Origin of the sequence: Rhodococcus opacus, assembly GCF_012396235.1 — a bacterium.
Classification (GTDB): domain Bacteria; phylum Actinomycetota; class Actinomycetes; order Mycobacteriales; family Mycobacteriaceae; genus Rhodococcus_F; species Rhodococcus_F opacus.
Genome location: NZ_JAAXPA010000021.1, coordinates 56522 through 114192 on the forward strand (window position 1 = coordinate 56522; position 57671 = coordinate 114192).

53 protein-coding genes and 1 pseudogene (2 of these 54 running past the window's edge) are annotated in these 57671 nt (G+C 68.4%); 29 read left to right on the forward strand and 25 right to left on the reverse strand.

Translation table 11 applies throughout. The annotated features are described in order from the left end of the window. The 3 genes from hflX to HGB39_RS25295 all read left to right on the forward strand — a co-directional run. On the forward strand, positions 1-559 hold the 3' end of the coding sequence (gene hflX, locus HGB39_RS25285) for a GTPase HflX (protein WP_005240762.1). The gene continues 896 nt to the left of window position 1, outside the view; 559 of the gene's 1455 nt are visible here — the last part of the coding sequence; the start codon falls outside the window, past its left edge; the stop codon is at positions 557-559. Next, the gene (locus HGB39_RS25290; protein WP_005573528.1) at positions 552-1667 is read left to right on the forward strand and encodes a hypothetical protein; all 1116 of its coding nucleotides are present in this window, start codon (positions 552-554) and stop codon (positions 1665-1667) included. Before hflX ends, HGB39_RS25290 begins: the two co-directional genes overlap by 8 nt. 68 nt (positions 1668-1735) lie before the next feature. After that, a complete protein-coding gene (locus HGB39_RS25295) occupies positions 1736-3058 on the forward strand; it encodes an alpha/beta hydrolase (RefSeq protein ID WP_005573530.1) in 1323 nt (440 codons plus the stop codon). A gap of 14 nt (positions 3059-3072) precedes the next feature. Here HGB39_RS25295 and HGB39_RS25300 read toward each other — a convergent pair whose 3' ends face one another. The 4 genes from HGB39_RS25300 to HGB39_RS25315 are packed head-to-tail and all read right to left on the reverse strand — an operon-like array spanning position 3073 to position 7258. Beyond that, on the reverse strand, positions 3073-3330 hold the full coding sequence (locus HGB39_RS25300; protein ID WP_005261132.1) for an HPr family phosphocarrier protein: 258 nt from the start codon (positions 3328-3330) through the stop codon (positions 3073-3075). A 58-nt stretch (positions 3331-3388) separates the two neighbouring features. Beyond that, positions 3389-5497 carry a PTS fructose transporter subunit IIABC gene (locus HGB39_RS25305; RefSeq protein WP_005573532.1) on the reverse strand — a complete coding sequence of 703 codons (2109 nt, stop codon included), beginning with the start codon at positions 5495-5497 and terminating at the stop codon, positions 3389-3391. A 16-nt stretch (positions 5498-5513) separates the two neighbouring features. Beyond that, positions 5514-6494 carry a 1-phosphofructokinase gene (gene pfkB, locus HGB39_RS25310; RefSeq protein WP_064081029.1) on the reverse strand — a complete coding sequence of 327 codons (981 nt, stop codon included), beginning with the start codon at positions 6492-6494 and terminating at the stop codon, positions 5514-5516. Then, complete coding sequence (locus HGB39_RS25315) at positions 6491-7258, reverse strand: DeoR/GlpR family DNA-binding transcription regulator (protein WP_005261129.1); 768 nt, start codon at positions 7256-7258, stop codon at positions 6491-6493. Before HGB39_RS25315 ends, pfkB begins: the two co-directional genes overlap by 4 nt. A gap of 197 nt (positions 7259-7455) precedes the next feature. On the opposite strand from HGB39_RS25315, the gene ptsP reads away from it, so the two are divergent. From ptsP to HGB39_RS25330, 3 genes are all read left to right on the forward strand, one after another. Next, a complete protein-coding gene (gene ptsP / locus HGB39_RS25320) occupies positions 7456-9126 on the forward strand; it encodes a phosphoenolpyruvate--protein phosphotransferase (protein WP_043790141.1) in 1671 nt (556 codons plus the stop codon). A gap of 156 nt (positions 9127-9282) precedes the next feature. Further along, positions 9283-10524, forward strand: a complete 1242-nt coding sequence (locus HGB39_RS25325) for a uracil-xanthine permease family protein (protein ID WP_005261127.1) — start codon at positions 9283-9285, stop codon at positions 10522-10524. 111 nt (positions 10525-10635) lie between these two features. Beyond that, on the forward strand, positions 10636-11778 hold the full coding sequence (locus HGB39_RS25330; RefSeq protein WP_005567358.1) for an acyl-CoA dehydrogenase family protein: 1143 nt from the start codon (positions 10636-10638) through the stop codon (positions 11776-11778). 79 nt (positions 11779-11857) lie between these two features. Here HGB39_RS25330 and lexA read toward each other — a convergent pair whose 3' ends face one another. Beyond that, positions 11858-12589: a transcriptional repressor LexA gene (gene lexA, locus HGB39_RS25335; RefSeq protein WP_005567360.1), complete on the reverse strand. Its 732-nt coding sequence runs from the start codon at positions 12587-12589 to the stop codon at positions 11858-11860. Between the two features lie 276 nt (positions 12590-12865). On the opposite strand from lexA, the gene HGB39_RS25340 reads away from it, so the two are divergent. Next, positions 12866-13363 (forward strand): LysM peptidoglycan-binding domain-containing protein, encoded by a 498-nt coding sequence (locus HGB39_RS25340; RefSeq protein WP_005567361.1) that lies wholly within the window; start codon positions 12866-12868, stop codon positions 13361-13363. Between the two features lie 180 nt (positions 13364-13543). Continuing rightward, on the forward strand, positions 13544-14008 hold the full coding sequence (gene nrdR / locus HGB39_RS25345; RefSeq protein ID WP_005567362.1) for a transcriptional regulator NrdR: 465 nt from the start codon (positions 13544-13546) through the stop codon (positions 14006-14008). Between the two features lie 38 nt (positions 14009-14046). Here nrdR and hrpA read toward each other — a convergent pair whose 3' ends face one another. Continuing rightward, positions 14047-17934 carry an ATP-dependent RNA helicase HrpA gene (gene hrpA / locus HGB39_RS25350; RefSeq protein WP_064080732.1) on the reverse strand — a complete coding sequence of 1296 codons (3888 nt, stop codon included), beginning with the start codon at positions 17932-17934 and terminating at the stop codon, positions 14047-14049. Between the two features lie 70 nt (positions 17935-18004). Here hrpA and HGB39_RS25355 point away from each other — a divergent pair, with 70 nt between their 5' ends. Beyond that, positions 18005-18649: a Pr6Pr family membrane protein gene (locus tag HGB39_RS25355; RefSeq protein ID WP_005574556.1), complete on the forward strand. Its 645-nt coding sequence runs from the start codon at positions 18005-18007 to the stop codon at positions 18647-18649. Between the two features lie 98 nt (positions 18650-18747). Continuing rightward, positions 18748-19827, forward strand: coding sequence for an alpha/beta fold hydrolase (locus HGB39_RS25360; protein WP_043793912.1), 1080 nt, complete (start codon positions 18748-18750; stop codon positions 19825-19827). On the opposite strand, the gene HGB39_RS25365 is transcribed toward HGB39_RS25360, so the two are convergent. Then, positions 19789-20172, reverse strand: a complete 384-nt coding sequence (locus HGB39_RS25365) for a VOC family protein (RefSeq protein ID WP_005574551.1) — start codon at positions 20170-20172, stop codon at positions 19789-19791. The two genes, HGB39_RS25360 and HGB39_RS25365, sit on opposite strands and share 39 nt — an antisense overlap. 157 nt (positions 20173-20329) lie before the next feature. On the opposite strand from HGB39_RS25365, the gene HGB39_RS25370 reads away from it, so the two are divergent. Continuing rightward, positions 20330-21694 (forward strand): MFS transporter, encoded by a 1365-nt coding sequence (locus tag HGB39_RS25370; RefSeq protein ID WP_007296350.1) that lies wholly within the window; start codon positions 20330-20332, stop codon positions 21692-21694. A gap of 27 nt (positions 21695-21721) precedes the next feature. Here the strand turns inward: HGB39_RS25370 and HGB39_RS25375 are convergent. Further along, positions 21722-22856: pseudogene (locus HGB39_RS25375) on the reverse strand (cation:proton antiporter). A 223-nt stretch (positions 22857-23079) separates the two neighbouring features. Between HGB39_RS25375 and HGB39_RS25380 the strand changes: the two are divergent. Continuing rightward, entirely contained in the window at positions 23080-24312 is a 1233-nt protein-coding gene (locus HGB39_RS25380) for an aminotransferase family protein (protein ID WP_005574546.1), read from the forward strand. On the opposite strand, the gene HGB39_RS25385 is transcribed toward HGB39_RS25380, so the two are convergent. Further along, positions 24276-24530: a hypothetical protein gene (locus tag HGB39_RS25385; RefSeq protein WP_005574545.1), complete on the reverse strand. Its 255-nt coding sequence runs from the start codon at positions 24528-24530 to the stop codon at positions 24276-24278. The genes HGB39_RS25380 and HGB39_RS25385 overlap by 37 nt on opposite strands. A gap of 66 nt (positions 24531-24596) precedes the next feature. Here HGB39_RS25385 and HGB39_RS25390 point away from each other — a divergent pair, with 66 nt between their 5' ends. After that, entirely contained in the window at positions 24597-25313 is a 717-nt protein-coding gene (locus HGB39_RS25390) for a hypothetical protein (RefSeq protein WP_005574544.1), read from the forward strand. On the opposite strand, the gene HGB39_RS25395 is transcribed toward HGB39_RS25390, so the two are convergent. Then, a complete protein-coding gene (locus tag HGB39_RS25395; RefSeq protein ID WP_005574543.1) occupies positions 25299-25979 on the reverse strand; it encodes a PhzF family protein in 681 nt (226 codons plus the stop codon). The genes HGB39_RS25390 and HGB39_RS25395 overlap by 15 nt on opposite strands. A 111-nt stretch (positions 25980-26090) precedes the next feature. Between HGB39_RS25395 and HGB39_RS25400 the strand changes: the two genes are divergently transcribed. After that, positions 26091-27014, forward strand: coding sequence for a hydrogen peroxide-inducible genes activator (locus tag HGB39_RS25400; RefSeq protein WP_005574542.1), 924 nt, complete (start codon positions 26091-26093; stop codon positions 27012-27014). A gap of 9 nt (positions 27015-27023) precedes the next feature. Here the strand turns inward: HGB39_RS25400 and HGB39_RS25405 are convergent, their stop codons facing one another. After that, positions 27024-27773 carry a LysR family substrate-binding domain-containing protein gene (locus tag HGB39_RS25405; protein WP_043793906.1) on the reverse strand — a complete coding sequence of 250 codons (750 nt, stop codon included), beginning with the start codon at positions 27771-27773 and terminating at the stop codon, positions 27024-27026. A gap of 58 nt (positions 27774-27831) precedes the next feature. Between HGB39_RS25405 and HGB39_RS25410 the strand changes: the two genes are divergently transcribed. Continuing rightward, on the forward strand, positions 27832-28236 hold the full coding sequence (locus tag HGB39_RS25410; RefSeq protein ID WP_005240786.1) for a DUF5997 family protein: 405 nt from the start codon (positions 27832-27834) through the stop codon (positions 28234-28236). 3 nt (positions 28237-28239) lie between these two features. On the opposite strand, the gene HGB39_RS25415 is transcribed toward HGB39_RS25410, so the two are convergent. The 3 genes from HGB39_RS25415 to HGB39_RS25425 form a co-directional block, all read right to left on the reverse strand. After that, complete coding sequence (locus tag HGB39_RS25415) at positions 28240-30744, reverse strand: DEAD/DEAH box helicase (protein WP_005568500.1); 2505 nt, start codon at positions 30742-30744, stop codon at positions 28240-28242. Positions 30745-30784: 40 nt separating this feature from the next. Beyond that, positions 30785-31822: an alpha/beta fold hydrolase gene (locus tag HGB39_RS25420; protein WP_005240793.1), complete on the reverse strand. Its 1038-nt coding sequence runs from the start codon at positions 31820-31822 to the stop codon at positions 30785-30787. 179 nt (positions 31823-32001) lie between these two features. After that, positions 32002-32970, reverse strand: a complete 969-nt coding sequence (locus HGB39_RS25425; RefSeq protein ID WP_005568502.1) for a proteasome assembly chaperone family protein — start codon at positions 32968-32970, stop codon at positions 32002-32004. 285 nt (positions 32971-33255) lie between these two features. Between HGB39_RS25425 and HGB39_RS25430 the strand changes: the two genes are divergently transcribed. From HGB39_RS25430 to HGB39_RS25440, 3 genes are all read left to right on the forward strand, one after another. Continuing rightward, complete coding sequence (locus tag HGB39_RS25430) at positions 33256-33882, forward strand: MBL fold metallo-hydrolase (RefSeq protein ID WP_005568503.1); 627 nt, start codon at positions 33256-33258, stop codon at positions 33880-33882. A 140-nt stretch (positions 33883-34022) separates the two neighbouring features. Then, positions 34023-34688, forward strand: coding sequence for a DUF5642 family protein (locus tag HGB39_RS25435; protein WP_005568504.1), 666 nt, complete (start codon positions 34023-34025; stop codon positions 34686-34688). Between the two features lie 160 nt (positions 34689-34848). After that, a complete protein-coding gene (locus HGB39_RS25440; protein WP_005568505.1) occupies positions 34849-35988 on the forward strand; it encodes a DUF4192 domain-containing protein in 1140 nt (379 codons plus the stop codon). Between the two features lie 19 nt (positions 35989-36007). Here the strand turns inward: HGB39_RS25440 and galE are convergent, their stop codons facing one another. Together galE and HGB39_RS25450 are read right to left on the reverse strand one after the other, a co-directional pair. Next, complete coding sequence (galE, locus tag HGB39_RS25445) at positions 36008-37000, reverse strand: UDP-glucose 4-epimerase GalE (protein WP_005261105.1); 993 nt, start codon at positions 36998-37000, stop codon at positions 36008-36010. A 3-nt stretch (positions 37001-37003) separates the two neighbouring features. Continuing rightward, positions 37004-37696 (reverse strand): iron-dependent transcriptional repressor DtxR, encoded by a 693-nt coding sequence (locus HGB39_RS25450; protein ID WP_005240804.1) that lies wholly within the window; start codon positions 37694-37696, stop codon positions 37004-37006. 134 nt (positions 37697-37830) lie between these two features. Here HGB39_RS25450 and HGB39_RS25455 point away from each other — a divergent pair, with 134 nt between their 5' ends. Both HGB39_RS25455 and HGB39_RS25460 read left to right on the forward strand, forming a co-directional pair. After that, positions 37831-39102, forward strand: coding sequence for an acetoin utilization protein AcuC (locus tag HGB39_RS25455; protein WP_005261104.1), 1272 nt, complete (start codon positions 37831-37833; stop codon positions 39100-39102). Next, on the forward strand, positions 39095-41857 hold the full coding sequence (locus HGB39_RS25460) for a bifunctional acetate--CoA ligase family protein/GNAT family N-acetyltransferase (RefSeq protein WP_005568506.1): 2763 nt from the start codon (positions 39095-39097) through the stop codon (positions 41855-41857). The genes HGB39_RS25455 and HGB39_RS25460 overlap by 8 nt, the downstream gene beginning before the upstream one ends. Positions 41858-41942: 85 nt before the next feature. Here HGB39_RS25460 and HGB39_RS25465 read toward each other — a convergent pair whose 3' ends face one another. From HGB39_RS25465 to HGB39_RS25475, 3 genes are all read right to left on the reverse strand, one after another. Next, positions 41943-42914, reverse strand: coding sequence for a sigma-70 family RNA polymerase sigma factor (locus HGB39_RS25465; protein ID WP_005261102.1), 972 nt, complete (start codon positions 42912-42914; stop codon positions 41943-41945). Between the two features lie 166 nt (positions 42915-43080). Then, positions 43081-44559: a DUF7782 domain-containing protein gene (locus tag HGB39_RS25470; RefSeq protein WP_064080769.1), complete on the reverse strand. Its 1479-nt coding sequence runs from the start codon at positions 44557-44559 to the stop codon at positions 43081-43083. Positions 44560-44589: 30 nt separating this feature from the next. Continuing rightward, positions 44590-44949: a DUF3099 domain-containing protein gene (locus tag HGB39_RS25475; protein WP_005261100.1), complete on the reverse strand. Its 360-nt coding sequence runs from the start codon at positions 44947-44949 to the stop codon at positions 44590-44592. 77 nt (positions 44950-45026) lie between these two features. Between HGB39_RS25475 and HGB39_RS25480 the strand changes: the two genes are divergently transcribed. Further along, positions 45027-45263, forward strand: coding sequence for a DUF3039 domain-containing protein (locus tag HGB39_RS25480; RefSeq protein WP_005240826.1), 237 nt, complete (start codon positions 45027-45029; stop codon positions 45261-45263). Here the strand turns inward: HGB39_RS25480 and HGB39_RS25485 are convergent. Continuing rightward, positions 45236-46408: a YihY/virulence factor BrkB family protein gene (locus HGB39_RS25485; RefSeq protein WP_037205439.1), complete on the reverse strand. Its 1173-nt coding sequence runs from the start codon at positions 46406-46408 to the stop codon at positions 45236-45238. The genes HGB39_RS25480 and HGB39_RS25485 overlap by 28 nt on opposite strands. 255 nt (positions 46409-46663) lie before the next feature. Here HGB39_RS25485 and HGB39_RS25490 point away from each other — a divergent pair, with 255 nt between their 5' ends. After that, positions 46664-48424 carry a DEAD/DEAH box helicase gene (locus tag HGB39_RS25490; protein ID WP_005569771.1) on the forward strand — a complete coding sequence of 587 codons (1761 nt, stop codon included), beginning with the start codon at positions 46664-46666 and terminating at the stop codon, positions 48422-48424. A 106-nt stretch (positions 48425-48530) separates the two neighbouring features. Here the strand turns inward: HGB39_RS25490 and HGB39_RS25495 are convergent, their stop codons facing one another. After that, positions 48531-48725, reverse strand: coding sequence for a DUF7455 domain-containing protein (locus HGB39_RS25495; RefSeq protein ID WP_005240831.1), 195 nt, complete (start codon positions 48723-48725; stop codon positions 48531-48533). A gap of 260 nt (positions 48726-48985) precedes the next feature. Between HGB39_RS25495 and HGB39_RS25500 the strand changes: the two genes are divergently transcribed. From HGB39_RS25500 to HGB39_RS25510, 3 genes are read left to right on the forward strand one after another with little or no spacing between them, the layout of a single operon-like run. After that, complete coding sequence (locus HGB39_RS25500; protein ID WP_005569770.1) at positions 48986-49339, forward strand: DUF952 domain-containing protein; 354 nt, start codon at positions 48986-48988, stop codon at positions 49337-49339. Positions 49340-49386: 47 nt separating this feature from the next. Further along, complete coding sequence (locus HGB39_RS25505; RefSeq protein ID WP_005569768.1) at positions 49387-49869, forward strand: cation:proton antiporter regulatory subunit; 483 nt, start codon at positions 49387-49389, stop codon at positions 49867-49869. A gap of 7 nt (positions 49870-49876) precedes the next feature. After that, positions 49877-51049 (forward strand): cation:proton antiporter, encoded by a 1173-nt coding sequence (locus HGB39_RS25510; RefSeq protein WP_005261095.1) that lies wholly within the window; start codon positions 49877-49879, stop codon positions 51047-51049. A gap of 81 nt (positions 51050-51130) precedes the next feature. Here the strand turns inward: HGB39_RS25510 and HGB39_RS25515 are convergent, their stop codons facing one another. Both HGB39_RS25515 and ppgK read right to left on the reverse strand, forming a co-directional pair. Continuing rightward, on the reverse strand, positions 51131-52504 hold the full coding sequence (locus HGB39_RS25515) for an RNA polymerase sigma factor (RefSeq protein ID WP_005569767.1): 1374 nt from the start codon (positions 52502-52504) through the stop codon (positions 51131-51133). Positions 52505-52625: 121 nt separating this feature from the next. Further along, on the reverse strand, positions 52626-53378 hold the full coding sequence (ppgK, locus tag HGB39_RS25520; protein ID WP_005569766.1) for a polyphosphate--glucose phosphotransferase: 753 nt from the start codon (positions 53376-53378) through the stop codon (positions 52626-52628). Positions 53379-53534: 156 nt separating this feature from the next. Between ppgK and HGB39_RS25525 the strand changes: the two genes are divergently transcribed. Then, entirely contained in the window at positions 53535-54437 is a 903-nt protein-coding gene (locus tag HGB39_RS25525) for an inositol monophosphatase family protein (RefSeq protein ID WP_050998577.1), read from the forward strand. Positions 54438-54444: 7 nt separating this feature from the next. On the opposite strand, the gene cei is transcribed toward HGB39_RS25525, so the two are convergent. Continuing rightward, positions 54445-55134 (reverse strand): envelope integrity protein Cei, encoded by a 690-nt coding sequence (gene cei / locus HGB39_RS25530; RefSeq protein ID WP_005240849.1) that lies wholly within the window; start codon positions 55132-55134, stop codon positions 54445-54447. 480 nt (positions 55135-55614) lie between these two features. Between cei and HGB39_RS25535 the strand changes: the two genes are divergently transcribed. Next, positions 55615-55917: a DUF4193 domain-containing protein gene (locus HGB39_RS25535; RefSeq protein WP_005240850.1), complete on the forward strand. Its 303-nt coding sequence runs from the start codon at positions 55615-55617 to the stop codon at positions 55915-55917. 45 nt (positions 55918-55962) lie between these two features. Here the strand turns inward: HGB39_RS25535 and HGB39_RS25540 are convergent, their stop codons facing one another. Beyond that, on the reverse strand, positions 55963-56433 hold the full coding sequence (locus HGB39_RS25540) for a DUF3093 domain-containing protein (protein ID WP_005569764.1): 471 nt from the start codon (positions 56431-56433) through the stop codon (positions 55963-55965). A gap of 86 nt (positions 56434-56519) precedes the next feature. Here HGB39_RS25540 and dut point away from each other — a divergent pair, with 86 nt between their 5' ends. Both dut and HGB39_RS25550 read left to right on the forward strand, forming a co-directional pair. Beyond that, entirely contained in the window at positions 56520-57041 is a 522-nt protein-coding gene (gene dut, locus HGB39_RS25545; protein ID WP_005569763.1) for a dUTP diphosphatase, read from the forward strand. A 2-nt stretch (positions 57042-57043) separates the two neighbouring features. After that, on the forward strand, positions 57044-57671 hold the 5' portion of the coding sequence (locus HGB39_RS25550; protein ID WP_168442954.1) for a DUF3710 domain-containing protein. The gene runs 224 nt beyond the window's last position; only the first 628 of its 852 coding nucleotides appear in the window; the start codon lies at positions 57044-57046; its stop codon lies off the right edge, out of view.

Sequence of the window (57671 nt, forward strand, 5' to 3'; positions counted from 1 at the left end):
GCGGGCGGCGCTGGACGACGGCCGCGAGTACGTCCTCACCGACACCGTCGGGTTCGTCCGGCACCTGCCGACGCAGCTGATCGAGGCGTTCCGCTCGACGCTCGAGGAAGTCACGGACGCGGATCTGCTGCTTCACGTCGTCGACGGTTCCGATCCGCTGCCCACGGATCAGATCAGGGCCGTCCACGAGGTGATCACCGAGGTGATCCGGGAGAACGACGCCGCAGCGCCGCCGGAACTCATCGTGGTGAACAAGATCGACGCGGCCGACCCGGTCACGCTGACCCAGCTGCGCGGCCTGCTGCCCGGAGCGGCGTTCGTCTCCGCCCGGACCGGGGAAGGCATCGCCGAGTTGCGCGCGCATCTCAGCGATGTGCTGGTCCGCCCGGAGATCGAGGTCAGCGTTCTCCTCCCGTACAACCGGGGAGACCTGATGGCCCGGATCCACTCGGACGGACAGATCCTCGACTCGTCCCACGAAGAGGACGGCACGCGCGTCCACGCGCGGGTGCCCGAAGCGCTGGCGTCGGCACTGGTTCAGTACAGCGGCAGTGCCTGACCGCTCACGGTGGTCGGCCCGTGTCGCGGTCGCGGTGCTCGCTGCGTGCACACCGCTCGCGGCGGCGGGCGCCGGGTCCGCAGAGCCGTTCTTCCGCGATCAGACCGCCGTCGACGCGTCGGAATTCGGTCCGCTCTGCACTCCCGACGATTCGGGGGTCGGCACCCCGGACGAGGCCTCGCTGGAAGAGCTGTCGGGGCTCGTGTCGGCGGGGGGACTGCTCTACGCGGTCGGTGACAGCGGGTCCGATCGCGCGGTCGCGGTGATGGACGGGAACTGCGCCGTGCAGCGGTGGCTTCCGCTGCCGGTCGATCCGTACGACGTCGAGGACATGGCCTCCGGCCCCGACGGCCGGCTGTGGCTCGCCGACACCGGGGACAACGGACGCCGACGCGACACGGTGGCACTGATCGCGATGGACCGCGACACCGGCGCAGGGGAACTGCATCGGCTGACGTATCCGGACGGCCCGCACGACGCCGAGACCGTTCTCGTACAGCACGATGGCACCCCGCTGATCGTCACGAAGGAAGTGTTCGGGGCGGGCAACGTGTACCGGCCTGCGGGGGGCGCCGGTGTGGGCGGCCTCGCGAGCCCCGGCCCGACCCCGCTCGAGAAGGTGGGGACGCTGGACGTCGCCGAGACGAACGGCGCCGACGACGCCACCACCGGGAGCGGCACCACGGCCCCGGCCCTGCATTCGACGATGTTCACCGGCGGCGCCGTGTCCGCCGACGGAACCGTGGCCGCCGTCCGCAGCTACTCCGACGTGTTCCTGTTCTCGGCGCCGGACGGCGACCTGGCCGCCGCGTTCGCTGCGGGTCCGGTGGTGCGCGCACACGTGCCGCAGCAGCCGCAGGGGGAGTCGATCGCGTTCACCGAGAACGGCGACCTGCTGGTCGCCTCCGAGGCGCGGGAGGGTCCCGTTCCGCCGATTCAGGCGCTGCCCGGGGCGGTATCGAGGGTGCAGCAGCAGGCCCGCACGGAGACAGTCGCGGACGAGGCGTCGGCGCATTCGTCGGGAACGTTGTGGGGGATTGGCATCTCCGGTTGCGCGGTCGTGCTCGTGGTCGGCGCCGGCTTCTTGGTCCGCCGCCGTGTCCGATAGGTCTGTTTTGCGAGAAATGTTGCGAGCCTGATTCTTTCGGTGGCCGGCACGGTGTGAATACTGGCGGGGTGCAGGCCCACGAGTTGTTGTCGCGTATCGCCCACCTGTCACTCGAGCACGGTCGCGCCCAGACCGCATCGACCGTCGCCGTGGTGGCGGGCACCGTCGTAATGCTCGCGGCGTCGCGTTCCGCCCGGCCGCCGATCCTCCGCGCCTCGGCGGTCGCGGTGCCCGTGACCGCGGTGATCGGGGGTGCCGTGTGGGCGACGTACCGGCCGCTTCCCAATCAGATACCGCCGGCGGGATACGCGTGGATCTGGCTCGCCGTCGGCACCCTCGTACTCGCAGCGGCTCTCCTGCTCCGGAAGCCCGGCGTCCGGCGCGCAGTGGTGATCGGGACGGCAGGTGCCATGGTCGCGGCCGCGGCGGTCGGGCAGGTCAATGCGGAGGTCGGCGTCTTCCCGACCGTCGGTTCGCTGGCCGGGCACCGCCCGCCGACGGTAGTCGAGCCGGTGTCGTTCGGTGCCGTCCCCGGGTTCGAAAGCGCCGTGCAGTCCGGGACCCCGATGGACTCGGTGTGGACACGTCCGGTGCGCACACCCGGCTCCGGTGTGGTGACGGAAGTGGAGATCCCCGGCACCGAATCCGGATTCCCGGCCCGGCCGGCCGTGTTGTATCTGCCGCCGGCGTACCTGACGTCGCCCCGCGCCGTGCTCCCCGTCATGGTGATGATCGCGGGACAGCCGGGGCGCCCCCAGGACTGGTTCGGCAGCGGACGATTGGGGTCCACGGTGGACGCGTATGCCGCGCGGCACGACGGCCTCGCGCCGGTCGTCGTGGTGGTCGACGCACTGGGGTCGCAGGACGCGAATCCGCTCTGTCTGGATTCGGCGCTGGGCAACGCTGCCACCTACGTGGCCCGCGACGTGCCCGCGTGGATCGAGAAGTCCCTGCAGGTGTCGCGCGATCCGGCGCAGTGGGCGATCGGCGGATTCTCGTACGGGGGTACCTGTTCGATCCAGCTGGCCGTGAACTATCCGGCGATCTACCCGACGTTTCTCGACTTCCTCGGTCAGGACGAGCCCTCGCTGGGCGATCACGCGGGGACGGTTGCGGCGACGTTCGCCGGCGACGGGCGTGCGTTCGCGGCGGTCAATCCGGTCGACGTGCTGAGGACGCGGCAGTTTCCGGAGCTGACCGGGGTGTTCGTCGCCGGGGCGGCGGACGACGAATACCGCCCGCAGCAGCAGCGGATGTTCGCTGCCGCGCGGGCGGCCGGCCTGAACGTGCGGTACTACGAGCTCCCCGGTGGCCACGAGGGCGCAACCTGGGGTGCGGCGCTCGAGCGGGAGATGGACTGGACCGGCCGTCAGCTGGGTCTCACCAGCTGACGGCCGGATAGCGGTCAGGCGTCGAGGTCGGCCGCCACCAGCTGGGCCACCTTCTCGACGGCGTCGGCGTCGTCGCTGGTGACCGTGACGTCGGTGCCCTTGGTGGCGCCGAGCGTCATGATGAGCAGTGCGGAACCGGCGTCCACGGGTTCGCCGTCCGCCACGGCCAGCGTGACGGGCACACCGGCGGCGGCAACCGCTTCGGCGATGACGGCGGCGGGACGGGCGTGCAGGCCGATGGACGAACCGACGGCGACTGTGGTGCTGGGCATGGACTCTCTCCTCTGTCGGTGGGGGGTGGTGCGGGACGAGCGGGTCGATCTGTTTCTCTTACGCTGCGACTGTCGCAACGTCGGGGTCGAGTTCGGCGTCGGACGCGCCGGGCTTGATGAATTCCTTGGCGGCGACGACGCACAGTGCGGCGACGACGACACCGGCGGCCAGCGCCACCAGGAACCACAGCAGGTTGCCGATGGCGAAGAAGACGAAGATTCCGCCGTGCGGTGCGCTGAGGGTGACGTTGAACGCCATGATCAGGGCGCCGGTGACGGCGCCGCCGGCCATCATCGAGGGAATGACGCGCAGCGGGTCGGCGGCGGCGAACGGAATGGCACCTTCGGAGATGAACGCCGAGCCGAGAAGCCAGGCCGCCTTGCCGTTTTCGCGTTCCGCCTCGCTGAACAGGCTGGGACGCAGGACGGTCGACGCGAGAGCCATCGCCAGCGGCGGGACCATGCCCGCAGCCATCACGGCCGCCATGATCCGCAGCGAGGCGGGATCGTTGACGTTGAGGCCGGCCACCGCGAACGCGTAGGCGGCCTTGTTCACCGGGCCACCGAGGTCGAAGCACATCATCAGGCCGAGGATGATGCCGAGGAAGATGACGGAGCTGCCGGACAGACCGTTGAGCCAGTTCGTCAGTCCCGACGTGATCGAGGCGAGCGGACGGCCCAGAACCAGGAACATGAGTGCGCCGACGATCAGCGTCGCGAACAGCGGGATGATCACCACCGGCATCAGGCCGCGCAACCACTGGGGAACCGGGATCCGGCTGATCCACAGCGCGACCACGCCGGCGATCAGACCACCGACGAGGCCTCCGATGAATCCGGCGCCGACGAAGACAGCCACGGCGCCCGCGGTGAAGCCCGGCGCCAGACCGGGCCGGTCGGCGATGGCGAAGGCGATGTAACCGGCCAGAGCGGGTACGAGGAAGCTGAACGCCAGCGAACCCAGTTGGAACAGCACCGCGCCCAGGTACGTTGCCAGGCCACCCTCGGGGAGTTGGCCGAGGGAGTTGCTGAGGACGATGTCCTCCGCGGGACCGGAGATCTCGTACCCGCCGAGCAGGAAGCCGAGGGCGATCAGCAGACCGCCGGCGGCGACGAACGGGATCATGTAACTGACACCGGTGAGCAGCACCTGGCGCAGGTGGGTGCCCCAGCCGATCGATCCGGCCGGCTCGTCCGCCGCGCTGCCGGCGCTACCCGCGTCCACGGTGGCCGCGGACGGGTTCATGCCCGCGCGCAGTGCCTCGGTGATCATGGTGTCGGGCTCGTTGATGGCGCGCTTGACGCCCGACGCCACCACCGGCTTGCCTGCGAAGCGTTCCTTGCCCTTCACCCCGACATCGGTGGCGAAGATGACGGCGGATGCGCCCGCGATCACTCCCGGTGCCAGCGGTGTGCTTCCGCTCGAACCCTGAGTCTCCACGTGGACGACGACGCCTGCGCGTTCGCCGGCGGCGACGAGGGAGTCGGCGGCCATGTACGTGTGGGCGATGCCGGTCGGGCAGGCCGTGACCGCGACGATGTGCTTCGGTCCCTCTTCGGGCTCGGGTTCCTTCTCCGGGGCGACCGGTTCGGGCGTCGGAGCCGGGGCCGGGGCCGCGGCGGCCGCCACGGGTGCTGCGGCTGCTGCGGGGGCCGCGGCCGCCGGTGTGGCGGCGGGTGCGGGTGCGGGTGCCAGGACGTCGTTCACCAGGGTGACGATCTCGGCGGGGGACTTCGCATCACGGAGCGCTCCGACGAAGGCGGGGCGCACCAGCGCCCGCGCGAGCGAGGAGAGCAGCTTCATGTGCTCCGCGCCCGCACCTTCGGGCGCGGCGATGAGGAACACCAGATCTGCAGGTCCGTCGGGGGCACCGAAGTCGACCTTCGGGGCGAGCCGGGCGAATCCGAGGGACGCCGCCACAACGGCTTCGGAACGGCAGTGGGGGATCGCGATCCCACCGGGAAGTCCCGTCGCCGATTGTGATTCACGCGCCAGTGCGGCGTCGCGGAGAGCGTCCGCTTCGGTGGCGCGACCGGCGTCGGCCAGACGCCGGGAGAGCGCGGAGATCACGTCCTCCTTGGAGGCTCCGAGGTCGGTGTCCAGGGAGATCAGATCTTCGCTGATGATCTGCGGCCCCGAATCGCGGTCGGGTGTCGAGTGAGACATGGTGTTTCCTTCTGGTTCAGGCCGGATCGGGGGCGGGGGAGATGAGGGCGGTGACAGTGACGGCGTCGATGTCGACGTGTTCGGGGGTCGGCAGGGTGGTGCCGGGAAGGGCTGCCGCCGCGCTGCCGTAGGCGACGGCGGATCGGAGGCAGTCCGCGGGGGACGCGCCGGACATCTGCGCTGCCAGGTAGCCAGCCAGCGACGAGTCGCCGGCGCCGACGGTGCTGCGGGCAACGATCGGTGGTGGCGTGGCCCACCAGGCGCCGGCCTCCGTCACGAGAACCGCACCCGCGGCACCGAGCGTGGCGAGGACGGCTTCGACCCCGCGGTCCACGAGTTGCCTGCCGGCATGGGCGGTGGCCGTCGGGTCCCCGCGCAGCGCGGACTCCTCGAGCAACTGCCCGTCGGCGCCGGTGAGCTGAGCGAGTTCCTCGCTGTTCGGTTTCACGAGGTCGGGGGCGGCCGCGGGGAACCGTTCCGCGAGCGCGAGCAGCGGGGCGTCCGACGTGTCGACGGCGACTCGGCATGGTGCCGAGCGGAGTGCCTCGACGAGCGTGGCGTACCAGTCGGTGGGAATGCCCGGGGGAAGGGAACCGGACAGCACGACCCACTCGGCCCGGGACCCGCGTTCGATGATCTCCGACTGCAGATCGGCGAGGGACTCGGCCGACATGACGACGCCGGGTTCGTTGACCTTGGTGGTGGTGCCGTCGGGTTCGGTGATGGTGATGTTGGTGCGCGCCGGACCGGACGTCGCCACGGTCACGTGCTCGATCCCGTGCTCGGACAGGGCGGTGAGCAGGGGATCACCCTCGTTGCCCGGGAGTACCGCGACAGCGGCGACACCGGCCGACGTGAGCGCGCGGGCGACGTTGACGCCCTTGCCTCCCGGGTCGCTGTGGGTGGCGGCCGCGCGCAGAACGGTTCCTCGTTCGAGGCGTCCCACCAGGTTGACGGTGCGGTCGATGCTCGGATTGGCGGTCAGCGTGACGATCATGCGATCACCACCTCGATTCCCTGGTCGTGGAAGTGGGCTCGGTCTGCGGAACTGATGTCGGCGTCGGTGACGAGGATGTCGACGCTGTGGATGGGGGCGAAGCTCACGAGGTGTTCCCTCCCGACCTTCGACGAGTCGGCGACCACGACGACGTGGTTGGCGCACCGGACCATCGCGCGCTTGACCGCGGCCTCCTCGGTGTCCGGGGTGGACAGGCCGTGGCCGACGCTGAGCGCGTTGGTGCCGATGAACGCGACGTCGACGCGGAGGACGTCGAGGATGCGCAGCGCCTCCTCGCCGACGGCGGCCTGCGTGATGCCGCGCACCCGGCCGCCCAGCATGTGGAGCGTCACCGAATTGAGTCCCGCGAGCCGGGCTGCGATCGGCACGGAGTTGGTGATCACGGTGAGGTCCAGATCGGACGGGAGTTCCGGGATGATGCGCCCCGTCGTGGTTCCCGCGTCGAACAGCACGCTGCCACCGGACGGAGGCAGGTAGGCGGCGGCGCGCTTGGCGATCCGGTCCTTCTGCTCGGCGCGGGTGTGATCGCGCTCCGTCATGCCGGGCTCGGTGACGGTGAGGGACCCCGCAGGCACCGCGCCGCCGTGCACGCGGCGGACGTGGCCGAGACGCTCGAGAAGAGCGAGGTCACGGCGCACGGTCTCGGTGGTGACGCCGAACGTGTCGGAGAGGTCCGCGACCGACATGCGTCCGCGCTGCGAGATCAGCGTGGTGACCGCTTGCTGGCGTTCTTCCGGATACACCGTGACCCCGTTCCTGTTCTCGTCGGTGAAGTGTTCGGTGATGTGATCCGTTATGGTCTGCATCACACGAAATGTTGTGTCATGTTGTTTTACGCCCGAGTGTGTTGACATGTCAAGAGTTGAGAGTAATCTCCGTCACACAGTCGATTCGCATTTCCGACTGTGTGAAGACAGAACGAGCCGGCCAGGAGGACCCGATGACCGAAGACCGTGAAATCGTGCGAGGTACGCCGGTGGTACCCGGCATTGCCTACGCGCCGGTGATCTGGCCGGCTCCGCGGCCGGAGGTCGCATCCGGATCGGCCCGGATCGACGAGGCGTCGCGGGACGCGGAGAAGGTCCGCTTCGAGGAAGCGGCCGCCGTCGTGTCAGGGCGACTCCGCGACCGCGCGGCGAGCGTCTCCGGGGCCGCGGCAGAGGTGCTGCAGGCGAACGCGGCGATGGCTGCCGACCGCGGCTGGCTCGGTGCCGCGCAGAAGCTGATCGCCGGTGGAGCCCCGGCCGAGGAAGCGGCGGCCGAAGCCACCGAGCAGTTCGCCACCCTGTTCACCAAGATGGGCGGGCTGATGGCCGAACGGGTGACCGACCTGCGCGACATCCGGGACCGTGTCGTGTCCGAACTCCTCGGCCTGCCCGAACCCGGCATCCCCGTGCCCACGACACCGTCGATCCTGTGTGCCCAGGACCTCGCGCCCGCCGACACCGCCGGTCTCGATCCCGAATTGATCGTCGGACTCGTGACCGTCCTCGGCGGCCCGACGAGCCACACCGCGATCATCTCGCGGCAGCTGGGCATACCGTGTGTGGTCGCGGTGCGTGACCTCGAATCCGTCGTCGCGGGCACCCCCGTCCTCCTCGACGGGTCGGCGGGCGAACTCGTGGTCGAACCGGACCCCGTGGAGGCCCGTGCCGCCGTGGAACACGGCCGCGCCGAACGGATCCGCATCCAGTCGTGGGAAGGACCCGGCCGCACGAGCGACGGGCATTCCGTGTCGATTCTGGCCAACGTCCAGGACGGGGCCGGTGCGCGCTCGGCGGCCACGACCGCCGCCGAGGGCGTCGGACTGTTCCGCACCGAGTTGTGCTTCCTGGACCGCGATTCCGAGCCCGGTGTCGACGAGCAGGCCGAGATCTACGGAGAGGTGCTCGACGCGTTCGCCGGCCGGAAGGTGGTGATCCGGACCCTCGACGCGGGATCGGACAAGCCGCTGCGCTTCGCCAACCACGCAGAAGAGGCGAACCCGGCGCTCGGGGTCCGCGGAATCCGGATCGCCGAACAGAACCCGGGAATCCTCAGCAGGCAACTCGACGCCGTCGCCGCCGCGGCGAAGCAGACACAGTCGCAGCCGTGGGTGATGGCGCCGATGATCTCGACTCCCGCCGAGGCCGAATCCTTCGCGGCGGAGGTCCGCGCCCGCGGACTCGTGCCCGGCGTGATGGTCGAGGTACCGGCCGCCGCGCTTCTGGCCGACCGCCTCCTGCGCCACGTCGACTTCCTGTCCATCGGCACGAACGACCTCGCGCAGTACACGATGGCCGCCGACCGGATGTCCTCCGACCTGGCATCGCTCACCGATCCCTGGCAACCGGCGGTCCTCGCGCTCGTCGCCCGCACGGCCGAGGCGGGCATCGCGGCGGGCAAACCGGTCGGCGTCTGCGGCGAGGCGGCCGCCGACCCGCTACTCGCCTGCGTGCTGATCGGACTCGGGGTCACGTCGCTGTCCTGCGCCGGTGCCGCCGTGTCCGGTGTCGGGGCGAAGGTGGGATCGGTCTCGCTGGACGACTGCCGTCGTGCCGCCGAGGACGTGCTCGCCACGAGTGATCCGGCGGAGGCGCGGACCGCGGCGGTACGGGTGCTGGGCGCGTAGTCCCGGTTTGCCGCGGGATCCGGTCCCGAAGACGCGAAACTCCCAGATCGTGCCTACTATTGGCGAACTGTGACGAAAAGAGAAACCGACGCCCCCGACGGTCCGGCCGGCGGCTCTGCCGGCCCGTCCACCCCCACGCGGGCGTTCGGGTGGACGATGCACGGCGACGGCAGGCGGATCGGTGAGGGTGAGGTGGTCGCTCCCGGCGAGCGCCTCACCTGGCCGCGCACGGTCGGAATCGGGATGCAGCACGTCATCGCGATGTTCGGCGCCACCCTCCTGGTGCCGACCATCACCGGGTTTCCGGTCACTACGACACTGCTGTTCTCGGGTATCGGTACGGCCCTGTTCCTGATCATCACCCGCGGCCGCATCCCCAGCTATCTCGGTTCGTCGTTCGCGTTCATCGCGCCGCTGACGGCGTCGCAGAGTTCGGGTCCCGCCGCGCAACTCGGCGGCGTCGCCGCCGCGGGTCTGTTGCTGCTCGTGGTGGGCATCGCGGTGAAGCTGGCCGGATCGCGGGTCATCGACGCCGTCATGCCACCCGTCGTCACCGGCGCCGTGGTCGCCCTGATCGGGCTCAATCTCGCACCCACCGCGGTGGATTCGTTCGAATCGCAACCGCTGATCGCCGGGGTGACCCTGCTGGCGATCCTGCTCGTGACAGTGCTCGGTCCGGGACTGCTGGGCCGTCTCGGAATCCTCGTCGGTGTCGTCGTCGGCTGGGTGTTCGCCGCCGTGATCGGCGGGCTCGCCGAGGAGCGGGTCACAGCGCTGCGGGAGGCGGCCTGGTTCGGTGTGCCCGAATTACGGGGGCCGACGTTCGAATGGTCCGTGATCGCACTGACCCTGCCGGTGGTCATCGTCCTGATCGCCGAGAACGTCGGCCACGTCAAGGCGGTGTCGGCCATGACGGGTCGGTCGCTCGACGACGTCGCCGGTGACGCCCTCGTCGCGGACGGACTGGCCACCACCCTCGCCGGATTCGGGGGCGGCTCCGGGACCACCACGTACGCCGAGAACATCGGAGTCATGGCCGCGACGCGGGTCTATTCCACCGCCGCCTACTGGGTCGCGGCCGCCACCGCCGTGGTCCTCGCGTTCTCACCGAAGTTCGGTGCCCTCGTGTTCACCGTGCCGAACGGTGTCATCGGCGGCGCCACCCTCGTGCTGTACGGACTGATCGGTGTCCTCGGTGTGCGCATCTGGATGGACGCCGAGGTGGATTTCACCGACCCCGTGAACCTCACCGTGGTCGCCGCGGCGCTCGTCGCCGGCATCGGCGACCTGACGCTGACGATCGGATCCGTGGAACTCGGTGGCATCGCGTGGGGTTCGGTGGGCATCCTCGTCGCCTACCCGGTGATGCGCTCGCTCGCGCGGTTCCGCAAGCCCTGAGACCGTGACCGGATGGGTCACGAATCCCGATCACCTGGGTCATTCACCACGTAGTTCCTCGCCTCTACCGTCGAACGAGACGTACCCAGATAGTTGATACGAGGAGTCGGCGTGGAGCGCACCCTGTTCGAACCGGAGCATGAACTGTTCCGGGAGTCGTACCGCAAGTTTCTCGCACAGCACGCCGAGCCGAACCACGCCACGTGGGAAGAGCAGAACATCGTCGACCGCAGCCTGTGGGTCGAGGCCGGCAAGCAGGGCTTCCTCGGCATGGCCGTGCCGGAGGAATTCGGTGGCGGCGGCGTGCGCGACTTCCGGTACAACGCGATCGTCACCGAGGAGACCACCCGGGGCGGGTACAGCGGCATCGGCTTCACCCTGCACAACGACGTCGTCGCGCCCTACCTGCTCGAACTGAGCAACGAGGAGCAGAAGCAGCGCTGGCTGCCCGGCTTCGCGTCGGGTGAACTGATCACAGCCATCGCGATGACCGAGCCGGGCACCGGCAGCGACCTGCAGGGCATCAAGACCCGCGCCGTGCGCGACGGCGACGACTGGGTCCTCAACGGTTCGAAGACCTTCATCACGAACGGCATCAACGCCGACCTCGTAATCGTCGTCGCGTGTACCGATCCCGACAAGGGGGCGCAGGGATTCAGCCTCCTGGTCGTCGAACGGGACATGCCGGGCTTCGAACGCGGCCGCAACCTCGACAAGATCGGTATGAAGGCGCAGGACACCGCGGAACTCAGCTTCACCGATGTCCGCGTTCCCGCCGCCAACCTCCTCGGCGAGGAGGGGATGGGCTTCCTCTACCTGATGAAGAACCTTCCCCAGGAGCGGCTGTCGATCGCCGTGGTGGCCGCGGCCGCAATGGAATCGGCACTGGACATGACGATCCAGTACTGCCGCGACCGGAAGGCTTTCGGCAAGTCGATCGGCAGCTTCCAGAACACCCGTTTCGTGCTCGCCGAACTCGCCACCGAGGCAACGGCCGTCCGAGTCCTCGTCGACAAGTTCATCGAACTGCTCAACGACGAGAAGCTGTCGGTGCAGGAAGCGGCGATGGCCAAGTGGTGGACCACCGAGGCGCAGGTCCGGCTGATCGACCGGTGCCTGCAGCTGCACGGCGGCTACGGATACATGAAGGAGTACCCGATCGCCAAGGCGTACATGGATTCTCGTGTCCAGACCATCTACGGCGGTACCACCGAGATCATGAAGGAAATCATCGGTCGCGGCCTCAATCTCTGACGAGGCACGGCCTGCGTATCCGGGGTGGATGCGAGGAGGGCCCCACGGCGATCGCCGTGGGGCCCTCCTCGTGCCGGGACTAGATCTTGCGCATGACCGTGACGACCTTGCCCAGAACGACCGCGTCGTTGCCGGGGATCGGATCGAACAGCGGATTGTGCGGCATCAGCCACACCTCGTTCTCGGTGCGCTTGAACGTCTTGACGGTGGCTTCGCCGTCGATCATCGCTGCCACGATGTCTCCGTTCTCCGCCACGTTCTGCTGACGGACCACCACCCAGTCGCCGTCGCAGATCGCGGCATCGATCATCGATTCGCCGACGACCTTGAGCAGGAACAGCGAGCCCTGGCCCACCAGTTCGCGGGGAAGCGGGAAGACGTCCTCCACTGCTTCCTCGGCGAGGATCGGGCCACCGGCCGCGATCCGGCCGAGGACCGGGACGAACGTGGGTTCCGGCAGGGGTGCGCCGTCGGCGCCGGACTTGACCGCGGCCAACCCGACGGCGGCGCTCGCGTTCGCGGCGGCTCCCGCCGCCACCTCGTCGAGGCCGCGCACGTCCACGGCGCGCGGACGATTGGGATCCCGGCGGAGGAAGCCCTTCCGCTCCAGCGTGCGCAGCTGATGAGCGACGGACGACGTGGAGGTGAGCCCCACGGCGTCGCCGATCTCGCGGATGCTCGGCGGATATCCGCGCTCGTTCACGGACGTGCGAATCACCTCGAGGACACGGCGCTGCCGGTCGGTCAACCCGGCGGCGGAGCCACCGCTCACACGTGGAGTCGAACCGTCGGTCGAGCTGTCGTCCTTCATGGCGAGGTGCCTCCGTCTGTATGTGGATCTTCTCGGTATGGGTCGCATGTGACTGCTGTGCCGCGTGACACGAATCTATCCCGCTTTCCTCGGAGTTTCAAACATCTGTTCGACACGTGTCGCGAGAAGTAGAGACATTGTCGGAGGGTCGTGGTAGAAATCGAACATGTGTTCTTTCGAACGCGTGATCGAACACCCGGAGCGATCGGACGCCGACCGGGTCGGTAGCGGATACGACAACGGATCTGACAACGGATACGAGCAGCGGAGGTACCGATGAGCAACGCAGTTCTCCATCGGCAGGCAGTGCTGAACCGGCAGGCCCTCGAACGGGGTGTCATCCGTTCCGGCGCCGCACGGTCGTACCGGACCGAGCCGCGCCGCCGGCGCACCGACGGCGAGCTGCGGCGTCCCTCGTCCGGTGCCGTCGCGTACCGGCCCACCCACACCGGTGTCTCCCGTGCCGATCACGCGCGCGGGGCGAACGACGTCGGCTGGCGGATGGTGCTCGCGAGTGTCGTGATCACGGCGGGTGTGCTGTGCGGGCTCGTCGGGGTGGCTCAGCTGGCCACCACCGACGGTGTGAGTAACTCGGCGGCCACGGAGGTCGTGCAGGTGCAGCAGGGGGAGAGCCTGGCAGCGCTCGCGGCCCGGATCTCCCCGGAATTGCCGGTGGCGCAGGTGGTCGAGCGGATCATGGAGCTGAACGCCATGTCCAATTCGGCGCTCCACCCGGGCCAGAGTCTGATCGTCCCGTCGTCCTCTACCCGGTGACGGGGGTGGCTCTGCATGTCTGTCCCATCGGGCGGCCGAGTAGTCTCGGATGCTGTCAGTCCCACCACTTCGTGTGGTCGCGTCGAGATCGTGCATCCGCTGCGTGAATCCGTTTTCGTCGGTTCGCCATCGGGGGAGGCGAACAGTTGCGGCCACGACGGCTACAACGAAGGAATCGCCATGCACTGCCCGTTCTGCCGGCACCCCGATTCACGTGTGGTCGATTCGCGAGAAGCCGACGAAGGACAGGCCATCCGTCGCCGACGTTCGTGCCCCGAGTGTGGTCGCCGATTCACCACCGTCGAGACCGCCGTGTTGTCGGTGGTCAAGCGCAGTGGTGTCACCGAACCGTTCAGCCGGGAGAAGGTGGTGCGGGGTGTGCGCCGCGCCTGCCAGGGCCGGCAGGTAGACAACGACGCACTGAATCTTCTTGCCCAACAGGTCGAGGACGCGGTCCGGGCGTCGGGCTCGGCGGAGATTCCGAGCAACGAGGTCGGCCTCGCCATTCTCGGTCCGCTTCGTGATCTCGACGAGGTGGCGTACCTGCGCTTCGCGTCGGTGTACCGGTCTTTCAGCTCCGCCGAGGACTTCGCCCGCGAGATCAAAGAGCTACGCGAACACCGCGAATCCCGAGACGAGGCCTGAGCCTGCGCGTCAGCGCACCTTCTCCATGGCCTTGCGCGTCAGCGCACCTTCTCCATAGCACTGAGCACGCGTTTCTCCGAGACCGGGATCGGTGTCCCGAGTGTTTGAGCGAACAGGCTGACGCGCAACTCCTCGATCATCCAGTGAATCGCATCGACCTCGGGTGAGTGCTGTCGTTCTTCCGGCAGGCCCGCGAGCATGCGTTCGTATCCGGCGTACACCCGGTCGAGAACGTCCATCCCCTTCTGGTCGCGCGGTGCGCTCCCCGGAAGGGCTTCGAGACGTGCCGCCGCGGCGGCGAGGTAGCGGGGGAGTTCACGGAGGCGAGTGGTACCGATGTCGGCGACGAATCCGGGAAACAGCAGCGACTGCCGTTGTTCCCGCACGTCGTCGGCGGCTTCACCGGTGGCGCGTTCCAGCACGACGGCGAGCCGGTGGTCCGCTTCGAGCACGGGCGACACCAGTCGTAGGAGCACCGCCACGTTCCGGGCCATCTCCGCGCGCGCCGTCGCCACGAGGGCGTCGAATTCCTGCGGTGTGCGCACCGGCGCGCCGTGTGCGGCGATCAATTGGTTCGCGGCGGCGTTGCGGCAGTCGTCGATCAGGGCGTCGAGGCTGCCGTCGGGGTTCTGCCCGAGCGCCAGTCGCTGTGCGTTGCTCAGGCCGGACGTGACCGTCTTCGCCTGGGTGGGAACGGCAGCGAGGAGCAGCCGGCGCGTTCCGGCGCGCATCGCGGTTCGTTGTGCCGCGGCGGTGCTGAGCACGCGGACGGCGACACCGTCGCCCTCCGGGACCAGGGCGGGGTAGCCGGTGACCTTCTGGCCGCCGAGTTCGCGGGTCACGGTGGCCTCGAGCGAACCGAGGGTGGCGGGTGTCCACGTGAGTGCGGGCGGCCGCTCCGAGTTCGAGGCCGCCTTCGCCACTTCCACCTGGACGCGGGGAGCGAGCGACTTGCGCAGCGACACGAGGTCCTTGTTCCGGCCGAGGACGGCACCCTTCTCGTCCACGGCAGCGAACGTCATGCGCAGATGGTCGGGGAGCGCGGTGACGGCGAAGTCCTTGGGATCGATGCGACAGGCGCCGAGCCGCGACAGTTCGCGCGCCATCGCCGTGGTGAGCGGTTCGGAGCGGGGCTTCACGGCGGCTAGTGCGGCGGCCGCGAAGTCCGGTGCCGGAACCACCTGTCGGCGAAGGGTCTTCGGGAGCGTCTTGATCAGGGCGGTGACCAGTTCGACGCGCATGCCGGGGACCAGCCAGTCGAAGCCGACCGGGCGGAGGCCCGCCAGTAGCGCGATCGGGATGCGGGCGGTGACGCCGTCGTCCTCGGTGCCGGGCTCGAACTGGTAGGTGAGGGGGAACTGCATGTCGCCCTGGCGCCAGGCGTCGGGGTATTCGCCGCCGAGTACTGCGGCCGATTCGGCGTTGACGATCGTCGCCTGGGTGAACGTGAGCAGGTCGGGATTCTTGCGGCGGGCGACCTTCCACCAGGAGTCGAAATGCCGGGCCGAGACCGCTTCCGGGCCGACGCGCTGGTCGTAGAAGTCGTAGAGGGTGTCGTCGTCCACGAGGATGTCGCGCCTGCGGGCGCGATGTTCGAGTTCTTCGACGTCTTCGAGGAGTGCGCGGTTGGCGTGGAAGAACTTGTGCTGCGTCTGCCATTCGCCCTGCACCAGGGCGTGGCGGATGAACAGGTCGCGGGACGTTTCGGGGTCGATGGTGCTGTAGGTGACGGCACGCCGGGCGACGAGCGGGATGCCGTACAACGTGACGCGTTCGTAGGCCATGGCGGCGCCGCGTTTCGACGACCAGTGCGGTTCGGAGTAGGTGCGTTTCACGAGGTGCGGCGCCAGCTTCTCGGCCCACTCGGGTTCAATTCCGGCCGACATCCGCGCCCACAGCCGGGACGTCTCGACCAGCTCGGCGGCCATGACCCATCGCGGGGGCTTCTTGAACAGGCTCGAGCCGGGGAAGACCGCGAATCGGCTTCCGCGGGCCCCGAGGAAGTCTCGTTTGTCACCCTCGCGGAGCCCGATGTGCGACAGCAGCCCCGCGAGCAGGGACTGGTGGATCGCCGCCTCACCGGCCGGGGTGTCGGTGGTGTCCCAGCCCAGCCCACGGGTGATCTGACGGAGCTGACCGTGCAGGTCCTGCCATTCGCGGATGCGCAGCCAGTGCAGGAATTCGTTCCGGCACATCTTCCGGAACTGGTTGGACGACAACTCGTTCCGCTGCTCGCGCAGGTACTTCCACAGTTCGAGGAAGGCGAGGAAGTCGGAGTTCTCCACAGTGAACCGGGCGTGCTTCTCGTCCGCTGCCTGCTGGAATTCGGCGGGACGTTCCCGCACGTCCTGGATCGAGAGGGCGGAGACGATGACCAGCACCTCGGACAGGCAGCCGTTCCGGTGCGCCTCGACGAGCATCCGGGCCATGCGCGGATCGACGGGGATCTGCGCGAGTTCGCGTCCGACCGCGGTGAGGACGGGCTGCTCGTTCTGGGCTTTCCGTTCGATGGCCCCGAGTTCCTCGAGCAGGCCGATGCCGTCGCGGACCGCCCGGGGGTCGGGCGGCTGGACGAACGGGAACGCGGCGATGTCGCCGAGGCCGAGCGCCGTCATCTGCAGGATGACGGACGCGAGGTTGGTGCGAAGGATCTCCGGTTCGGTGAACGCGGGCCGCGCCTCGAAGTCCTCTTCCGAGTAGAGGCGGATGCAGATGCCTTCGGCCACACGGCCGCAACGCCCGGAACGCTGGCGGGCGGATGCCTGTGAGATCGGTTCGATGGGCAGCCGCTGCACCTTGGTGCGCACCGAGTAGCGGGAGATGCGGGCGGTTCCCGGGTCCACGACGTACCGGATGCCGGGCACGGTGAGCGACGTTTCCGCGACGTTCGTCGACAGCACCACCCTCCGCCCGGTGTGGGGCGTGAACACCTTGTGCTGTTCCGCCGCCGACAGCCGGGCGTAGAGGGGCACGATCTCGGTGCCGCGCAGTCTGCGGTCTCGGAGCGCGTCGGCGGTGTCGCGGATCTCCCGTTCGCCGGAGAGGAAGACCAGGATGTCGCCGTCGCCCTCGCCGGAGAGCTCCTCGACCGCCTCGCACACCGCGTCGACGGGGTCGCGGTCGAACGTCTGGTCGCCCACTTCCACCGTGAGTGGGCGGTACCGCATCTCGACGGGGAATGTGCGCCCGGACACTTCGACGATCGGGGCGGGCACGCCGTCGGTGGCGAAGTGCTGCGCGAAGCGTTCCGGATCGATCGTGGCCGACGTGATGATCACTTTCAGATCGGGCCGGCGGGGGAGTAGCTGTCGCAGGTACCCGAGGATGAAGTCGATGTTGAGGCTGCGTTCGTGGGCCTCGTCGATGATCAGCGTGTCGTACCGGCGCAGCATCCGATCGCGTTGGATCTCGGCGAGCAGGATTCCGTCGGTCATCAGTTTCACCAGCGTGCCGTCCGACACCTGGTCGGTGAATCGCACGGTGTAGCCGACGGTCTCACCGAGTTCGCTGCGAAGTTCCTCGGCGATCCGTTCGGCGACGGTCCGCGCCGCGAGACGGCGGGGCTGGGTGTGTCCGATGAGGCCGCGGACGCCGCGGCCGAGTTCGAGGCAGATCTTCGGGATCTGCGTCGTCTTGCCGGATCCCGTCTCGCCGGCGACGATGACGACCTGGTTCTCGGAGATCGCCTTCGCGATGTCGTCGCGGCGCTGGCTGACCGGCAGCGTGTCGGGGTAGTCGATGACGGGGACGCTGTCGAGTCTTCGTGTGATGCGTCCGCGTGCGGCGGCGATTTCGTCGGACAGGGATGCGAGTGCGTCGGGTGTGCGCGCACGGTCGAGTCGCCGGCGGAGCCGGTGTTCGTCGCGCAGTGTGAGTTCGCCGAGGCTGTTCTTCAGTTCCCGCCGGCTGGGTGCTGTGGTGGACATGCTGGACCCCAGCCTAGCCAACCCGGTGGATCGCCCTGTGCCGCGCCCGCCCGTGTGCGAATATCGGCGGATGGACGCTGCCGTCGTCACGGACCTGCGAGGTCAGAGGATCGTTCGGGTTCTGCGGGCGGTCTTCGCCGCCTACGGGCTGATCGCGTTGCTGTGGATTCCTCTCCGCAGCGCCGGCAGCGGCGACTTCTCACTGGCCAATTTCCTCAGCTACTTCACCATCGAGAGCAACATCCTCGCCGTCGTCGTCCTGTTCGTCGGCGCGATCCGGGATCCGCAGTCACGGGGTTGGCAGCTGTTCCGGGGTGCGACCACGCTGTACATGGTCATCACCGGAATCGTGTACGCGGTGCTGCTGGCGAACATCGACGTCATGCTGCAGGACGCCTGGATCAACACGGCCCTGCACCGTCTGCTGCCGCTCGTCCTGCTGCTGGACTGGGTGGTGGCCCCGTCCCGGGTGCGGATCTCCGAGGCGCAGAGCCTGAGCTGGCTGGTGTTCCCGGCCGTGTACGGCGCCTATTCCCTGATACGGGGTCCGATCGTCGACTGGTACCCGTACCCGTTCCTGGACCTCCGGCAGCAGGGGTACCTTCAGCTCGCCGTCACGGCGGTCGTGTTGTTGCTGGCGATGGCGTTGATGGCGTTCGCCGTCAACGCGGTGGGACGTCTCGGTGCGCGCCGGCGGTACGACGAGGATCGGTAGCGGCGAAGGTGCGCGCAGACGATTCGTCGACCGCGCTATCCTCCACAACGACAGGCGTCCGCGCGATCATCCGTGACTTCGGCAACGGCTGGGAGACTATGTTCGACGAGTTCGCAGGCGAGACCTTCGACCTGCTCGGCCGCGACCGCGGCAGTGTCGTGGCCGCCGACGACGGTGTGCCGCTCGCGGTGCGCGAGGTGGGTCCGGCGTTCGCGCCCTTGACGGTGGTGTTCGTCCACGGCTTCTGCAACAGGATGACCGGGTGGCACTTCCAGCGGGTTCAGCTCGAGGAGGCGTGGGGCTCGACGATTCGCATGGTGTTCTTCGACCTGCGGGGGCACGGCGACTCCGGGGTGCCGCGGCGCGCCACCTGCACCATTCCGCATCTCGCGCAGGACGTCGACGCCGTGATCCGTGCGCTCGTGCCCGAGGGGCCGGTCGTGCTGGTCGGCCATTCGATGGGCGGTATGGCGGTCCTGTCGTACGTCGGACAGCATCCCGATCTGATCGGGTCCCGCATCGTCGGGGTGGGCCTGATCGCCACCGCGGCGGAGAAGCTGGGTGACGTGGGGCTCGCGCGGACCCTCAACACGCCGGTGGTTGCCGGATTCAGCACCGCAGCCCGCCACCTGCCCCGGGTCGTCCAGAGCGGTCGCGGCGCGAGCAAGAGGGTGCTGGCGCCGATCCTGAGGTCGGCGTCGTTCGGTGACCGCAGCATCAGCCCGGCGATCATGTGGCACTCCGAGCAGATGATCAACGACACGTCCCTCAAGACGCTCGTCGACTTCCTGCCGTCGTTCAAGAATCACGACGAGACGGCGGCGGTGCCGTTGCTCGCACCCATCGAGACGCTGGTGGTGTGCGGCGACCGCGACCTCCTGACCCCCTTCCGGTATTCGAAGGCGATCGCCGGGCATCTGCCCGACGCGGAACTGGTGAAGGTCCCCGGTGCGGGGCACATGGTGCAGTTGGAGCGCGCAGAGCTCGTCTCGGACGCGATCGATCGTCTCCTGACCCGTTCGGTCGAAACCCTTCCCACGCCGAGTGCCTGGAGTGAGTGGGTCCGGGTGGCGACGGATTACGTGGACCACGCACGGCACTGGGTCGCCCACGGCGGGCCCGCCGCCTGGTGGCGAGGGCTACGTGGTCGTCCCGTCGTCGGCCCCACGTTCCGGTAACACGCAGAATTCGTTGCCCTCGGGGTCTGCGAGGACCACCCAGGGAACATTCGGGGCGTCGCTCAGCCGGCGTGCGCCGAGCGAGAGGAGCCGCCGGACCTCCTCGTCGCGGGTACCGGACGACGGCGCGATGTCGAGGTGCAGGCGGTTCTTCCCGGACTTCGGGTCGTCGACGGGCTGGAACACCAGTGACGGGGACCCCGGTGCGTTCGATTCGACGTACTCGAGCCCGTACGAGTCCTTCCAGCGGCGGGTCGACGGATAGCCCAGGGCGTCGCACCAGAATCGTGACAGTGTTTCCGCGTCACGGCAGTCGACGGCGATGGCGATGATTCGGTTGGTCATGGGTTGCGGATACCCGCGCCACGGTGGTCGCACACTGTCACGGGGACGGCTCGGGCGCGCCTCCGTGGCGTGTCTGTAACCGGCAAACGCGCGACAACACGTGCCACTCGGGCCACAATGAGTGAACGCGAAACCGGCCCGAGGAGACGGGATCACCATGGCATCTGCGAGTTCGTCAGCCGAGCAGGAAACCCTCCCACCAGGTGTTCTCCGTCGCGCGATCGCGGCGTCGGCGATGGGTAACGCCACCGAATGGTTCGACTACGGCGTCTACGCGTTCACCGTGTCGTACATCTCGGCCACGTTCTTTCCCGGCGACACCGGTTCGGCCACCTTGTACGCCCTGCTCGTGTTCGCGGTGTCGTTCGTCGTGCGACCGCTCGGCGGCCTCGTGTGGGGTCCGCTGGGTGACCGGCTCGGACGCCGCCAGGTTCTGGCACTGACGATCATCCTGATGGCGGGTGCGACGTTCTGCGTGGGCCTCGTGCCGGGATACGACGTCATCGGTTTCTGGGCGCCCCTGCTGCTGGTGCTGCTGCGCATGATCCAGGGCTTCTCGACGGGCGGCGAATACGGCGGCGCGGCAACGTTCATGGCCGAGTACTCGCCGGACCGCAAGCGCGGTTTCTGCGGAAGTTTTCTCGAGTTCGGCACGCTCGGCGGGTATGCGCTGGGTGCGATCGTGGTCCTGGCGGTGGAGTTGTTCTCCAGCGATCCGTTCATGTCCACCTGGGGCTGGCGTATCCCGTTCCTGATCGCCGGACCGATGGGTCTGATCGGCCTCTACCTGCGGACCAAGCTCGAGGAGACACCCGTGTTCCGGGAACTGGACGCGGAGGGCGAGGTGGAGTCGACGCCGACCCACGAGTTCAAGGATCTGGTGACCGAGTACTGGAAGCCGTTGCTGCTGCTCGGCGGCCTCGTCATCGCGTTGAACGTCACCAATTACACCCTGCTCAGTTACATGCCGACATATCTGGAGACACAGATCGGCCTGACGTCCACCGCGTCGCTGTCCCTGTTCATCGTCGGGCAGCTCGTGATGATGGCCGTCATTCCGTTCGCCGGCGGGTTGTCGGACCGAGTGGGCCGAAAACCGTTGTGGTACGGCTCGCTCGTGGGATTGATCGTGCTCGCCGTCCCGATGTACCTGCTGATGCGTCAGGGTTTCGGATGGGCGATCCTCGCGTTCGCGGTGCTCGGGTTGCTGTACGTCCTGCAGCTGTCCACGATTTCGGCGACGTTCCCGGCCATGTTCCCGACGCACGTGCGGTTCGCGGGTTTCGCCATCGCGTACAACGTGTCGACGTCGTTGTTCGGTGGCACCGCACCCGCGGTCAACGAACTGCTCATCGAATGGACCGGCAACACGCTGATGCCGGCGTTCTACATGATGGCCGCGTGCGCAATCGGCCTCGTTGCGCTGTACTTCGTGGCCGAGACGGCGGGCGCGTCCATCCGTGGTCGCGGGATACCGGGAATCGACACGGAGCCACACCCCACCGCCCTGGCGGAGAAGTGACGCGTGTGGGTGTGCCCCTGACGCCTGTCAGGGCGCGCCGAACCCCCGACGTGCCGCCATCGCGCCGGCGAATGTGGTGGAAGCGATGGTGACCAGCGCGCCGAGGATCAGTGCCGAAGGCTCGCCTGGGCCCAGGAGATGCGATTGCGTACCGATCGCCGCCGCGGCCACGGGCACGCCGAGTTGAGCGGCGGCCAATACGCCGAGGGGCAGCGGCACACCGACCAGCCGTGTCAGGCAGTGGACGAGAACGGCAGCGAGGCCGAGCGCAACGCCGAGCAGTATCAAGGAGGGGTCCGCCCCGAGGTCCCGGACATTCAAGGATGCGCCGAGCCAGACGAAGAACGGGCCCGAAGAATCCTTCGGTGATCGAGAACAGCTGCTTGGCCAGGCGTCGCGGCTCGCCCACTGCCGCGATCACCAGTCCGAGTGCGAAACCGGCGAGCATGATCGACACGTGGGAGTGAACGGCCAACGCCGCCAGGAGACACAGGACCCCGAGATTGATCCGCAGTTCCAGTGCGAAGCCGCGTTCCTTGGACTCGTGATGCAAGCTGTGAAGCCAGCCGCGTTTGTCACTCGCACGGAGGACCGCGTAGAAGACGGCGGTCGCCCCCGTCACGGCTACCGCGCCTGCTGCGGCGCGTGGGGCCTGCGCCGGATCGATCACGAGCGGCAGAGCGACGATGCACGCGATGTCCGCAACCGCGACCTGGGCTACGGTCTGCACGATCGGTGTGCCCTCGAGCCCGAGCGAGTCGATCAGGGGTAGGACGAGCGCTGCGGACGACGACGCGATGAGGACCGCGTACAGAGCGGCGTGGCCGGTACCGAATGCCTGAGCGATCCCGAACCCTGCCAGGGTGGCACCGACACCGACGAGAACAGCCCGAACCACGCCTTTCGCGAGCGCAGGCCGGATGCGTGCGTCCCGGATCGGCACATGTGTGCCGGCCACGAACATGACGAGTGCGAAGCCGATGTCCGCGAGGAAAGTGAAGGTGGGATCGCCGGGATCGAGTATGCGCAAACCCGTAAAGCCGAGGAGGATTCCGGCAAGCAACTCGCCGAGAACGACCGGTAGATGCCAGGTCCGGCGACTCGCGAGCACGGGGCCGGCCAAGGCTGCGGCGGAGATCAGCGCGAGTACTTCGAAGGACATGCGCATGTCAGTTCGGTGCAGTCGAGCTCGACGGCCGGCACGGGGTCTTCCAGTTCTCGCGACATCTCGCTCCGGGCATGGAGAGATTGTGCCTGCCGGAGCCCGCGGTCCGACTCCGACCGAGGCAAGGAGGTTGGGCCGACCAGTCGAGGGACGCGTGAGTCGGGCGAGGGGATTCCCAGGCCACATGGCATAGTCGGCTCGGGGCGGGTTTCACGAAGGGATGAGCATGGCGTCGGCACTGTGGCACGGATTCGCGGACATGGGCGCGGTGGAACAGAAGGGGCCCTTCGTGGTGTCCCGCGGCGAGGGCGCCTACATCTGGGACGACCGCGGCAACCGTTACCTCGACGCGACGGCCGGGCTGTGGTTCACCAACGTGGGGCACGGCCGTGCGGAGATCGCGGACGCCGTCGCGCAGCAGTTGCGGACCGTGGCCCATTTCTCGAACTTCGGCGACTTCGTTCCCGAGACCACCGCGACCCTGGCCGATCGTCTCGCGACCATCGCGCCGGTGCCGGGCAGCAAGATCTTCTTCACGTCCGGTGGTTCGGATTCCGTGGACACGGCGGCCAAGCTCGCCCGCCGCTACTGGCATGAGATGGGCAAGCCGTCCAAGACGATCGTGGTCGGCCGCCAAAAGGCCTATCACGGGATGCACGTGGCGGGCACCGCCCTGGCGGGAATTCCCGCCAACCGCGAGGGTTACGGCGAGTTGATGGCCGACGCCGCCACGGTCGCCTGGAACGACGCGAAGGGCCTGCTCGAGCTGATCGAGAAGATCGGCGCCGACACGATCGCCGCGTTCTTCTGCGAACCCGTCATCGGTGCGGGCGGCGTCTACCTGCCGCCGGAGGGCTACCTCGCGGAGGTCCGCGACATCTGCCGCGAGCACGACATCCTGTTCGTCGTCGACGAAGTGGTCACGGGATTCGGTCGCATCGGCGGCGAGTGGTTCGCGTCGACGCGATTCGACCTGCAGCCCGACATGATGACGACGGCAAAGGGTCTCACCTCCGGATACGTCCCGATGGGGGCGGTGTTCATCGCCCCGCGTGTGGCCGAGCCGTTCTACGCCGGCGGGATCTGGTGGCGGCACGGCTACACCTACGGTGGGCACGCGGGTGCCGCCGCGGCTGCTCTCGCCAACCTCGACATCATCGAGCGCGAGAACCTGCTGGCAGAGTCGAAGCGGCTCGAGTCGTCACTGCACGAGCACCTCGCGCCCCTCGCCGACCACCCGCGGGTCGAGGAAGTGCGCAGCGGTCTCGGTGCGGTCGCGGCGGTGCAGCTGGCCGATCCGGCGGAAGCGCTCCCGTTCGTGAACACGTTGCGCGAACACGGGATCTCGGGGCGCGCCGCCGGTCAGGGTGCCATGCAGATCTCGCCGGCGTTCGTGATGACGGACGAGCAGGTCGCTCAGCTCGCGGACGGAATCCGCCGGGCCCTGGGCTGATCGGTCCCGGTGCCCCGCCTGCGGAGGCGGCGCAGGGCACCGGTGACCCGGTCCCGCCAGGTGGGCGGGGTCAGGTCGATCTCCTTCTGCCCGTCGTGCACCGCGTACGCGCGGGTGTAGCGCTCGTGGAGACGCGCCCGGACCTCGTCGGGCGTGTACGCCTTGCGTTGCCGATCCGCGCGCACCGCGACGACCCCGGTCGCGGCGACACCCACCACACCGGCGAGTCCGAGAAGTTTCCACCATTGCCTGCCACGGGGTCGCATCCTTCTAGGCTAGGGCCCATGGACGCGCCACGGCACACGGACGCACGACGACACGGCTCCACCATCGACCTCGACACCGCGGTCGAGGTCACCCGCACCGGCGACATCTGGATCTTCCGCGGAGAGTCTCCGGCCGACAGGGCCATTCAGACGCTGACGAACAGTCCGGTCAACCACGTCGGCATGTCGGTGGTCCTCGAGGACCTGCCGCCGCTGATGTGGCACGCCGAGCTGGGGCATTCGCTGCAGGACATGTGGACGGGACGCTTCCAGCGCGGTGTGCAACTCCACGACCTGCGCGCCGCCGTCCAGGTGTGGGGTGCGCGGTACGGGCAGCGGGGATGGCTGCGCCAACTCGCCGAACCCGCGACGTCGCAGCAGGAGGACGCGTTGCTGCGGACGATCGCACGGCTCGACGGAACCCCGTTCCCGTCCACCGCGAAACTTGCGTCACGGTGGTTCGGCGGGCGCCTTCCCCGGACGGGGCGCCGGCAGAAGAAATCGGGCGGCCTCGAAAGTGCCTATTGCGCCGAGGTGGTTGCACAGACGTACGAGGAGATGGGTCTGATCAGCGGGCGCAGGCGCACCAACTGGTACGACCCCGGCAAGTTCTGGAGCGGCGACAGGCTTCCCCTCGCTCCCGGTGTGACGCTGGGCCGGGAGATCGAGGTGACTCTGAGCGAAGCCGACCTCACCGCGGGGCGAGGTCGGCGGCCGTCGTCAGAGGGTGCGTGACTTCTCGGGGTGGACTCGTCCGCCGACCTCGATCCAGCCGGCGGGATCGTAGGTGGTGCGCAGTTCGGATCCCTTGCCCTGGGTGATCAGGAGGGCGTGCCGGAGGTGCGCGGTGATCCGGACGGCCGCGGCACCGGTGGCCTCGTCCTCGGTGATGCCCATGTCCGGGGCGAACATTCGCGACCGGATCGAGTGCTCGACCTTGTCGGTCCAGGCCCACAGATAATGGTGTCCGGAACCGAACTTCTTCGGGTCCGCAGACTGAACCTCGCGCACGCTGTTCATGGGGTACAGCGAGAACTCGGGCGCCCACTCCGGCCGGGCCCGCACCCAGGTGAAGGCGCCGGAACGGCGGGTGGCGACCGGGCCCGCGGGCACGTCGAGTGTGGTGACCGCGGCGCCGCGCTCGTGCAGCCACCAGGACAGTCCGACCGTGGGGTGTCCGGCGAAGGGCAGTTCGGTGGTGGGGGTGAAGATCTGGGCGCGCGCGTGCTCGTCGCCGGGTCCGGGCACGTCGACGAAGATCGTCTCGCTGTATCCGAGTGCGGCGGCGACGGACTGCCGGTTTTCGGGCGGGACGGCCGAGGAGTCGACGATGCCGAGCGGATTGCCGTGGCGTCCTTTGTCGTCGGTGAACACCCGGACGACATCTACGTGGATGGGCATTGACGCACCCTATCGCTCGTCGACCTCGAGGCAGTGCCTCGACGGTGGGAGAGTTCGCCACCGGCCCCGGGTTCAAAGGCAGAGGTGATGGATAACGCTAGGCTGATAGGCATGGCTGATCAGAGTTATCAACCCACACTGTCGCAGCTGCGTGCGTTCGTGGCAGTCGCGGAATACCGCCATTTCGGCACGGCGGCAGCGCGATTGAGTGTGAGTCAACCCACACTGTCGCAGTCGCTCGCCGCCCTGGAGAACGGGCTCGGCGTGCAGCTCATCGAGCGCAGCACCCGACGCGTCCTCGTCACCACTGCCGGGGAGCGGCTCCTCGGTCAGGCCAAGGTCATCCTCGAGGCCGCGGACGGTTTCGTCGCGACGGCCGCGGGTGTCGGCGACCGGTTGGCCGGACCGCTGCGTATCGGGCTGATCCCCACCGTGGCCCCGTACGTACTGCCAGCCCTGTTGCCGGCGCTGCGCGAGGAGATGCCCGCCCTCGAGCCGCAGGTCATCGAGGACCAGACGGCGCGACTTCTGGAGGCGTTGCGTGTGGGTGCGCTCGACGTCGCGGTGCTGGCGTTGCCGACTGGTGTCAGCGGTCTCGTCGATATTCCTTTGTACACAGAAGATTTCGTGATGGTCGTCCCGGAGGGACACCCACTCGCGGGTCGCACCGACGTCTCGCCGCAGATGCTGGACGCGCTTCCCCTCCTGCTGCTCGACGAGGGGCACTGCCTGCGCGACCAGACCCTCGACCTGTGCCGCTCGGTCGACGCGCACCCGGTTGCGGGCGACACCCGCGCCACGTCACTGTCGACGGTGGTGCAGTGCGTCGCCGGCGGGCTCGGCGTCACCCTGGTGCCGGAATCCGCCGTCCAGGTGGAGACCGGACGGGGACCGCTCGCGACCGCCCGCTTCGCGGCTCCGGCGCCCGGCCGCACGATCGGCCTCGTATTCCGCTCGTCCAGTGCCCGTGCGGACGGCTACGGGCAACTCGCTGCCCTCCTCACGAAGACGGCGTCGGTCGGCGCGCCCGCCTGACCTCAGGGCCTAGGACCGCCGCCGCGGTTTGCCCTTCTTGCCACCCTTCGCTCCGGAGCCCGACCGGGACGTCCTGGCTCCCGTGGCCGGTTTCTGGCGTGCAGTCGCCGCGGCGGGACGCTTCTTCTTCGGCTGCGCCGGCGTCGGGGTGCGGCCCCGGGAACTATTGACGGTCCGGCCTCGGACGATGCCGATGAACTCCTCCACCAGTTCGGTGGTCTCGTCCTCCGGCCACGACAGCGCGATCCGTGACTCCGGGCCGTCCGACACCGTCCGGTAGACGAGGTCCTTGCGGTGGTGGAGCCGAGCGAGCGACTGCGGGACGACGAGCAACCCGATCCCCGCAGCGACCAGTTCGATTGCGTCGGCCGTCGTGGCGGGGCGGTCCTGGGCCGGCAGTCCCGGCACGCTGTCCCAGACGAGGACGTCGTCGAGCGGGTGCAGCACGATCTCGTCGGCCAGATCCGCGATCGACACCTCGTCCACCGCCGCCACCACATGGTCCTTCGGCGCCACGACCACGGGGATCTCGGTGTACAGGGGGATGGCGCTGAGACCGGTCCGGTCGATCGGCAGCCGCACCAGGCCCGCGTCCGCGCCGCCGCCGCGCAACTGGTCGGGTGCGGCCGAGGCCGCTGCCGGGACGAGGGTGAGCGGGACGTCGGGCAGCCGTTCGTTCCAGATCCGCACCCACTTGGTAGGGGTCACGCCCGGGACATACGCGAGCCGGAACGAAGGGGATGCATCCGCGTCTGTCACTCCGTCAGGCTACCGGCCTTGGTCAACGACGCCGCACACGCTCGTTACTCTTGACACCATGACGTCGCACAAGAGCCCTCAGACTATGAAGCCCGCCACCGCGGCGAAGAAGCTGGGTGTGTACCTCGAGGCCACCCCCGCGGAGTTCCAGGAGGGTCTCGTCTCCCGCGACGAGCTGAGTGCACTGCAGAGCGATCCGCCGGAGTGGCTGCTCGAGCTGCGCCGCAACGGCCCGCACCCGCGGCCGGTGGTCGCGGCGAAGCTGGGGGTGTCCATCGCGGGCCTCGCCCGAGGCGGCGTCACCGAGGCGCTCACCACCGAGCAGATCGACGCGCTCATGGCCGATCGACCCGAATGGCTGCAGCAGGAACGTGCCACCCAGGCCGAGGTCCGCAAGGAGACCGTCCGCATCAAGGAGAAGAACGCGGCGCGGCGTGATCAGCCCCGCCGGCCGCGTTCCTGACCGCTAACCCTCGACGATGCTGAGCTCGTCGAAGATCACTTCGCCGGCCGCGTCGGACTCGGGAAGGTCGACGACCGCCGTCAACGCCCACCCGTGATCGCCCTGCGGGTCCTCGAGGACCTGCCGCACCCGCCACAGCTCGGGCGCGGTCTCCACCTGGAACAGTTGGGGGCCGCGCGCCGAGGGGCCGGTGCCGAGGGAGTCGTATTCGTCGAAGTACGGCTGGAGCTGGTCCTCCCACTCCTCGGCGTCGATGCCGTCGTCGAGTCCCTCCAGTTCGGCCCACCGCCGCCGCGACGCGAGTTCGATACGCCGGAACATGGCGTTGCGCACCATCACCCGGAATGCCCGCGTGTTCGCCGAGATCGGGCGCGGCACATCGGCGCCGAACGCGACCTGCTGGTCGTCTCCCTCCGCGCCGGGGTCGGTGAGAGATTCCCATTCGTCGAGCAGGCTCGAATCCACCTGGCGGATCAGCTCGCCCAGCCACTCGATGAGGTCGTCCAGCTCCTCCGTCCGGGCCTCGGTCGGAACGGTCTGGCGCAGTGCGCGATACGCGTCCGCGAGATATCGCAGCACGAGCCCCTCCGAACGGGCCAGACCGTAGTGGCTGACCATTTCGGCGAACGTCATGGCCCGCTCGACCATGTCGCGCACCACCGACTTGGGCGACAGCGCGAACTCCGTGATCCACGGATGCCCACCGCGGTACATCTCGAACGCCGGGAACAGCAGGTCCGCGAGAGGCTTGGGCCAGGTGACCTCCTCGAGCAGTTCCATTCGTTCCTCGTACTCGATCCCGTCGGCCTTCATCTGCGCGACCGCCTCACCGCGGGCGAAGTGCTGCTGCGCCATGAGGACCTGCCGCGGGTCGTCGAGGGTCGACTCGATCACCGACACCACATCCAGTGCATAGGAATCGGATTCGACGTCCAGGAGTTCGAGGGCGGCCAGGGCGAACGGGGACAGCGGCTGGTTGAGTGCGAAGTCCCGCTGGAGTTCCATGGTGAGCCGGGCCATGCGGCCGTCGGCGTCGGGTTCGTCGAGTCTCTGCACCACGCCGGCGTCGATCAGCCCGCGGTACAACGACAACGCCTTGAGGATGTGCTTGCGCTGCGCGGGTCGCGACTCGTGGTTGTCCTCGAGGAGGTGCCGCATGGACTCGAAGCAGTTGCCCGGTCGCGCGATTACGTTGAGCAGCATGGAGTTCGACACGGAGAACCGTGAGACGAGCGGTTCGGGTGACGCGGCGACGAGCCGATCGAACGTGGCCTCGCTCCACGACACGAAGCCGTCCGGCGCCTTCTTGCGCTGCACCTTCCGGCGCTTCTTCGGGTCGTCGCCCGCTTTGGCGAGTGCACGCAGATTCTCGACCTCGTGTTCGGGGGCCTGCACGACCACGGTGCCCAGGGTGTCGTAGCCGGCGCGTCCCGCGCGTCCCGCGATCTGGTGGAACTCGCGGGCGCGGAGGTGCCGCGTGCGGGTGCCGTCGAACTTGGTCAGCCCGGTGAGGAGCACGGTGCGGATGGGGACGTTGATCCCCACACCGAGGGTGTCGGTACCGCAGATGACCTTCAGCAGACCGTCCTGCGCCAGCTTCTCGATGAGACGGCGGTATTTCGGCAGCATGCCCGCGTGGTGGACGCCGATACCGTGCCGGACGAGACGCGAGAGCGTCTTGCCGAATCCGGTGGTGAACCGGAAGCCGCCCAGCGCTTCGGCAATGGCGTCCTTCTCCTCGCGCGAGCAGAAGTTGACGCTGGTCAGGGCCTGTGCGCGTTCGAGGGCTGCGGCCTGGGTGAAGTGAACCACGTAGACGGGGGCCTGATTGGTGGTCACCAGTTCCTCGATCGTCTCGCTCACCGGTGTCGTGGCGTACGAGAACATGAGGGGAACGGGACGCTCGGTGCCCGCCACCACGGTGGTGGGGCGGCCGGTCCGGCGGGTGAGGTCGGAAGAGAAGAAGTCGACCTCGCCGAGGGTGGCCGACATGAGCAGAAATTGGGCGTGGGGGAGCTCGACGAGGGGGACCTGCCACGCCCAGCCCCGGTCGGGTTCGGAGTAGAAGTGGAACTCGTCCATCACGACCTGACCGATGTCGGACTCGGGGCCCTCGCGCAGTGCGAGGTTCGCGACGATCTCGGCGGTCGCGCAGATGATCGGTGCCCGCGAGTTGACGGCGGCGTCGCCGGTCATCATGCCGACGTTCTCCGCGCCGAACACCTCGCACAGGGCGAAGAACTTCTCGCTGACAAGGGCTTTGATCGGGGCGGTGTAGAAGGTGCGCTTGCCGGTGGCCATGGCGTAGAAGTGGGCGCCGACCGCCACCATCGACTTGCCGGATCCGGTGGGCGTCGCCAGGATCACGTTGGCCCCCGACACCAGCTCCATCACGGATTCTTCCTGGGCGGGGTAGAGCGTCAGACCCCGTTCTTCGGTCCAGGAGGTGAAGGCGTCGAAAACGGAATCGGAATCCGCGTTCGCGGGGAGCAGGTCGGAGAGAAGCACTGCTACAGGCTAGCCGGAAGGCGGTGCACCGCTGCCGGGCCTATGTCGCGCTGCGTTCGTCCGATCCCATCGCGTCGAGGACCGCCATGCGGGTGGACGCGCTGCCGGTGATGGTGCTCTCACCGACGCCGGTGACGAGCATCTGCCGCCACTTCGCTTCGTCGAACTGCAGGGGATGAGTCACTGACAGGAACTTCTCGATGGTGCGCAGGAACCGCATCGGGTCGTCGCGGAACGGGAAATGGCCTGCGCCGCGGAAGATCTCGAGATGAGAGCCGGGCATCGCCGCGTGCGCGAGGTGGGCGTGGCTAACCGGAATGACGGCGTCCTGATCGCCCCAGATGAGCTGCACCGGGAGATTCTCGGTCAGATAACATCGGTCGAGCATGGTGACGACCTGGCCGCGCCAGTCGACCACCGCGCGCAGGGTGCGCAGATATGCCTCGTAGGCCGTGGGGTCGTACAGCTCCGCCAGTACGCGCACCAGGTCGGGTGTGTCGTGCAGCATCGCACCGGGACGCAGTCGCGTCCCGTTCAGCTGGCTCAACACGTTGCCCACCAGACGCACGGTGGGCATCGCGCCGGGAATGCGCAGCAGTTTCAGCGCCTCGTTGACCACCGGCACCGACGCGAGCCGCAGCAGCGGGTGGACGTCCTTGGTGACGCCGCCGGCCGAGACCAGGACGAGCCGGTCGACCATCTGCGGGAACTGGTAGGAGAACTGCATGGCGACACCGCCACCGAGGGAGTGACCGACGACGGTGACCTTGTCGATCCCCAGGGTGGACAGCAGGTCGCGCATGCCGTTGGCGTACGCCGCGACCGAGTAGTCGGCCCGCGGCTTGTCGGAGCGTCCGTGACCCAGCAGATCGGGGGCGATGACGGTGTAGTTCTTGGCGAGGTGCGGGATGATCTCGGTCCAGGTGGACGAGTTGTCGCCGATGCCGTGGATCAGCAGCAGCGCGGGACCCTCACCTGCCATGCGGAACGCGCGGCGGTAACCGTGGATCGTGCGGAACATCATGCGGGTTTCGGCGTTCGGAACGGGCCTGAGCTTACGAATGCGAGTGTCGCTCATGTCGCCTCCTGAACTGGGTGCACTCCCGAATGTTGACAGCTCAATCATCCGCTTGGTCTCGACGCTATTGCACCGCTCTCGGCCGAACAACTGGACCGTGCGGTCGCACAGTGTCCGAGTGGCGACCGCACAACAGCTCCTCGGTCACGCCCCGCCCCGTGATCCCCCCTCCTCCTCGGTCACGCCCCGCCCCGTGATCCCCCCTCCTCCTCGGAGCCGCCGTCCTCGCCGTCCTGCAGGGCCTGTTCGGCGAGGAAACGCTCGAATTCTGCACCGAGTTCGTCACCACTCGGCAGGTCTTCTTCGCTGGCCAGGAGCGTGGACTGCTGTTCTTGAGCTGTTACGTACGCATCGTACTGGCGTTCCAGGGCGTGGACGACGGTTTGTACCTCCTCGTTACCTGCGATGTGCTCGTCGACCTGTTCGCGGACGCGTGCGGCGGCCTCGCCGAGCGCGGCCAGCGGCAGGTCCAGGTCGGTGACGTCACTCACATTCTCGAGGAGGGTCTCGGCGGCGCCCGGGTAGTCCGTCTGCGCCAGGTAATGAGGGACGTGAACCGAGAACCCGACCGACTCGTGCCCGTGCTGCGCCATCCGCAACTCGATCAGCGAGGACGCGCTGCCGGGAACCTGCAGTTCGCCGGACCAGCGCTGGTGGTCCTTGATCAGGTCCTTGTTCGTGGAATGCGCGGTCACCCCGAGTGGGCGGGTGTGCGGGATGGCCATCGGAATGGCGTTGATGCCCACGGTCCGGCGTACACCGAGCTGCTCGGCCAGCAGGCGCACCGCCGTCGTGAACCGCTCCCAGCGGAGATCGGGTTCCATGCCGGCCAGTAGCAGGAACGGGGTACCCGCCGTGTCCTTCAGCGCATACAGGTTCAGCTCGGGCTGGTCGTAGTCCGAGAAGTGGTCGGCCTTGAACGTCATGGTGGGCCGACGGGAGCGGTAATCGACGAGTTCGTCGACCGCGAAGGAGGCGACCAGCTCGCTCTCGAGGCTCTCGCGGAGATGCGTCGTGGCGAGTTTGACGGCGTGGCCTGCGTCGGAGAAGCCCTCGAGTCCGTGGATCAGGACAGGTCCCTGGCCGTCCGCGGAGGACAGCTGCGGTGCCGGGAACTCCAGCTCGTACATCTTCGACTGTTCGTCCATTACAGACCTCTTCTCCTTCGTGCCTGGCCTCCAGTGTCCCCTATCGTCTCCGGCATCGATACGTCGGACTTTGCTCTCGGAGGTCCCGCTCTGGGGGAACACGGCGCGGGCGACCGATAATTCCCGTCCGGGGCCTTCCGGTGTTCGCCCACAGCGAGATCCCGCGCACGGTCTGTGGCAATGTGAGGAACGGCACGGGCCGAGACGGACGAGATCCTGGAGGTGCACGATGTCTGCACGGGTACGAAGAATTGCGTACCGGGTTCGGCGATCGGCGGTCGAGTCGTGAGTGTGCGCATCGACCGAGTGGTCACCTCCGGCACCTTCAGTCTCGACGGGGGCACCTGGGACGTCGACAACAACGTGTGGATCGTCGGCGACGACTCCGAGGTGGTGGTGATCGACGCCGCGCACACCGCCGCCCCGATCATCGAGGCTGTCGGCGGCAGGCACGTGCGGGCCATCGTCTGCACGCACGGCCACAACGACCACGTCACGGTGGCGCCGGAACTGTCCACGGCGCTGGACGCCCCTCTCTACCTCCATGCGGCCGACGACGTGTTGTGGCGACAGACTCACCCCGCGGTCGTCTACACGCCGATCGAGGACGGGCAGGAGATCGCCGTGGCCGGGACCGACCTCCGCGTGCTCCACACGCCCGGGCACTCGCCCGGCTCCTGCTGTCTGTATCTGCCGGAGGCGGGGGAGTTGTTCAGTGGTGACACCCTGTTCTCGGGCGGACCGGGAGCCACCGGGCGCTCCTACTCGGACTTCCCGACGATCATCGGGTCCATCCGCGATCGTCTGTTCGCGCTACCGCCGTCGACGACGGTCCGCACCGGGCACGGCGACGGAACCACCATCGGGACCGAATCCCCGCATCTGGAGGAGTGGATCGCCCGCGGCAACTGAGCCGCAGCCTCCCCGCTGTCGGTGCGCCGGCGTGGCAGAGTGGCGGAAAGGCTCCCCGGGCGGGGGCACCACACATCCGACACGGGAGGTCGACGGTGAGGTCTCGGCGCACAGCGGTACGGACGGCCATCGTTGTCCCGGTGGTCTCGCTGGCCGCGGTGACGATTCTCTCCGGGTGTTCCTCGACGGTCTCCGGTGTCGCGCAGCCGAGCACGACCATCGCGGCCGGTTCGCCGTCCGGAAAGGGACTGTCGAAGCTTCTGGTCGATCCGGCCGACTTCCCGGCCCGGTACGAGGCGATCGTGCTGCCCGCCCAGGCCGTGTCGATGGCGGCACCCGACCTGACGGGAGTACCGCAGGGCGCGGTGGTCGACCCTGCGGACTGTGCGCCGCCTGCGCAGGACTACGGACCGACCGGCACCGTCATGGCGGTGGGCACGGACAACGCGAGCCGTTCGACGATCTCGGTCGAGCTCACCAGAACCGATACACCCCTCGACGAACTGGCGGCACAGACGAAGAAGTGCGGCGAGGTCACCGTGACGGACAGTGGGGCCGAGTCCACCGTCACCACCGCGGTCACGCCGGCCCCTCCGGTCCGGGCCGACGACACCCTCGCGCTGCGGCGGACCGTCAAGTCCGGCAATGAGAGCGACAAGGTCACCCAGTCGATGGTCACGTTGATCGCGCAGGTGGGGGACGTGCGGGTGTCCGCGACCTTCATGTCTTTCGGCGACGCGAAGGCCGACACGGTCGCGCTCGACGAGTTGTTCACCGCCGCGGTGCAGAAGGTGCAGAACAGCTGAGCGTGCCCTAGCACAGGGCTCCGACGACTTCTCGGTCGATCGGCGCGTCTGCGCGGCGCGGCGGCCCGGTTGTCCACAACCGACGGCCCATCCACAGCCCTCTGGGTTTTCCCAGTTCGCCCGCCGTGCGGCGACGCGTCGACCCGTCAGAGTCTGATGCATGACGACACCCGCATTCCCGCACGGTTCCGGTTTCTCCGACGATCCCGGCGGGGGACCGCCCCCGCACCAGCACACCGTCACGTTGTCCGCCCCGGGCGACCTTCTCGCCTCGGTTCCCGCACTGCTCGGATTCCGGCCCGCCCGCTCGATCGTGGCGGTGTGTCTGTCCGGGGAGCGCAACCCGTCGGTCGGAGCCGTCATGAGACACGACTTGGTCCTCAGCGGCGGCGACGTGCCGACCCCGCCGATGTACGCGGCGTTGGGTCAGTTTGCCACCGTCTGTGAGAGGGAGCAGGCCACCGGGGTGCTCCTGGTGCTCGTCGACGACCGCTTCACCGACCCGGCCGCGATCGCCCTGGACGAGCTGTCCGCGATCGTCGAAGAATTCGAAGAGCTCCTCGACTTCACACCGACCGAACTTCTCGACGTGTTCGTCACGGCGGAGATCGCGGCCGGCCGCGAATGGTTCAGCCTCCTCGGCGGCGGTGAGTGCGGAGCCCAGTCCGATCCGACGTCGTCCCGGGTCGCGCTCGCGCGGGTCGTCGAGGGCAGGGCCATCCGTTCTTCGCGCGAGGAGCTGGAAGCCACCATCGAGGTGGGCCCGGTGCTCGAACGGATGCAGATCGCCGCCCTCATCGAACGTGGCCGTCAATCATCGCTTCTGCGAAGGGAATTGGCAGGACGATCGGCCACGCCGGAGCGTGGTCACCGTCTCGAACTCGAGCTCGTGCTGACACACGTCGCGCGGGTGTCGTCCGGGGAGCGGCTCCTCGCGCCGGAGTACGCGGAACTCGCGCTCGCACTGGAGAACGTCACCGTCCGGGACAGCGCGCTCGCTCTGGCCGTCGGCCCGTACGCCGACGACGCGGAGCAACTGTGGATTCTCCTCGCCCGCAACCTCCCGGATCCGGAACGCGCGAACCCGGCGGCGCTGCTCGGATACAGCGCCTACCTTCGTGGCGACGGGCCGTTCGCCGGCATCGCGCTGGCCGCCGCCCTGGACTCGGAGCCGGGGCACGTATTGGCCACCCTGCTCGACGGTGCACTGCACTCCGGGCTCCGGCCGACCGAGGTGCGGGGCCTGGCCGACATCGGTTACGAGCGAGCCGAAGCGATCGGTGTCGTGCTGCCCCGCTGAATCGCGGCCTGAGCCGGCGTCACCGGCGTGCCGCGTGCGACCGGTCGCCCAGCTCCTGCAGGTAGGCCCACGCGTCGGCGACGATCTCGTCGAGGTCGGTGTGCTCCGGCCGCCACCCGAGCTCCGCGATTGCACGATCACTCGACGCCACCAGTACGGCGGGATCGCCTGCCCGGCGCGGTGCGTCCTCGACCGCAATGGGGAGACCGGTGACCCGCGCGCACGCCGAGATGACTTCGCGCACACTGAAACCCGCACCACTGCCGAGATTGTAGATGCGGTGCCTGCCCTCGATCGACGACTCCAGTGCCAGCACGTGCGCCTCGGCGAGGTCGAGCACATGGATGTAGTCGCGGATCGCCGTTCCGTCCGGAGTCGGCCAGTCGGTGCCGAAGATCGAGATCTTCTCCCGCTGACCGAGCGCCACCTGGAGCACGAGAGGAATCAAATGCGTTTCGACGACCCGGTTCTCGCCGGCCGACTTGTACGCTCCCGCGACGTTGAAGTACCGCAGGCTGGTCGCCGCGAGCGAATGGGCCACCGAGTACGACGTGATGGCATGGTCGATCGCGAGTTTCGTCGCCCCGTACGGATTGGTGGGACGGGTCGGATCGGCCTCCGTGATCGGCGAGTGCTCCGGCTCGCCGTACGTCGCGGCGGTCGACGAGAACACGAGTTTCCGTGTCCCCGAATGCCGCATGGCCTCGAGAAGCTCGAGCGTGGTGACGACGTTGCCGCGCCAGTACTTCTCCGGGTACTGGACGGACTCGCCGACGAGCGACTGCGCCGCGAAATGCAGAACGCCGTCGAAGCGGGGTGTGCCGCTCGTGCCGAGCACGTCCGACACCACCTCCGCGACGTCGCCCTCGACGAACTCGGCACCGAGCGGCACCGCGTCGGCGTTACCCGTGGACAGGTCGTCGATGATGACGACCTCGTGTCCGCGTTCGAGCAGGACCGTGCTGCAGACGCTGCCGACGTAGCCGGCGCCGCCGGTGACCAGAAGTTTCATCGACTATCCCTGTACCTGCTTCACCTGGACGGCGTGTGCCATCTCCTCGGACAGATCGAACCCGCTGTGGCCGGGCACCGTGATGGTGACCGAACCGGGCTTGGTCTCGACGGTGACGCGCGCGTCCGGAACGACGCCCGCCTCGCGCAGCTGCCCGATGACGTCCGGATCCGACTGCACGTGCTCCGCGAGGCGCCGGACGACGACAGCGGTCGGCTTGCCGGGCGGCACGTCCGTGAGCCGGATGAGCGTCTCGGGGGCGTCGACCGGGCGGTCCAGCCCGAGCAGCGCGAGCCCGGGAATAGGGTTGCCGTACGGCGAAGTAGTGGGGTTGTTGAGCACCTCCACGAGACGCCGCTCGACTTCCTCGCTCATGACGTGCTCCCAGCGGCACGCCTCCGCATGGACCTCTTCCCACTTGAGGCCGATGACGTCGACCAGCAGTCGTTCGGCGAGGCGGTGCTTGCGCATCACCGACACCGCGAGTTCGCGGCCCTTCTCCGTCAGTTCCAGGTGGCGGTCACCGGCGACCAGGAGGAGACCGTCACGCTCCATCCGGGCAACGGTCTGGCTGACCGTGGGACCGCTCTGCTCGAGTCGTTCGGCAATACGTGCTCGAAGTGGGACGACGCCCTCTTCTTCCAAGTCATAGATCGTCCGGAGGTACATCTCCGTGGTGTCGACCAGATCCTTCACACTCACACCCCTTCGTCTCGGTTGATTCTACCGGTCATTGCCCGCCACCGGCGCCGTCCGTCCCCGCAGCGCGTCGGTGCCGGTCGTGCCGGGGTCTGCTCGCACCCTCCGCGGGGGACCAGTAGCGTGAGTTCATGACCGCGTCGTTCAGTTCCGGGGAGGATTCGGCTGCACTGGTATCGCACCGTGCAGTCGTGTGGAGTCCGGACTATCTCAGTTATCGGTGGAGTGCGGACCACCCGATGAATCCCACCCGGCTCGAGCTGACCATGTCGCTCGCCCGCAGCCTCGGGATTCTCGAAGGGGTCGAACTGTTGCGGCCCGACGCCGCCTCGGACGCAGACCTGTTGCGGATCCACACTCCCGCGTACGTCGAAGCAGTCAAGCAGGCCGGGCACTCGGCGACGTCGGGTGTGCTCGGTGCGGACGCCCCGCACGGGCTCGGCACCGAGGACAATCCGGTCTTCCCTCAGATGCACGAGGCGAGCGCGATCCTCGCGGGCGGTTCCCTCGCCGCGGCGCAGGAGATCGCAGCGGGACGCACACGCCGCGCGGTGAGTATCGGCGGTGGCATGCACCACGCGATGCCCGACTGGGCCTCCGGCTTCTGTGTGTACAACGATGTCGCCATTGCGATCTCCTGGCTGCTGGACCACGGTTTCGACCGGATCGCCTACATCGACGTCGACGCGCACCACGGGGACGGGGTGCAGCACGCGTTCGCGCACGACCCCCGCGTCCTGACGATCTCGCTCCACCAGCATCCGGCGACGCTCTGGCCCAACACAGGGTGGTCGAGCGAGGTCGGTGAGGGATCGGGGGAGGGCACCGCCGTCAACCTCCCCGTGCTGCCGGGCACCGTCGATGCGTTGTGGCTGCGCGGTTTCCACGCCGTCGTCCCGGGTGCACTCGCGTCGTTCCGGCCCCAGATCGTGATCAGCCAGTGCGGTGTCGACAGCCACCGCGAGGATCCGCTGGCCGACCTCGCCCTGACCGTCGACGGCCAGCGGGCCGCGTTCCTCGCGATGCGTGATCTCGCCGACCGCTACGCCGAAGGACGCTGGCTCGCCGTCGGCGGCGGCGGTTACGGCCTCGTCCGCGTCGTCCCGCGCGCGTGGACCCACCTCATCGCCGCCGCGCTCGACCGCGAGATCGACACGCGCCGTGCCGTACCCGAGGCCTGGCAGGAGCGGGCGCACGCGCTCGCACCCAGCGTGGACCTGCCGGACACGATGGGCGACGGCGGCGAGGTCGACTACCGGCCCTGGGACGGTCCCGGTGGCACACCGGAAACCGGGATCCCCTCGGTCGATCGCGCCCTGACGCGGATCGACTCGGCCGTCATCGCCACTCGCCGCGCCTGCTTCCCGCTACTCGGACTCGACCCGGAGGATCCCCGTGACTGAGCCGACGGACGGCAGCGAGACCACCGACGGCATCCAGACGTCGGCGAGCGCGGAGACGTCGGGCGGCGCCGGGGCGGCGGTCAAGACCGAGGCGAAGGGGAAACCCGACGCCGCGCACAACTACCCGCGGCACTGGGTCGCCGACGTGCTGGCGGCGGACGGCGGAGCGGTGGCGTTACGGCCGATCGTGCCGGAGGACGCGGACAAACTCGTCGCGTTCCACTCGAAGCTTTCCGAACGCACCCGCTATCTGCGGTATTTCGGCCCCTACCCGACCATGTCGCAACGGGACATCGTTCATTTCACCACGGTCGATCACCACGACCGGGTGGCGTTCGTGGTGCTGCTCGGGGACGAGATCATCGCCGTCGGCCGGTACGAGCGGCTCATCGGCGAGGGGGACGGCAAGTCCGCGGAGGTGGCGTTCGTCGTCGCCGACGCGCATCAGGGCCGCGGACTCGGGCCCATCCTGCTCGAGCATCTCGCCGCGGCAGCCGCGGAGAACGGCCTGACGATGTTCGTCGCCGAGGTTCTCGCCGAGAACCGGAACATGGTGACGGTGTTCCGCGAGGCGGGATATCAGGTGAGCCGCAGCTTCGAGGGCGGAGTACTCAAGCTCGAGTTCGCGATCGACCCCACCGAAGCGATGGTGTCCGTGCGCAATTCCCGCGAGCGGGCCGCCGAGGCGCGCAGCATGCGCAACGTGCTCAGTCCGCGGTCGGTCGCGGTGATCGGTGCGTCCACCGACCGGGCGAAGGTCGGCAACGCCGTGCTGACCAACCTGCTGCGGGCGGGATTCACCGGCCCGGTGTACCCGGTCAACGCCGAGCACCGTTCGGTCCACGGAGTGCGGGCGTACCCGTCGGTCCGCGACATCCCCGACGAGGTGGATCTCGCCGTCGTCGCGGTACCCGCCGAGTCGATCAACGCCGTCCTCGACGACTGCCTGGACAAGGGGGTCAAGGCACTCGTCGTCGTGTCGTCGGGATTCAGTGAAACCGGGATGGACGGACGGCAGTCCGAACGTCGCCTCGTCCACGCCGCCCGAGCGCACGGGATGCGGCTGATCGGTCCCAACGCGCTCGGTGTGGCCAACAACGACAGCGAGGTCTCGTTGAACGCCACCCTCGCACCGGTGCTGCCCAGCCCGGGCAACGTCGGATTCTTCTGCCAGTCCGGCGCGCTCGGCATCGCGATCCTCGACGAGGCCGCGCGGAGCCGAATCGGATTGTCCGCCTTCGTCTCCGCGGGAAACCGCGCCGACGTCTCCGGCAACGACCTCCTGCAGTACTGGGATTCGGATCCGGCCACCGAGGTGGTGCTGCTGTACCTGGAGAGCTTCGGCAACCCCCGCAAGTTCTCGCGCATCGCACGCCGGGTGGCACGGAACAAGCCGATCGTCGCGGTCAAGAGCGGCAGGCACGCCGTCCCGCCCGCATTGGCGGCCAGCGGTGGCGAGATGGACGATTCGATCGTCCGCGCCCTCTTCGAGCAGGCCGGTGTCGTGCAGGTCGGGTCGATCTCCCAGCTGTTCGACTGTGCGCTGCTGTTCGGATATCAGCCGCTGCCCGCGGGACCCCGGCTCGCCGTGGTCGGGAACTCCACCGCTCTCGGTGTGCTCGCCGCGGACGCGGCACGCAGTGAGGGTCTGCAGGTCGGCGACCCCGTCGACCTCGGTCCGCAGGCCGGTCCCGAGGAGTTCGCGGCGGCCGTGCGGACGGCGCTCACGTCCTTCGACGTCGATTCGGTGATCGCCGTGTTCGTACCACCGGTCGCCGTTCCCGTCGAACCCTATGCCCAGGCGCTGCGGGAGGCGGTGCGGGACGCCGACAAACCCGTCCTCACGACGTTCCTCGCGGCGGAGGGTGTGCCCGACGTCCTGGCGGTCCGTGGTGAGGACGGGCACCCGACGCGCGGTTCGGTTCCCTCCTATCCCGGTCCGGAACGTGCGGCGCTGGCACTGGCCCGCGCCTGGCGGTACTCGGCGTGGAAGAGCAAACCGTCCTCGAAAGTGGTGCGCCCCAATGGGATCGATCCGGAGCGGGCGAAAACGATGGTCGACGGCTGGCTGGGGACGTCGTCCGGACGCTGGCTGTCGGACTTCGAGGCATCGCAACTCCTCGCGTGCTACGGCGTGAATGTCGTGGAATTCCGTTCCGCCACCACCGAAGACGAGGCCGTGCAGGCCGCCGAGGAATTGGGGTACCCGGTCGCGGTGAAGGCGACGGGGGAGCAGTGGCGGCACCGGCCGGACCTCGGTGGCGTCCGCCTCGATCTGGTCGGGCCCGATTCGGTCCGCTGGGCCTACCGCGACCTCGCCGCCGCGTCCGGTGAACCGCTACTCCACGTGCAGCGGATGGCCACGAAGGGAATCGGCTGTGTGGTGGGCGTCCAGGACGACCCGTCGTTCGGCTCGCTCATCTCGTTCGGGCTCGCCGGCGTGATCTCCGACCTCCTCGGCGACCGCGCCTACCGGGTCCTGCCCCTCACCGAGGACGCCGCAACGGAACTGATCGACGCACCGAAAGCCGCACCGCTGCTGTCCGGCTACCGCAGCGCGGTCCCGGTGAACAAATCGGCTCTCGTCGACCTCGTGCAGCGGATCTCGGCTCTCGCGGACGACCTCCCGGAGGTGCGGGAACTGGCCTGCGAACCCGTGCTCGCATCGGCCGAGGGCGCGCAGATCACCGATTCGCGTGTTCGGATCGGCCCGGAGCCCAGCGTCGCCGACCTCGGGCCCCGCCGCCTTCGCTGACCGGTCACCCGGCCTCGCAGACAGCGCAACGCCGGTGCCGGTCGCGTACGACCGGCACCGGCGCTGATTCCGGTGGAGGTTCTCGTCAGCTGGCGTAGGAGCGCAACCGCTCGGCGCGGTCGCCCTGACGCAGCTTGCCCATCACTTCGCGCTCGATCTGGCGGACCCGCTCGCGGGAGAGCCCGAAGAGCTTGCCGATCTGGTCGAGAGTGCGCGGCTGACCGTCGTCGAGACCGTAACGCAGCCGGATGACCTGCTGCTCACGCTCGTCGAGGGTGGCCAGCACGCTGCGCACGTCGCTGTGCAGGAGACCGGCGATCACGGCGTTCTCCGCCGACGTGGCCTCGGAATCCTCGATGAAGTCGCCCAGGGGAGCTTCCTCGTCGTTGCCGACCGGCATGTCGAGGCTCACCGGGTCGCGGCTGTGGTCGAGGAGATCCGCGATCTTGTGCGCCGGGATGCCCGACTCCTCGGCCAGCTCGTCGTCCGTCGCCTCACGCCCGAGCTGCTGATGCAGCTCACGCTTGATACGGGCCAGCTTGTTGACCTGCTCCACGAGGTGCACTGGGAGCCGGATCGTCCGGCTCTGGTCGGCCATGCCGCGGGTGATCGCCTGACGAATCCACCAGGTGGCGTACGTCGAGAACTTGAACCCCTTCGCGTAGTCGAACTTCTCCATCGCGCGGATCAGACCCAGGTTGCCCTCCTGGATGAGGTCCAGCAGGGGCATGCCGCGTCCGGTGTACCGCTTGGCGAGTGAGACGACGAGCCGCAGGTTGGCCTCGAGGAGGTGTGCGCGGGCTGACTGTCCTTCACGGACGACCGTCGCGAGGTCGCGCTTCTTGGCGGGAGAGAGTCGCTTCCCGGTCTCCAGGATGTGCGCGGCGTACAGCCCAGCCTCGATTCGCTTGGACAGTTCTACCTCGTCTGCGGCCGTCAGCAGAGCTGTGCGGCCGATTCCGTTCAGGTAGACGCGGACCAGGTCGGCAGCGGGGCTCTGGGCGTCCAGATCGGCAGCGCTGGGGCGAATGCGAGTAGTGGTGCTGGGGCTTGTCATGACTTGCCTCCTCATCGGTGGTGTCTCATATGGATCAACGCACCGAAGGCCTGGGAAAGTTCCCGGCCGGTAATTTGTGAAGGCGCTGTGACCTGCGGGTTCCTCGATTCAGTCCTGAGAAGTTGCTGAGAACACGTATAAGGGCCACGGATCGGGAACCCGGCGGCTACGCGGGAAGCACGAGTCCGTGCCGGACGAGAGCGTGCACGAGCGGCACGGACGACTGCGCGAGTTCCTCGGCGTCGACGCCGTGGGCGGCGGCGAGAAGCTCGATCAGTTCGCCCAGCACGAGGCCGTCACCGCGCATGCCCGCGACGAGCGAGGCGACGAGATCGTCGACCTCGTGCTGCCACGCCGGGCCGTTCCCCCGGTGCAGCCGGGCGACCACCTGGTTCCATCCCTCGTCGCCGGGCAGGAACACCCGCTCCAGGGCGGTGCTCTCCTCGACACGGAAACGCGCGGTGAGCACGTCGTGGTCGCGCAGCCACGCCACCCGCTCGAAGTACGCGAGCGCCTCCGCGCCCAAGGGGTCGCTGAAGCCGTGGGTGAGATCCTCCGCCATCAGATCGGTGGGTGCGTCGGTCCGGCGCAGGTAGACGAACCCGAAGCCGACCCCCTCGACGTTGGCGCTCGCGAGGTGATCCAGCCAGTCCTCGGCAATGGTCGCGGTGGCCGGGTCCCGGGTGTCGAGGCCGCCGTCCCGCATCCAGGTGCCGACGTACAGGGCCGGGTCCGCGACATCCCGCTGTACCACCCACGCATCGATCCCGTAGGCGGGAAGCCAGGAGGCCACCCGGGCGCGCCAGTCCTCGCCCTCGACGTGGATCCAGGACGCCAGCAGCGCCGCCGTGCCGCCGGGCGCGAGATAGTCGGCCACGCGGGAGATCATCAGCTCACTCGCGCCGTCGAGGTCGAGTCCGGAGTCGCGGTAGGTGTGACCCACCCGGGCGCGGCTGACGACGAACGGCGGATTGGCCACGACCTGATCGAACGTGCGGCCCTCGACCGGATCGAACCACGACCCGGCGAGCAGTTCCATCTCTTCCTCGTTGAGTGCCGCCGTGACGGCCGCCAGATCGACGGCACGGACGTTCAGGTCCGTGGCCGTGACCGAGTCGGCGTAGGACGCGCCGTGCAGGGCCTGGATGCCGCAACCGGTCCCGACGTCGAGCAGCGTCCCGACCGGCGCGGTCGGGGTGGCCTGCAGCAGCGACAGCGACGCGTGCCCGACGCCGATGACGTGGTCGACGGGGGTCTCGCGGGGGCGGAGTGAGCCGTCGAGGTCGGAGAGCACCCAGCGGTTGCCCCCGCCGATGTCCATCGGACGAAGGTCGAGGGCTGCCCGGACGACGTCGCCGTCGGATTCGAGCAGGCCGGCCGCCACGGCGTCTTCGACCGGCAGCGGGGACAGCGCCGCGGCCACCTCGCTGACGGGACAGTCGTCGGTGAGAAGGAACAGGCGGATCAGGGTGCCGAGTTCGCCGCAGGCCGCGCTGGCCCGGCGTACCGGGACCGGCTCGTTGCGGCTCAGCGCCGCATGGACCTCGGGGCCCAGCGCATCGAGCAGGGTGTCCGTGTCGTACCGGTTGCGGCGGAGGGCCGCACGCAGAGAGGGGCAGATCGACAGCAGCTCGTCACGGTTCACCCGTGCATTGTTGCAGCACGCCCGACCGCGTCAGCCCTCGATCGTGTGGTGCGGCGGCGCGGGCAGCGCGGTGGACGGCGACTCGCGGTGGTCGTACCGGCTGGGCTCGTCCTTGGTGCGCGGCGGGCGGTCGTTGGCGATGAGAACCGCGATCCACGGCAGCGGGATCGACACACCGATGATCGCCATCGAGATCCACGGGTTCTCCCAGATGCCGTACGCCACCGCCGCGAAGATCAGCGCGGGGAACCGGAAGGACATGATGAGCAGGTACTTGCGGACACGGGCGCGATGTTGATCCTCGATGGATCGCGCCGCCTCGGTGATGAGAACCGGATTGCTCGGGGAGCCGGCGTCGTGGGACCCACCGAACCCTGCACTTCGTGCCATGACTCCACTGTTCCACTGTCGGGCGGCAAATGCACACAGGGGGTGGGTTCGTCGGCCGGTTGCGGCATTATTGAGGGGTGAGCACTCAAACCAAGGAACGGCCCGACGTCACCACCGACGAGTCGACCGATGACGACACTCCCAAATTCTTCCACTACGTCAAGAAGAACAAGATCGCGGAGAGCGCCGTCATGGGCACTCACGTCGTCGCGTTGTGCGGCGAAGTGTTTCCGGTGACGAAGTCCGCGAAGCCGGGATCGCCGGTCTGCCCCGACTGCAAGAAGATCTACGAAGGATTACGCAAGGGCGACTGAGGCTTCACCGGCGCTCGTCGCACACCCGGTGGCTCGGGAGGTTCTCGTACCGGGCCGTCGGGCTCGTCGTCGTTCCCGGGCTCCGGCTCGCCCGCATCCGGACGGGCACGGTCGCCGACGACCTTGATCGGACCGGTGGCGATGCGACGTGTGAGGCTGGTCACCGGACCCGTCGACGGCGAACTCTCGGCCTGTGCGGCGATCCAATCCCGCATCTGGTCGATGCGGGTGGCACGGGCGGGCCAGAACTCCTGGACGGTGGCGTTGAACTCGGCGCCGAGCACCACCGCGAAACCCAGGAAGAACGTGAACAGCAGGAACGCGATCGGCGTGGCCAGCGCCCCGTACGTGTATCCGGTTCCGGCCACCCAGGAGAGGTAGCGGCGCAGGCAGGTGCTCGCGCCGAGGAAGAACACCCCCGCCACGAGCGCGCCGCCGAGCAGCCGGTGCCAGGGCAGCGACCGGGGCAGTGCCACCTTGTACAGCGTCGTCAGGCCCACGATGAGCAACAGGCCCACGCCGGGGTAGTAGAACGTGTCGACGATCTCCGTCCCGATCGTGCGCCACGCCTCCGGGAGCACCCTGCCGACGAGCGTCGGCCCCAGCGCGACCAGCGGCAGGGTGAACACGGCGAGGATCAGGAACATCACGTAGAGGAGCAGTGCGAACACGCGCTGCCACACCGGGTGCCGCGCCTCCTGCTGGCCGTGGGCCTCGACGATCGAGTCCACGAACGTGGAAATGGCGGAGGAGCCGGCCCACAGGGACAGCAGGAAGCTCAGTGACACGATCTCGGGGCGCCCACGTTCGAGTACGTCGCCGACGGTGGGGCGGATGATCTGTTCGACGACGCTGTCGCTGAACACCGTCCCGCTGAAGTTGATGATCTTCGACTGGATGATGTCGACGGTGTCGGGCCCGAACCAGCCGCCGACGTAGCCGAGCATTCCGAGGAGCCCCAGCAGGAGCGGAGGCAGCGACAGTGTCTGCCAGAACGCCGCCGTGGCCGCCTTTCCGAAGATCGAATCGTCCCAGGCCTTGCTCGCTGTGTGACCGATCACGCTCAGTGCGCGACGTAGCGGATGCCACCCGGACCGGGGTGGGTCACCGCCACTCTGCGGCGTTGTCGAGGGTGTTTCGGTCATGATGTTTCCAGCATCCCTGACGACACGCCCGGTTGCCCACCGCTGCTGTCCTCGTGTCGCGACAAATCTGTCACTTTCGGATGTCGCGAATGCGGTCCGCGTCGGATCCGGACGCTAGGCTCCTTGACGGACAGCGCCTTCGGGTCTGGACCCGGACATGTCGATCGAATACCGAGGAGTGCGAGCAAACAGTGCCATGCCAGCGGAGGGCAGCCCGTGAGTGCTGAGACAGTGGGCTCCCAGTCGGCGCCGAGAATGGAAACCGAGGCCGCGCAGATCGTGGGCACCGAGGCCTACCTCGCACAGACCGAACCTGCCAGACCCGCAGGATCGCTGCGCGCATGGCAGCGACGTGCGCTGACGAAGTATCTGTCGACCGGACCGCAGGACTTCCTCGCGGTCGCGACGCCGGGCGCCGGTAAGACCACGTTCGCGCTGCGGGTCGCGTCGGAGTTGCTGCGCGACCGCACCGTCGATCAGGTGACCGTGGTCGCACCGACCGAGCACCTCAAGCACCAGTGGGCAGAGTCGGCTGCGCGCAACGGCATCGCGCTGGACTCGTACTTCTCGAACTCGACGGGACAGACGTCCAGCGACTACCAGGGTGTCGTGGTGACGTACGCGCAGGTCGCCTCCCACCCGTTCAAGCACCGGGTCCGCACCGAGAGTCGGCGCACGCTGGTCATCCTCGACGAGATCCACCACGGTGGCGACGCGAAGAGCTGGGGTGACGCCATCCGGGAGGCGTTCGGTGACGCCACCCGCCGCCTCGCCCTGACCGGTACGCCGTTCCGCAGCGACGACAGTGCGATCCCGTTCGTGACATACGAACCCGATCGCGAGGGTCTGATGCGTTCGAAGGCGGATCACTCCTACGGGTACTCGGACGCCCTCGCGGACGGCGTCGTCCGGCCCGTCGTGTTCCTCGCCTACTCCGGCGAGGCACGCTGGCGGAACAACGCGGGCGAGGAGTTCTCTGCGCGACTCGGCGAGCCGCTCAGCGCGGAGCAGACGGCCCGGGCGTGGCGAACGGCCCTGGATCCGTCGGGCGACTGGATTCCCGCTGTCCTGCACGCCGCCGACACCCGGCTCGGCCAGCTGCGCACGGGCGGCATGCCCGACGCCGGAGGTCTCGTGATCGCCACCGACCAGACCGTGGCCCGTGCGTACGCGCAGACCCTGAAGGCGGTCACCGGGGAAGACCCGGTCGTGGTGCTCTCCGACGACCCCACGGCGTCCAAGCGGATCGCCGAGTTCGGGGCGAGCACCCAGAAGTGGATGGTCGCCGTCCGCATGGTGTCGGAAGGCGTCGACGTTCCCCGCCTGGCCGTCGGTGTGTACGCCACCAGTGCGTCCACCCCGCTCTATTTCGCGCAGGCGATCGGGCGTTTCGTGCGGTCCCGTCGCAAGGGCGAGACCGCGAGCGTGTTCCTCCCGTCGGTTCCGGTGCTGCTCGACCTGGCCAGCCAGCTCGAGGCGCAGCGCGACCACGTGCTCGGCAAGCCCCATCGGGAGAAGGACGGCTTCGACGACGATCTTCTCGCCGACGCGAACAAGCAGAAGGACGAGCTCGGCGAGGAGGAGAAGGCGTTCACCTCGCTCGGCGCGGACGCCGAGCTCGACCAGGTGATCTATGACGGGTCGTCCTTCGGGACGGCGACGTTCTCGGGCTCCGACGAGGAGGCCGACTACCTGGGTCTGCCCGGACTGCTCGACGCCGATCAGATGCGCGCGCTGCTCCGTCAGCGTCAGTCGGAGCAGCTGGACAAGCAGGAGCCCGCCCCCGCGCCCGTGCACACGCCCGTGCCCCAGGTCGCGGACCGGGTGGCCGCCGCCGGACAGCTCGCGCAGCTGCGTCGGGAACTGAACAGTCTCGTCGCGATGCACCACCACCGGACGGGCAAGCCGCACGGCACCATCCACGGCGAACTGCGTCGCGTCTGCGGGGGACCGCCCACGGCGATCGCCACCGTCGATCAGCTCACCGAGCGGATCTCCACCCTGCGACAGTGGTGACCGCCGTCACCCGGTGAGCGGACGTAAAGAGACCGGCGAGTGCATCGCACTCGCCGGTCTCTCTGCTGAAGAGGTGAGCCTGGGACGGGTCACCCGGGCTGACGTATCAGATTGCAGCTTCGGCTTCGGACACGATCGTGGCGTTCATCTCGCGAAGGCGGTCTGCGTGCTCGTTGGCGTGGTGACCGCAGAAGAGCAACTCTCCTCCGGTCGGAAGTACCGCGCGAACGCGGGCTCCCGCACCGCACCGGTCGCACCGGTCGGCTGCGGTCAACGGGGGGCTGGTCAGTGTTCCGGGCATGACTCCTCCGTACTGGCTTCGACTGACGCCGAGTGCCTGGGGCCTTGGTCCGCCGCGTCGGGGGTGGCGCGGTGGATCTACTCTGTCAGACGTTTGGGGTTTACGCGTTGTTCCCATCGGCGTTTCTCAGTGTTGCATCACACACGAAACCCGCCGGAAACGCCCAGTCAGGGACGTGACGAGCGCAGATGTGAACAGACCGCGCGGTCCGAGTTCGCTGACAGCTGATTCGTTTCGGGGCGTGACGCTAGTCTCACCGTGTGCAATCCGAAGACCAGCTGGTCCACATCTGCAGCCGCGAGGAATGGCGCACCGCGGAACGCGAAGGCAGTCGAGTGCCCGCGACGTTCGCCGCGGACGGTTTCGTGCACCTCTCGACGCCGGCCCAGGTGCATCTGCCCGCCAACAGGTTGTTCGCCGGGCGTACGGACCTCGTCCTGCTGAGGCTCGACCCCGCCGCGCTCGGTGCGCCGGTGAGGTGGGAGCCGGGCGTGCCGGCGGATCCGGCGTCGATGCTGTTCCCACACCTGTACGGGACGCTGCCCGTCACGGCGGTCACCGCGGTCGAGGATTACCGCCCCGACACCGACGGACTGTTCCCGGCCCGGCACTGACGCGAGCCTTCCGCGGTTGGTCACACCGATCGGTCTACCGTGGAGGCATGAACGTTGAAGTGACGCCACTACCGGGTATCGGGGTGCGTAAGGACTTCGAACTCGCCGCCGGTCGCCGCATCGGTGTCATCACCCACCGCGACGGTCGCACCGATCTGATCGTCTCGAAGGCCGACGATCTCGATGCGTGCGCTGCGTCCGTGCCGCTCACCACCGAGGAGGCGGCAGTCCTCAGCAACCTGCTGGGAGCACCGCAACTGGTGGCGCAGCTGGAGGAGGAGCACCGGGACCTGCCCGGAATCCGCACCAAGCAGCTCTACATCAAGGAGGACTCCCGGTTCGACGGCCGCCCGCTCGGCGACACGGCGATGCGCACCCGCACCGGAGTCTCGATCGTCGCGGTCATGCGGGCCGGTCAGGTGTACCCGTCACCGAAGCCCGATTTCCTCCTCACCTCCGGCGACCTCCTGGTCGCCGTCGGAACCACAGACGGACTGGACGCGTCAGCCAAGCTTCTGGCCAACGGCTGACGGTCCCGTGAACACCACTACGCTCGCGCTCATCGAATTGGGCGCGGTGTTCTTCGCGCTCGGATTGCTGGGCCGTCTGGCAGCTCAGTTCGGCATGTCGCCGATCCCGTTCTATCTCCTCGGCGGACTCTGCTTCGGCAGCGGCGGCTTCGTCAATCTCGGCGACATCAGCGAGTTCAGCCACCTGGCGGCCGAGATCGGCGTGGTTCTTCTCCTGCTTCTGCTGGGGCTGGAATACACGGCGTCGGAACTCGTCACCGGGTTGCGACGGTCGTGGATGGCCGGGGTCGTGGACGCCGTCCTCAACGCCGCGCCCGGAGCGGTCGTAGCACTGATGCTGGGGTGGGGACCCACCGGCGCGGTCGTGATGGCCGGCGTCACCTACATCTCGTCGTCGGGCATCATCGCGAAGGTGCTGAGCGACCTGGGTCGGCTCGGTAACCGCGAAACGCCGGTCGTGCTCTCGATTCTCGTGTTCGAGGATCTCGCGATGGCCGTGTACCTGCCCATTCTGACGGCTCTGCTCGCCGGCGTCAGTTTCGCCGGTGGACTCGAGGCGGTGGGCATCTCCCTCGTCGTCATCTCGGTCGTCCTCGTGATCGCCCTGCGGTACGGCCGCTACGTGTCCGCCCTGCTGGACAGCCCGGACAGCGAGACGCTGCTCCTGAAACTGCTCGGCGCCGCGCTCCTCGTCGCGGGGATCAGCTCGGCGATGCAGGTCTCGGCCGCCGTGGGGGCGTTCCTCCTGGGAATCGCGATCTCCGGTACGACCGCCCACAACGCGAGCCGCGTCCTCGAACCGCTCCGCGATCTGTTCGCCGCGATGTTCTTCGTGGTGTTCGGACTCAACACCGACCCCCGGGCGATTCCACCGGTTCTCGGCTGGGCCGTCCTGCTCGCCGTCGTCACCGCGCTGACGAAGATGGTCACCGGCGCCTGGGCGGCGAAACAGCAGGGCGTCGGGCGGCTGGGCCGGGCCCGGGCGGGGGTCGCGCTGATCGCGCGCGGCGAGTTCTCCATCGTCATCGCAGGCCTGGCATTGTCGGCCGGAGCGGTGGAGAGCGAACTCGTGGCACTCGCCACCGCGTATGTCCTTCTGATGGCCGTCATCGGCCCGGTGGCGGCACGGGTGGTCGAACCGGTGGCAGGGGCCTGGATCCGGGTCCGCACCAGCGCGTAGCGGGCCGTAGGCGGATGCCGCGGGCGCACACGACGATGCCCCCGGACTCGCTCGGAGTCCGGGGGCATCGAGGTGTGTTCGTCAGTCCAGGTAGTCGCGCAGCACCTGCGACCGGGACGGGTGGCGCAGCTTCGACATGGTCTTGGACTCGATCTGACGGATGCGCTCACGCGTGACCCCGTAGACCTGTCCGATCTCGTCGAGGGTGCGGGGCTGTCCGTCGGTCAGGCCGAAGCGCAGGCGCACGACGCCCGCTTCACGCTCGGAGAGCGTCTCCAGCACCGACTGCAGCTGATCCTGCAGGAGGGTGAACGACACGGCGTCGACGGCCACGACGGCCTCGGAGTCCTCGATGAAGTCGCCGAGCTGGCTGTCGCCCTCGTCGCCGATCGTCTGGTCGAGGGAGATGGGCTCACGAGCGTACTGCTGGATCTCCAGCACCTTCTCGGGCGTGATGTCCATTTCCTTGGCGAGCTCTTCGGGAGTGGGCTCACGGCCCAGGTCCTGCAGGAGTTCACGCTGGATGCGGCCGAGCTTGTTGATGACCTCCACCATGTGCACCGGGATGCGGATGGTGCGGGCCTGGTCGGCCATCGCGCGGGTGATGGCCTGACGGATCCACCACGTGGCGTAGGTCGAGAACTTGTAGCCCTTGGTGTAGTCGAACTTCTCGACGGCACGGATGAGGCCCAGGTTGCCTTCCTGGATCAGGTCGAGGAACGCCATGCCGCGGCCGGTGTAGCGCTTGGCCAGCGACACGACGAGGCGGAGGTTCGCCTCGAGGAGGTGGTTCTTGGCGCGGTTGCCGTCGCGGCAGATCCAGCTCATGTCCCGGCGCTGGGCGGCGGGGAGCTTCTCTCCGGAATCGGACAGCTCCTGCATGATCTGGGTCGCGTAGAGCCCGGCCTCGATCCGCTTGGCGAGCTCGACCTCCTCTTCGGCGTTGAGGAGGGCGACCTTGCCTATCTGCTTCAGGTAGGCGCGGACCGAGTCGGCGGACGCGGTCAGTTCGGCGTCCTTGCGGGCCTGGCGGAGCGCTTCGGACTCCTCCTCGTCCCACACGAAGTCGCCGGAGGCCTTGTCCTTCTCGGACGGCTCCTCGGTCTCCTCGTCCTCGCCGACTGCGACGACCTCGACGACGTCGGACTCGACCTCGGCGAGGTCGCCCTCGGTGATGTCGATGTCCTCCATGTCGGCGGAGTCTTCGTCGACGTCCTCGCCGTCCGCGCCCTTACCGGCCGTGGCCTTCTTGCCGCCCGCCTTCTTCGCTGCCGCCTTCTTGGCGGGAGCCTTCTTCGCTGCTGCCTTCTTGGCGGGAGCCTTCTTGGCCGCCGGCTTCTTCGCGGGAGCTTCCTCGGCTGCCGGAGCAGTGCCGGTGGCTGCCGCTCCGACTGGTGCTTCCGGTCCTGACTCCGAAGTCGAATCAGCAGTCTGACGTGTATCGGTGGCTGCCACGTACGCCCTTTCGTGACGGTGTCGTGCGGCGTCACGCCAGAGTGGTCATCCGGCGGAGAGGTCTACTGGTTTCGCCGGCGCGCAGCCGGGCTCTTCCATTGTAACGACCCATCCGAATTAGTTACGGAGCGATGCCCGTTTCCATTGCGAGCGCAGCACCGACGATGCCCGCCGTATTCAGGAGCGCAGCAGGTACGACGGGTGTCCTGTTGGTCAGATGCGGGATCCACTTCTCGTTCTTCCGGCTGATTCCGCCGCCGGCGATGAACAGATCCGGCCACAGTAGGTTCTCGAACCGGGTGAGGACACGGCTCACCTCGCCGGCCCATTCCTTGTACGACAGATCCTTCTTCTCCTTGACCGAGGACGCCGCCCGATGCTCGGCTTCCTTGCCGTCCACCTCCATGTGCCCGAACTCGGTGTTGGGAAGCAGGACGCCGTCGTGGAGGATCGCCGAGCCGATGCCGGTGCCGAACGTGAGGAGGATGACGACACCCTTCGCGTCTTTGCCGGCGCCGAGCGCGTCCTCCGCTATCCCCGCCGCATCCGCGTCGTTGAGGACGGTGACGAGCCGGCCGCCGAGTGCGTCGGAGAACAGCGCGCGGGCGTCCGTCCCGATCCACTTCTTGTCGATGTTGGCGGCCGATCGCGCCACACCGCCGGTGACGACGCTCGGCAGCGTGATACCGACCGGTCCGTCCCATTCCGCCTGGCGGATGATCTCGGCGACGGTCTCCGCGACCGCTTCCGGGGTGGACGGCTGGGGAGTGAGGAGCTTGATCCGGTCCCCGACCAGCTGGCCCGTCTCGAGATCCACGACGCCACCCTTGACGCCACTGCCTCCGACGTCGACACCGAACCCCGTTTTGGTCATGGCGTGTGCTCCTTCGTGTCGACGACGACGTGTTCTCCGGCGCAGTTCTGCTGCCCGTCACACTAGTGTGTCGACGCGTGTTCGGTGGGCGATGACACCAGCTGTGCGAAACGTCAGCGGTGGTGTGAGGCAGCGAAAGTGTGTTCCGATGGGTGGGTGCATGCACCCCAGAGTTCAGAGTCCGCACCAGGCCACGTCGGCACCGATCCCAGGCGACTACTCGAGGTAGCCGTGGCGGTGGCCGAGGAGGCCGCCGCCCACGTCCGGGCGCGACGGCCCGAGGTCTTCGGAATCGTCGGCAAGCGAGCGGGATCCGGCGATTCCGTCGCGTCGAAGAGCACCCCGACCGACCCGGTCACGGTGGTCGACACCGAGAGCGAGCAGGTCATCCGCGACCGGCTCGCGGAGCTTCGCCCCGACGACGCGATCCTCGGCGAAGAAGGTGGGGGAGAGGAGGATTCCGTCGCCGAGGTGCGGTGGATCGTGGATCCGATCGACGGCACCGTGAACTTTCTGTACGGCGTCCCCGCGTACGCGGTCTCCGTGGCCGCCCAGATCGACGGCGTGTCCGTCGCCGGGGCCGTGGTCGACGTGGCGGCCCGATCGACCTACGCGGCGGCACGTGGCGGCGGGGCGACCCTCACCGACGCGGACGGGCGGGTGAGCGACCTCCGGTGCAACCCGGTCACCGACGTGTCGATGGCGTTGCTCGCCACCGGATTCGGGTACGGCGCGGCGCGGCGCAAGGCACAGGGCGCCCTCATCGCGGACATCCTGCCGAGGGTGCGCGACATCCGCCGGATCGGTTCGGCGGCCCTCGATCTGTGCATGGTTGCGGCCGGTCGTGTCGACGCTCATTTCGAACACGGGCTGAGCCCGTGGGACTGGGCCGCGGGGTCGCTGATCGCGACCGAGGCGGGGGCCCGCGTACGCATCCCTTCCCCGCAGACGTCGAGCGCGGACGGCGAAGTGGTGGTGGCCGCGGCCCCCGGCATCGCCGACGCCCTGGACGCGCTGTTCGCCGGGATCGGGGTGGACGCCCCGATCCCGGAACGGTGACCGCCGGTCAGCAGCGGGCGGTGCGCGCCGCCTTCAACAGGTCGATGTCGAGGGGGGCGGGCTGGCTTCCGGGCGGCGGATCCTTCAGGGACCGCAGGACCTCTTCGGCGTCGGTGTTCGGCGAGATCTTGCGGAAGTAGGTGCCGAGCGCGAGGTCGACCGTGTCGTCGGTGCGGGTGTCCTGGATGAGTTCGGCACATGGGGCCACCAGCCAGAGTGCGCTCGCGGCGGCGGCGCCGTTGGGTCCGAATCGCAGCTGCCCCTGGCACTGCATGTTCTGGTCTACGTAGACCGGGTCGTTGCCCGCCTGGACGTCGGGCGCGCTCGCGAACCCGTAGTCGCTGAGCTGTGCGGCCACCTGCGCCGCCTGGCCGTGCTCGCCGTTGGCGTTGAACACGCGGACCTTCGTGGCGGACAGCGCGGCAGGCTCCACGTCCCGCAGGGTCGAACCGTCGACCTTCTCACCCAGTGCCTGCTGCGGCGGGGCGGCGGGGTCGACGGGTTGCGCGGCGGGCTGGGGAGGGTTGCAGTCGACCGTGGTGGCCAGATCCTCGTCGTCGCCGAGGACGCCGATCCATACGACGGCGCCGAGCAGGGCGAGGACCGCGAACACCACGAGGATCGGCATCGCCCGCCGCCGCCGGAACGGACGACCCTTGTCGTCGAGCGGGCTGCCTTCGGTGATCAGTGAAACCACAGTGTGCCTCGACCTCTCCTACGAACTGCGCTTCGTACGTTGCACCCGTGCAGCGCACCGATACAGGGCCCGGCCACACGTCGTGGCGCAGGTTCGGCACCTACCTTAGATCCCTGGCACGTCATAACCCCGAACCCGTCCCCGTTGTGGAATGTCACAGCTTGCTGTGGTGTTGGTGACGATTAGCAGACAATTTGCGCGATCGGTCGATTCGGTTACGACTTTTGTACTTCCTTCGGCTACTGTCTGGCGGCCCCAGTCGTTCAAAGCGTGCAGAACGAGGGTCGGCAGAAGATGACAAAAGAGGCGTAGATCATGTTTCCGGGGCGTGGTTCCGGGCACGAACCCATTCGCTGCAGCGTTGTGCAGCCGCGGGGTGTGATCTGCGCCGAGGCGGTTTTCGTGTGGGCGGTCGACCAACAATCGGTTCGACGTACCGCACGGGCCGGGATACACCGAAGAGGATGAGGGGAAGGCGACATGGCAACTGACTACGACGCACCGCGGCGAACAGAGTCCGACGAGGTTTCGGAGGATTCACTGGAGGAACTGAAGGCGCGACGCAACGAGGCTCAGTCGGCTGTTGTCGACGTCGACGAGTCCGACACCGCGGAATCGTTCGAACTGCCCGGCGCGGATCTGTCCGGTGAAGAGCTCTCGGTGCGGGTCGTGCCGAAGCAGGCCGACGAATTCACGTGTTCGAGCTGTTTCCTGGTGCACCACCGCAGCCGACTCGCCAGCGACGCGGGCGGAGTGCTGGTGTGCAGGGACTGCGCGGCCTGAGCGGCGGCGAGTACGAGAGGCGGACGGTGGGAGGCCACCGTCCGATCAGTCTCCGTCCGCCTGCGGGCGGGGACGGTTGACGGCGGCCAGCAGCTCGGCCGGCCGTCGTGTACTGATCAACCAGTAGGGGGTCGGGTCCTCGGGGTCGTCGAGCACGATCAGTGCCATCGGCTTGACCCACACCCGGTGTTGCACGAACGCGGCGGGGTCGAGCTGACGACCGAGAGCCGCGCTCTTCGCCGAACCGGGCACTTCGGCGACCCGCGCGATGACGTCCAGCGGCAGATGCGCCTGGCCGACCCGCAGGTGGACACCGTTCGGTTCCTCGACGACCTCGACGCGGAGTCGGCTGAGCCAGACGAGTCCCCACACGGGCAGGGGAAGCAGAAGTACGTACGGCAGCCAGGCGCGCAGACCCGGCGCACCCATGTGCACCTCCGCGGCGAGCAGACCGGCGACGAACAAGCCCACTGCCCACCACCAGACGGGCACCCACAGGCGCTCGGAGTACAGCACGGGCGAGGTGTTATCGGTGGGCGCGACTTCGGGCCGGGACGTTTGTGACACCCGACCAGGATAGTCGGTGTCTGAGAGTAGGCTCGGTGCACGTGAGCGACCTATCTCCCGGCCTTTCTCCCGCCGCGACCCCCGTCCTTCCGCCCGTCGCCCTCCAGCGGCTGGACCCCGACATTCCGGTACCGCAGCGTGCGCACGACGGCGACGCCGGTGTCGACCTGTGCAGCACCATCGATGTGACCATCGAGCCGGGGCGCCGGGTCCTCGTCGGAACCGGCATCGCGATCGCGCTGCCGCTGGGCACGGTCGGGCTTATCCATCCCCGCTCCGGGCTGGCCGCAAAATCGGGTCTGTCGGTGGTCAACACCCCCGGCACCATCGATGCCGGGTACCGCGGCGAGATCAAGGTGTGCCTGATCAATCACGACCTCGAGACCCCGATCGAGATCCGCCGGGGCGACCGGATCGCCCAACTGCTCGTCCAGCGGGTCGAACTGGTGTCGTTCGTCGAGGTCCCGTCGCTCGACGGCACCACCCGCGGCAGTGACGGACACGGGTCGAGCGGAGGCCACGCGAGCCTCGTCGGCAATGCCAGTGAAGGAGCCTGATCATGTTCGGACGTCGTAAGAAGAAGGAAGCCGAGGACGACCGGCCCGGTTTCTTCGAGGACGCCGAGACGGACGCCGAGGCCGGCGACGCCGACGCGGACTACGAGGACGACTACGACGCCGTGACCGAGGTGGACGGCGGTCCGTACGACGCCGACGACCTCGAGTCGGGCGCCGACCTCACCGTCGGTGAGGTGGGAACCCGCCTCGACCTCGGTTCCGTGCTCGTCCCGATGCCGCAGGGCGCCCAGTTGCAGGTCGAGATGGCGCCTGACGGGTCGCCGCAGGCCGTGCATCTCGTCACCCAGCACGGGCGCATCACGGTGGCCGCGTACGCCGCCCCGAAGTCTCCGGGCCAGTGGCGGGAAGTCGCGGGCGACCTCGCAGAATCGCTGCGCAACGACAACGCGACGGTGAGCGTCGAGAGCGGACCGTGGGGACGCGAGGTCTTCGCCGTCACCCCGAACGCCGACCTGCGCTTCATCGGCGTCGATGGCTACCGGTGGATGGTGCGCTGCGTGGTCGCGGGACCGAGCGGTGGCAACACGGCCGACTCGGAGCTCGTCGCGACCGCCAGGGCGATCCTGCGCGACACCGTCGTGAAGCGGGGCAACGAGCCGAACCCGGTGC

Coding starts and splice junctions, on each gene's coding strand:
- galE (WP_005261105.1), bottom strand. CDS start 37,000: ATGAAACTTCTGGTCACCGGCGGCGCCGGCTACGTCGGCAGCGTCTGC.
- HGB39_RS25370 (WP_007296350.1), top strand. CDS start 20,330: ATGGCATCTGCGAGTTCGTCAGCCGAGCAGGAAACCCTCCCACCAGGT.
- HGB39_RS25305 (WP_005573532.1), bottom strand. CDS start 5,497: ATGTCTCACTCGACACCCGACCGCGATTCGGGGCCGCAGATCATCAGC.
- HGB39_RS25360 (WP_043793912.1), top strand. CDS start 18,748: ATGTTCGACGAGTTCGCAGGCGAGACCTTCGACCTGCTCGGCCGCGAC.
- HGB39_RS25390 (WP_005574544.1), top strand. CDS start 24,597: ATGGACGCGCCACGGCACACGGACGCACGACGACACGGCTCCACCATC.
- HGB39_RS25410 (WP_005240786.1), top strand. CDS start 27,832: ATGACGTCGCACAAGAGCCCTCAGACTATGAAGCCCGCCACCGCGGCG.
- HGB39_RS25465 (WP_005261102.1), bottom strand. CDS start 42,914: ATGACAAGCCCCAGCACCACTACTCGCATTCGCCCCAGCGCTGCCGAT.
- HGB39_RS25395 (WP_005574543.1), bottom strand. CDS start 25,979: ATGCCCATCCACGTAGATGTCGTCCGGGTGTTCACCGACGACAAAGGA.
- HGB39_RS25440 (WP_005568505.1), top strand. CDS start 34,849: ATGACGACACCCGCATTCCCGCACGGTTCCGGTTTCTCCGACGATCCC.
- HGB39_RS25535 (WP_005240850.1), top strand. CDS start 55,615: ATGGCAACTGACTACGACGCACCGCGGCGAACAGAGTCCGACGAGGTT.
- HGB39_RS25325 (WP_005261127.1), top strand. CDS start 9,283: ATGCACGGCGACGGCAGGCGGATCGGTGAGGGTGAGGTGGTCGCTCCC.
- hrpA (WP_064080732.1), bottom strand. CDS start 17,934: ATGTCCACCACAGCACCCAGCCGGCGGGAACTGAAGAACAGCCTCGGC.
- HGB39_RS25475 (WP_005261100.1), bottom strand. CDS start 44,949: ATGGCACGAAGTGCAGGGTTCGGTGGGTCCCACGACGCCGGCTCCCCG.
- ppgK (WP_005569766.1), bottom strand. CDS start 53,378: ATGACCAAAACGGGGTTCGGTGTCGACGTCGGAGGCAGTGGCGTCAAG.
- HGB39_RS25490 (WP_005569771.1), top strand. CDS start 46,664: ATGGAAACCGAGGCCGCGCAGATCGTGGGCACCGAGGCCTACCTCGCA.
- HGB39_RS25300 (WP_005261132.1), bottom strand. CDS start 3,330: ATGCCCAGCACCACAGTCGCCGTCGGTTCGTCCATCGGCCTGCACGCC.
- lexA (WP_005567360.1), bottom strand. CDS start 12,589: ATGAAGGACGACAGCTCGACCGACGGTTCGACTCCACGTGTGAGCGGT.
- HGB39_RS25400 (WP_005574542.1), top strand. CDS start 26,091: ATGGCTGATCAGAGTTATCAACCCACACTGTCGCAGCTGCGTGCGTTC.
- HGB39_RS25340 (WP_005567361.1), top strand. CDS start 12,866: ATGAGCAACGCAGTTCTCCATCGGCAGGCAGTGCTGAACCGGCAGGCC.
- HGB39_RS25420 (WP_005240793.1), bottom strand. CDS start 31,822: ATGAGCGACACTCGCATTCGTAAGCTCAGGCCCGTTCCGAACGCCGAA.
- HGB39_RS25380 (WP_005574546.1), top strand. CDS start 23,080: ATGAGCATGGCGTCGGCACTGTGGCACGGATTCGCGGACATGGGCGCG.
- pfkB (WP_064081029.1), bottom strand. CDS start 6,494: ATGATCGTCACGCTGACCGCCAATCCGAGCATCGACCGCACCGTCAAC.
- HGB39_RS25355 (WP_005574556.1), top strand. CDS start 18,005: ATGGACGCTGCCGTCGTCACGGACCTGCGAGGTCAGAGGATCGTTCGG.
- nrdR (WP_005567362.1), top strand. CDS start 13,544: ATGCACTGCCCGTTCTGCCGGCACCCCGATTCACGTGTGGTCGATTCG.
- HGB39_RS25365 (WP_005574551.1), bottom strand. CDS start 20,172: ATGACCAACCGAATCATCGCCATCGCCGTCGACTGCCGTGACGCGGAA.
- HGB39_RS25495 (WP_005240831.1), bottom strand. CDS start 48,725: ATGCCCGGAACACTGACCAGCCCCCCGTTGACCGCAGCCGACCGGTGC.
- HGB39_RS25485 (WP_037205439.1), bottom strand. CDS start 46,408: ATGACCGAAACACCCTCGACAACGCCGCAGAGTGGCGGTGACCCACCC.
- ptsP (WP_043790141.1), top strand. CDS start 7,456: ATGACCGAAGACCGTGAAATCGTGCGAGGTACGCCGGTGGTACCCGGC.
- HGB39_RS25425 (WP_005568502.1), bottom strand. CDS start 32,970: ATGGACGAACAGTCGAAGATGTACGAGCTGGAGTTCCCGGCACCGCAG.
- HGB39_RS25505 (WP_005569768.1), top strand. CDS start 49,387: ATGAACGTTGAAGTGACGCCACTACCGGGTATCGGGGTGCGTAAGGAC.
- HGB39_RS25455 (WP_005261104.1), top strand. CDS start 37,831: ATGACCGCGTCGTTCAGTTCCGGGGAGGATTCGGCTGCACTGGTATCG.